This is a genomic window from Gordonia lacunae (assembly GCF_002149015.1).
GTDB lineage: Bacteria > Actinomycetota > Actinomycetes > Mycobacteriales > Mycobacteriaceae > Gordonia > Gordonia lacunae.
This window is the reverse complement of record NZ_NGFO01000018.1, coordinates 1-56,313: the sequence shown is the minus strand read 5'-3', so window position 1 is coordinate 56,313 and position 56,313 is coordinate 1. Positions and strand designations below refer to the sequence as shown.

54 protein-coding genes and 1 pseudogene (1 of these 55 only partly in view) are annotated in these 56,313 nt (G+C 66.6%); 35 read left to right on the top strand and 20 right to left on the bottom strand.

All coding sequences use genetic code 11. The features are described from left to right. The 4 genes in view from CA982_RS16035 to CA982_RS16020 are tightly spaced (at most 25 nt apart) and all read right to left on the bottom strand, a layout consistent with a single transcriptional unit that may run on beyond the window. Window positions 1–484: the 5' portion of an exodeoxyribonuclease III gene (locus CA982_RS16035; RefSeq protein WP_086536266.1), read on the bottom strand. Its footprint begins 305 nt before the window's first position; 484 of the gene's 789 nt are visible here — the first part of the coding sequence; it begins with the start codon at window positions 482–484; its stop codon lies beyond the left edge, outside the window. Beyond that, window positions 481–1,464, bottom strand: a complete 984-nt coding sequence (locus tag CA982_RS16030; protein ID WP_086536308.1) for an N-acetylglutamate synthase, CG3035 family — start codon at window positions 1,462–1,464, stop codon at window positions 481–483. Before CA982_RS16030 ends, CA982_RS16035 begins: the two co-directional genes overlap by 4 nt. Before the next feature lie 25 nt (window positions 1,465–1,489). Continuing rightward, the gene (locus CA982_RS16025) at window positions 1,490–2,092 is read right to left on the bottom strand and encodes a peptide deformylase (protein ID WP_086536265.1); all 603 of its coding nucleotides are present in this window, start codon (window positions 2,090–2,092) and stop codon (window positions 1,490–1,492) included. A 20-nt stretch (window positions 2,093–2,112) separates the two neighbouring features. Continuing rightward, a complete protein-coding gene (locus tag CA982_RS16020; protein ID WP_086536264.1) occupies window positions 2,113–2,964 on the bottom strand; it encodes an esterase/lipase family protein in 852 nt (283 codons plus the stop codon). Between the two features lie 259 nt (window positions 2,965–3,223). Here CA982_RS16020 and CA982_RS16015 point away from each other — a divergent pair, with 259 nt between their 5' ends. The 4 genes from CA982_RS16015 (at window position 3,224) to CA982_RS16000 (ending at window position 6,082) form a co-directional block, all read left to right on the top strand. Continuing rightward, the gene (locus tag CA982_RS16015) at window positions 3,224–3,595 is read left to right on the top strand and encodes a nucleoid-associated protein NapA (RefSeq protein WP_086536263.1); all 372 of its coding nucleotides are present in this window, start codon (window positions 3,224–3,226) and stop codon (window positions 3,593–3,595) included. Between the two features lie 47 nt (window positions 3,596–3,642). Further along, window positions 3,643–4,125 (top strand): LytR C-terminal domain-containing protein, encoded by a 483-nt coding sequence (locus tag CA982_RS16010; RefSeq protein ID WP_086536262.1) that lies wholly within the window; start codon window positions 3,643–3,645, stop codon window positions 4,123–4,125. Between the two features lie 117 nt (window positions 4,126–4,242). Then, window positions 4,243–4,923: a superoxide dismutase family protein gene (locus CA982_RS16005; protein ID WP_086536261.1), complete on the top strand. Its 681-nt coding sequence runs from the start codon at window positions 4,243–4,245 to the stop codon at window positions 4,921–4,923. A 31-nt stretch (window positions 4,924–4,954) separates the two neighbouring features. Continuing rightward, a complete protein-coding gene (locus CA982_RS16000) occupies window positions 4,955–6,082 on the top strand; it encodes a glutamate--cysteine ligase (protein WP_086536260.1) in 1,128 nt (375 codons plus the stop codon). 37 nt (window positions 6,083–6,119) lie between these two features. Here CA982_RS16000 and CA982_RS15995 read toward each other — a convergent pair whose 3' ends face one another. Next, window positions 6,120–6,509 (bottom strand): DUF1304 domain-containing protein, encoded by a 390-nt coding sequence (locus CA982_RS15995; protein WP_086536307.1) that lies wholly within the window; start codon window positions 6,507–6,509, stop codon window positions 6,120–6,122. A 96-nt stretch (window positions 6,510–6,605) separates the two neighbouring features. Between CA982_RS15995 and CA982_RS15990 the strand changes: the two genes are divergently transcribed. Next, on the top strand, window positions 6,606–7,220 hold the full coding sequence (locus CA982_RS15990; protein ID WP_086536259.1) for a TetR/AcrR family transcriptional regulator: 615 nt from the start codon (window positions 6,606–6,608) through the stop codon (window positions 7,218–7,220). Here the strand turns inward: CA982_RS15990 and mnhG are convergent. From mnhG to CA982_RS15960, 6 genes are read right to left on the bottom strand one after another with little or no spacing between them, the layout of a single operon-like run. Next, on the bottom strand, window positions 7,203–7,535 hold the full coding sequence (gene mnhG / locus CA982_RS15985; protein WP_086536258.1) for a monovalent cation/H(+) antiporter subunit G: 333 nt from the start codon (window positions 7,533–7,535) through the stop codon (window positions 7,203–7,205). The genes CA982_RS15990 and mnhG overlap by 18 nt on opposite strands. Next, on the bottom strand, window positions 7,532–7,795 hold the full coding sequence (locus tag CA982_RS15980) for a monovalent cation/H+ antiporter complex subunit F (protein WP_004022820.1): 264 nt from the start codon (window positions 7,793–7,795) through the stop codon (window positions 7,532–7,534). The genes mnhG and CA982_RS15980 overlap by 4 nt, the downstream gene beginning before the upstream one ends. Next, window positions 7,792–8,649: a Na+/H+ antiporter subunit E gene (locus CA982_RS15975; protein WP_086536257.1), complete on the bottom strand. Its 858-nt coding sequence runs from the start codon at window positions 8,647–8,649 to the stop codon at window positions 7,792–7,794. Before CA982_RS15975 ends, CA982_RS15980 begins: the two co-directional genes overlap by 4 nt. Beyond that, entirely contained in the window at window positions 8,646–10,262 is a 1,617-nt protein-coding gene (locus CA982_RS15970; RefSeq protein WP_086536256.1) for a Na+/H+ antiporter subunit D, read from the bottom strand. Before CA982_RS15970 ends, CA982_RS15975 begins: the two co-directional genes overlap by 4 nt. Then, the gene (locus tag CA982_RS15965) at window positions 10,259–11,074 is read right to left on the bottom strand and encodes a Na(+)/H(+) antiporter subunit C (RefSeq protein ID WP_086536255.1); all 816 of its coding nucleotides are present in this window, start codon (window positions 11,072–11,074) and stop codon (window positions 10,259–10,261) included. Before CA982_RS15965 ends, CA982_RS15970 begins: the two co-directional genes overlap by 4 nt. Beyond that, window positions 11,071–14,016 (bottom strand): Na+/H+ antiporter subunit A, encoded by a 2,946-nt coding sequence (locus tag CA982_RS15960; RefSeq protein WP_086536254.1) that lies wholly within the window; start codon window positions 14,014–14,016, stop codon window positions 11,071–11,073. The genes CA982_RS15965 and CA982_RS15960 overlap by 4 nt, the downstream gene beginning before the upstream one ends. 73 nt (window positions 14,017–14,089) lie before the next feature. On the opposite strand from CA982_RS15960, the gene CA982_RS15955 reads away from it, so the two are divergent. From CA982_RS15955 to CA982_RS15920, 8 genes are all read left to right on the top strand, one after another. Then, the gene (locus CA982_RS15955) at window positions 14,090–14,518 is read left to right on the top strand and encodes a hypothetical protein (protein ID WP_086536253.1); all 429 of its coding nucleotides are present in this window, start codon (window positions 14,090–14,092) and stop codon (window positions 14,516–14,518) included. A gap of 213 nt (window positions 14,519–14,731) precedes the next feature. Beyond that, window positions 14,732–16,228 carry an aldehyde dehydrogenase gene (locus CA982_RS15950; protein ID WP_086536252.1) on the top strand — a complete coding sequence of 499 codons (1,497 nt, stop codon included), beginning with the start codon at window positions 14,732–14,734 and terminating at the stop codon, window positions 16,226–16,228. 316 nt (window positions 16,229–16,544) lie between these two features. After that, the gene (locus tag CA982_RS15945; protein ID WP_086536306.1) at window positions 16,545–17,414 is read left to right on the top strand and encodes an SDR family NAD(P)-dependent oxidoreductase; all 870 of its coding nucleotides are present in this window, start codon (window positions 16,545–16,547) and stop codon (window positions 17,412–17,414) included. Window positions 17,415–17,416: 2 nt separating this feature from the next. Then, window positions 17,417–17,650 carry a ferredoxin gene (locus tag CA982_RS15940; RefSeq protein WP_086536251.1) on the top strand — a complete coding sequence of 78 codons (234 nt, stop codon included), beginning with the start codon at window positions 17,417–17,419 and terminating at the stop codon, window positions 17,648–17,650. Window positions 17,651–17,652: 2 nt separating this feature from the next. Continuing rightward, window positions 17,653–18,882 carry a cytochrome P450 gene (locus tag CA982_RS15935; RefSeq protein ID WP_086536250.1) on the top strand — a complete coding sequence of 410 codons (1,230 nt, stop codon included), beginning with the start codon at window positions 17,653–17,655 and terminating at the stop codon, window positions 18,880–18,882. A 186-nt stretch (window positions 18,883–19,068) separates the two neighbouring features. Beyond that, window positions 19,069–20,253, top strand: coding sequence for an aromatic ring-hydroxylating oxygenase subunit alpha (locus tag CA982_RS15930; protein ID WP_086536249.1), 1,185 nt, complete (start codon window positions 19,069–19,071; stop codon window positions 20,251–20,253). Window positions 20,254–20,379: 126 nt separating this feature from the next. After that, window positions 20,380–21,900, top strand: a complete 1,521-nt coding sequence (locus tag CA982_RS15925; RefSeq protein ID WP_086536248.1) for a class I adenylate-forming enzyme family protein — start codon at window positions 20,380–20,382, stop codon at window positions 21,898–21,900. A gap of 166 nt (window positions 21,901–22,066) precedes the next feature. Next, window positions 22,067–22,702: a TetR/AcrR family transcriptional regulator gene (locus tag CA982_RS15920; protein WP_086536305.1), complete on the top strand. Its 636-nt coding sequence runs from the start codon at window positions 22,067–22,069 to the stop codon at window positions 22,700–22,702. An 84-nt stretch (window positions 22,703–22,786) separates the two neighbouring features. Here CA982_RS15920 and CA982_RS15915 read toward each other — a convergent pair whose 3' ends face one another. Continuing rightward, window positions 22,787–23,944 carry an acyl-CoA dehydrogenase family protein gene (locus CA982_RS15915; protein WP_086536247.1) on the bottom strand — a complete coding sequence of 386 codons (1,158 nt, stop codon included), beginning with the start codon at window positions 23,942–23,944 and terminating at the stop codon, window positions 22,787–22,789. Window positions 23,945–24,019: 75 nt separating this feature from the next. Beyond that, window positions 24,020–24,811 (bottom strand): SDR family NAD(P)-dependent oxidoreductase, encoded by a 792-nt coding sequence (locus CA982_RS15910; RefSeq protein WP_086536246.1) that lies wholly within the window; start codon window positions 24,809–24,811, stop codon window positions 24,020–24,022. 148 nt (window positions 24,812–24,959) lie between these two features. Between CA982_RS15910 and CA982_RS15905 the strand changes: the two genes are divergently transcribed. From CA982_RS15905 to CA982_RS15890, 4 genes are all read left to right on the top strand, one after another. Continuing rightward, on the top strand, window positions 24,960–25,769 hold the full coding sequence (locus CA982_RS15905) for a crotonase/enoyl-CoA hydratase family protein (RefSeq protein ID WP_086536245.1): 810 nt from the start codon (window positions 24,960–24,962) through the stop codon (window positions 25,767–25,769). After that, window positions 25,766–26,602 (top strand): enoyl-CoA hydratase-related protein, encoded by an 837-nt coding sequence (locus CA982_RS15900; protein WP_086536304.1) that lies wholly within the window; start codon window positions 25,766–25,768, stop codon window positions 26,600–26,602. Before CA982_RS15905 ends, CA982_RS15900 begins: the two co-directional genes overlap by 4 nt. A gap of 97 nt (window positions 26,603–26,699) precedes the next feature. After that, window positions 26,700–27,767 carry an oxidoreductase family protein gene (locus CA982_RS15895; protein ID WP_086536303.1) on the top strand — a complete coding sequence of 356 codons (1,068 nt, stop codon included), beginning with the start codon at window positions 26,700–26,702 and terminating at the stop codon, window positions 27,765–27,767. 175 nt (window positions 27,768–27,942) lie between these two features. Beyond that, window positions 27,943–28,200 carry an SDR family oxidoreductase gene (locus tag CA982_RS15890; RefSeq protein ID WP_244176312.1) on the top strand — a complete coding sequence of 86 codons (258 nt, stop codon included), beginning with the start codon at window positions 27,943–27,945 and terminating at the stop codon, window positions 28,198–28,200. A 92-nt stretch (window positions 28,201–28,292) separates the two neighbouring features. Here CA982_RS15890 and CA982_RS26910 read toward each other — a convergent pair whose 3' ends face one another. The 4 genes from CA982_RS26910 to CA982_RS15870 form a co-directional block, all read right to left on the bottom strand. Next, window positions 28,293–28,568: a hypothetical protein gene (locus CA982_RS26910; RefSeq protein WP_244176311.1), complete on the bottom strand. Its 276-nt coding sequence runs from the start codon at window positions 28,566–28,568 to the stop codon at window positions 28,293–28,295. 17 nt (window positions 28,569–28,585) lie between these two features. Next, window positions 28,586–28,831 (bottom strand): hypothetical protein, encoded by a 246-nt coding sequence (locus CA982_RS15880; RefSeq protein ID WP_244176309.1) that lies wholly within the window; start codon window positions 28,829–28,831, stop codon window positions 28,586–28,588. A gap of 116 nt (window positions 28,832–28,947) precedes the next feature. Beyond that, the gene (locus tag CA982_RS15875; RefSeq protein WP_086536243.1) at window positions 28,948–30,792 is read right to left on the bottom strand and encodes an AMP-dependent synthetase/ligase; all 1,845 of its coding nucleotides are present in this window, start codon (window positions 30,790–30,792) and stop codon (window positions 28,948–28,950) included. Window positions 30,793–30,841: 49 nt separating this feature from the next. After that, a complete protein-coding gene (locus CA982_RS15870) occupies window positions 30,842–32,863 on the bottom strand; it encodes a flavin-containing monooxygenase (protein ID WP_086536242.1) in 2,022 nt (673 codons plus the stop codon). Window positions 32,864–32,969: 106 nt separating this feature from the next. On the opposite strand from CA982_RS15870, the gene CA982_RS15865 reads away from it, so the two are divergent. Together CA982_RS15865 and CA982_RS15860 are read left to right on the top strand one after the other, a co-directional pair. Then, window positions 32,970–34,145: an acyl-CoA dehydrogenase family protein gene (locus CA982_RS15865; RefSeq protein ID WP_086536241.1), complete on the top strand. Its 1,176-nt coding sequence runs from the start codon at window positions 32,970–32,972 to the stop codon at window positions 34,143–34,145. 22 nt (window positions 34,146–34,167) lie between these two features. Next, window positions 34,168–35,307, top strand: a complete 1,140-nt coding sequence (locus tag CA982_RS15860; RefSeq protein ID WP_086536240.1) for an acyl-CoA dehydrogenase family protein — start codon at window positions 34,168–34,170, stop codon at window positions 35,305–35,307. Window positions 35,308–35,377: 70 nt separating this feature from the next. On the opposite strand, the pseudogene CA982_RS15855 reads toward CA982_RS15860, so the two are convergent. Both CA982_RS15855 and CA982_RS15850 read right to left on the bottom strand, forming a co-directional pair. Then, a pseudogene (locus CA982_RS15855) lies at window positions 35,378–36,539 on the bottom strand (CaiB/BaiF CoA transferase family protein). Then, the gene (locus tag CA982_RS15850) at window positions 36,536–37,858 is read right to left on the bottom strand and encodes an oxygenase MpaB family protein (RefSeq protein WP_086536239.1); all 1,323 of its coding nucleotides are present in this window, start codon (window positions 37,856–37,858) and stop codon (window positions 36,536–36,538) included. Before CA982_RS15850 ends, CA982_RS15855 begins: the two are co-directional and overlap by 4 nt. A 185-nt stretch (window positions 37,859–38,043) precedes the next feature. On the opposite strand from CA982_RS15850, the gene CA982_RS15845 reads away from it, so the two are divergent. The 5 genes from CA982_RS15845 to CA982_RS15825 all read left to right on the top strand — a co-directional run bounded on the left by CA982_RS15845 (window position 38,044) and on the right by CA982_RS15825 (window position 44,510). Next, window positions 38,044–38,772 (top strand): nitroreductase, encoded by a 729-nt coding sequence (locus CA982_RS15845; RefSeq protein WP_086536238.1) that lies wholly within the window; start codon window positions 38,044–38,046, stop codon window positions 38,770–38,772. A 105-nt stretch (window positions 38,773–38,877) separates the two neighbouring features. Continuing rightward, a complete protein-coding gene (locus CA982_RS15840) occupies window positions 38,878–40,092 on the top strand; it encodes an acetyl-CoA C-acetyltransferase (protein ID WP_086536237.1) in 1,215 nt (404 codons plus the stop codon). A 56-nt stretch (window positions 40,093–40,148) separates the two neighbouring features. After that, window positions 40,149–42,344 (top strand): 3-hydroxyacyl-CoA dehydrogenase NAD-binding domain-containing protein, encoded by a 2,196-nt coding sequence (locus tag CA982_RS15835; RefSeq protein WP_086536236.1) that lies wholly within the window; start codon window positions 40,149–40,151, stop codon window positions 42,342–42,344. Next, complete coding sequence (locus tag CA982_RS15830) at window positions 42,341–43,165, top strand: alpha/beta fold hydrolase (protein WP_086536235.1); 825 nt, start codon at window positions 42,341–42,343, stop codon at window positions 43,163–43,165. The genes CA982_RS15835 and CA982_RS15830 overlap by 4 nt, the downstream gene beginning before the upstream one ends. Before the next feature lie 49 nt (window positions 43,166–43,214). Beyond that, complete coding sequence (locus CA982_RS15825; protein ID WP_086536234.1) at window positions 43,215–44,510, top strand: TetR/AcrR family transcriptional regulator; 1,296 nt, start codon at window positions 43,215–43,217, stop codon at window positions 44,508–44,510. A gap of 13 nt (window positions 44,511–44,523) precedes the next feature. Here the strand turns inward: CA982_RS15825 and CA982_RS15820 are convergent, their stop codons facing one another. Next, window positions 44,524–45,321, bottom strand: coding sequence for an enoyl-CoA hydratase-related protein (locus tag CA982_RS15820; RefSeq protein WP_086536233.1), 798 nt, complete (start codon window positions 45,319–45,321; stop codon window positions 44,524–44,526). 166 nt (window positions 45,322–45,487) lie between these two features. Here CA982_RS15820 and CA982_RS15815 point away from each other — a divergent pair, with 166 nt between their 5' ends. The 11 genes from CA982_RS15815 to CA982_RS15765 all read left to right on the top strand — a co-directional run. Next, entirely contained in the window at window positions 45,488–46,879 is a 1,392-nt protein-coding gene (locus CA982_RS15815) for an aldehyde dehydrogenase family protein (RefSeq protein ID WP_086536232.1), read from the top strand. Between the two features lie 373 nt (window positions 46,880–47,252). Further along, on the top strand, window positions 47,253–48,113 hold the full coding sequence (locus CA982_RS15810; RefSeq protein WP_004019429.1) for an ABC transporter permease: 861 nt from the start codon (window positions 47,253–47,255) through the stop codon (window positions 48,111–48,113). A 4-nt stretch (window positions 48,114–48,117) separates the two neighbouring features. Next, window positions 48,118–48,981 carry an MlaE family ABC transporter permease gene (locus CA982_RS15805; protein WP_244176307.1) on the top strand — a complete coding sequence of 288 codons (864 nt, stop codon included), beginning with the start codon at window positions 48,118–48,120 and terminating at the stop codon, window positions 48,979–48,981. A gap of 1 nt (window position 48,982) precedes the next feature. Further along, window positions 48,983–50,065, top strand: a complete 1,083-nt coding sequence (locus CA982_RS15800) for an MlaD family protein (RefSeq protein ID WP_086536231.1) — start codon at window positions 48,983–48,985, stop codon at window positions 50,063–50,065. A 1-nt stretch (window position 50,066) separates the two neighbouring features. Beyond that, window positions 50,067–51,074, top strand: a complete 1,008-nt coding sequence (locus CA982_RS15795; protein WP_086536230.1) for an MlaD family protein — start codon at window positions 50,067–50,069, stop codon at window positions 51,072–51,074. After that, window positions 51,071–52,054, top strand: coding sequence for an MlaD family protein (locus CA982_RS15790; RefSeq protein ID WP_086536229.1), 984 nt, complete (start codon window positions 51,071–51,073; stop codon window positions 52,052–52,054). Before CA982_RS15795 ends, CA982_RS15790 begins: the two co-directional genes overlap by 4 nt. Further along, a complete protein-coding gene (locus CA982_RS15785; RefSeq protein ID WP_086536228.1) occupies window positions 52,054–53,115 on the top strand; it encodes an MlaD family protein in 1,062 nt (353 codons plus the stop codon). The genes CA982_RS15790 and CA982_RS15785 overlap by 1 nt, the downstream gene beginning before the upstream one ends. After that, window positions 53,112–54,128 carry an MlaD family protein gene (locus CA982_RS15780; protein ID WP_086536227.1) on the top strand — a complete coding sequence of 339 codons (1,017 nt, stop codon included), beginning with the start codon at window positions 53,112–53,114 and terminating at the stop codon, window positions 54,126–54,128. Before CA982_RS15785 ends, CA982_RS15780 begins: the two co-directional genes overlap by 4 nt. Beyond that, window positions 54,125–55,078, top strand: a complete 954-nt coding sequence (locus CA982_RS15775; RefSeq protein WP_086536226.1) for an MlaD family protein — start codon at window positions 54,125–54,127, stop codon at window positions 55,076–55,078. The genes CA982_RS15780 and CA982_RS15775 overlap by 4 nt, the downstream gene beginning before the upstream one ends. A gap of 98 nt (window positions 55,079–55,176) precedes the next feature. Then, complete coding sequence (locus tag CA982_RS15770) at window positions 55,177–55,932, top strand: hypothetical protein (RefSeq protein WP_086536225.1); 756 nt, start codon at window positions 55,177–55,179, stop codon at window positions 55,930–55,932. 27 nt (window positions 55,933–55,959) lie between these two features. Then, window positions 55,960–56,313: ABC transporter ATP-binding protein (locus tag CA982_RS15765; protein ID WP_144066040.1), on the top strand; the 354-nt coding region annotated here is incomplete at its 3' end.

Here is a 56,313-nt window from a genome sequence, read left to right as displayed (position 1 = left end):
CGGTCTGCGCGACGTTCCAGTCGCCGGCGAGCATCAGTTCGGCGGCCGGGTCGTGTGCGAGCCTCAGGGTGATGTGGTCACGCAGCGCGTCGAGCCACGCGAGTTTGTAGGTGTAATGCGGGTCATCGGGGGTCCGGCCGTTGGGCACGTACAGACTCCAGACGCGGACGCCGTTGCAGCGTGCGGAGATCGAGCGCGCCTCCCGGATCGGCTGACCGTCGACCGGATGCGTCGGCACCCCGTCGAAGGCGATCTCGACGTCGTCGAGCCCGACCCGCGAAGCGATCGCGACCCCGTTGTAGGCGCCCTGCCCGACATGCGCGACGTCGTACCCGGCGGCGAGGAAGCTCATCAGCGGGAACGCGTCGTCGTGACATTTGGTCTCCTGTAAGGCCAGTACGTCGACATCCGCGCCCTCCGCCCAGGCGACGACGGACTCCGACCGGGCGCGTATCGAGTTCACGTTCCACGTGGCGATTCTCATCGGACGCTCCCCGGCGTGGCCGGCAGGTCCGGCGTGAGGTACCGGTAGGTGTGGTGCAACCCGAAGCCCAGACGGCGGTACCACGACCCGGCCACTCGGTTGTCGGACTCGACCTGCAGGTAGACCGCGTCGGCGCCCTGGCGGACACCCCACGCCGTCAGGGCCGCAACCACATCGGAGGACAGCCCGTTTCCACGCGCGCTCGGCTCGGTCCACAGCGCGGTCAATCCGAGCCACCGCCGTCCGTCCGGTGCCTCGGTCACCGAACCCCGCCCGATCGCCGTCGCGTCTCCGATGGTCGCGAAGGTCAGCGGGCCGTCCCCGGCGGTCACGACACCGGTGGCCGCATCGGGCTGCCGAGAGGCACGCCCGGTGCTGTACGCGCGCAGCCATCCGGCGTCCGGCGCGGTCTCGAGCCGTACTGGGCGCGAAGTTCTCTCGCCGACGCGCGCGTGGAGGGCCGCGAGGTCGGCCGTCAGCATCTGCACCTCGACCCCGGGGTCCCCGACGACCGCGGTCGGCGGGATGAGTCGTTCCGGCAGCGCGAGGAGCGCGGGGAGATCGCGATCGGCGTACCACTCGCCGATGCGTCGCAGGGTCGATGCGTCCGGACGTGCGTGGCGCCCGAGGGGCACCGCCGAGTTCGCGCGTCTGCTGAATCCGTGGCCGGCCCGCAGGAACCAGCCGTCGAGCCATTCGGTGTCGACGCCGGGCCAGGCGGCGGCAGCAGCGCCCTCCAGACTGCGGATCTCGCTGTTACGCACGGGTTTCGCCGACAGCAGGCGCACCGACGTGACCGCAGCGAGCGGGATCGACAACTCCGCGTCGTCGCGTCGTATCCGCAGCGGACCGGCGTCGTCGAGCAGGATGCCGGTCACATCTGATCGGGCAGCTGCGGGATCACCCCGCCAGTCGGCAGGCGTGGCGTCGCCCAGCCGGTACCGGACGACCACGCGGTCACCGACGACCGCACCCGACATCGAGACCTCCACGCGCGTGAGCGAGTCAGTCGTCGTCGTGGCCGAACGGGTCGGCGACCTCGCCGGGCGTCCACGTGAGTCCGGGCACGCCCCAGTTGTTCCGCTTGATCGCCTTCTTCGCGGCGCGGGCATTGCGCCCCACGAGGACGTCGACGTAGAGGTAGCCGTCGAGGTGGCCGACCTCGTGCTGGAGCATGCGGGCGAAGAACCCCTCGCCCTCGATGACGACCTCGGTGCCGGTCCGGTCGACCCCGGTGACGCGCGCCCAGTCGGCGCGGCCGGTGGGGAACTGCTCGCCCGGCACCGACAGACAACCCTCGTCGTTGTCGTCGGGATCCGGCATGGTCTCGGGGATCTCGGACGTCTCGAGAACCGGGTTGATGACCTCGCCGCGCCGGCGAGCCGCCGATCGGTCGCCGTCGGGGCAGTCATAGACGAACATGCGGGACCCGACACCCACCTGATTGGCGGCGAGGCCCACGCCGTGGGCGGCGTCCATGGTCTCGTACATGTCGTCGAGGAGACCGACGACCTCATCGGACGGACGGCCGTCCGCGTCGAGGGGGACCGGAGTGGTCGGCTGGTGCAGGACCGGCTCGCCGACGATGCAGATCGGGAGAATCGCCATGGCGCTCACCTTAGCGCTGCTCAGGGCGCAGGAACGACGCCGGGTACGGCGTCGCGGATGGCGTCACCGGCGGGGCCGGGGATGCCGGGGAAGAGCGTCGACTGCCAGTCGAAGCTGTCGACCGGCTGGGTCACCACCGAGCCGGCGCACGACCCGCGCAGCGAGGTCCGCACATCGGCGATGATCGCCGGGTCGCGCATCTCGATGGTGTGGTCGAAACCGGTGTTCGCGAGCGGGACCGGTGAATACGCGCGGCACTGTGCGGTCCCGTCGAGGCGGCCGTCGGTCCATTCGCCATCGCTCTGCACCACCGAGTAGCGGGTGGGGCCGGGGGCGTCGGGACCACGGTTGAGGGCGGTGATCGCGTCGGCGTACATACAGGTGTCGTACCCCGCGTCACGCGGTTGCGAGCATCCACCGGGTGAGCCGTACTGCGCCGTCCCGATCGCCACGTACTCGTCGACGACGGCGGACCCGCCGAGGAACTTCAGGTAGTGCCGGGCGCCGAGGCCGCCCGCGCTGTGGGCGACGATGCCGATCGAGGATGCCGTGCCGACAAAGGGGGCGACCGTCCGCTGGATGAGCCGGGCGTCGGATGCGACGTCGCGTCCGGCGGCGTGCGCATACACCACGGTGTGCCCGTCGGCACGGATCGCGTCGGCGAGCGGACGGAACGTCTCCTCGTTCTGGGCATCGCCCGCGTAGAGCTGCTGACCGGGCACGATGACGACGACACGATCGGCGGGAGCCGCGGTGGCGGGCGCGGGGGGTGTGGTTGCCGCCGCGGCGATCGCGGCCACCGACGCCAGGGCGGCGAGGGCTCCCACGAGTGCTCGACGGGGCCGTTCGGTCCCGGTTACGGCTGTCGTCATCTCTGTGTCCCCGATCGATCGCACCCCCGGTCGGAGATGTGTAAGGGCAGCCTAACAGTGGGCGTCGTCACCCGGAACCGGCGGACTGTGCACCGTGGCGAGTCACAGCGCGATCGGACCGGCCCGCCGTGGTTAGATTGTCTGCGAACCACACCGCTGTCATTCGTCGTCGCGAGGCGACGTCCGCACCCGCATCGCCCAGCGAATCGGTGCACGTCAGCGGTGGTGTGAGGTCGTTGACTGTATCTGAGGGAGTGAGATGGACAGCGCAGCAGCGCGTAGCCAGAAACAGGGCGATCAACCCACCCCCGACAAGAACGCCGGGATCGGGGCGGACGGGACCGCCGCGCCGCTCGATCCGCACGAGGTCGGCGCGGACGGACTGACCCGCCGCGAACACGACATCCTCGCGTTCGAGCGGCAGTGGTGGAAGTACGCCGGTGCCAAAGAAGAAGCGATCAAAGAGCTGTTCGGGTTGTCGGCGACGCGGTACTACCAGGTGCTCAACGCGCTGGTCGACCGTCCCGAGGCGCTCGCGGCCGATCCGATGCTCGTCAAGCGGCTCCGTCGTCTGCGGGCGACACGCCAGAAGGCCCGGGCCGCGCGTCGTCTGGGCTTCGAGATCACCTGACCCGCTGAACCCGGTCGCCCTCGAACGGTGCGTTAAGGTCGTCGGTGATGAATGCAGACCGTGAGCCCAATCGCCTGCCGCTGCGCGCGGGGGCGATGATGCTCTTTGCCGTCGCCGTCGTCTTCATCGGCCTCGGCTGGCATTCCGCGGCGACCGCGGGGAACGACTCGCCGACGACGGAGGCCGCGACGACCGTGTCGTCGACGCCCACCTCGTCGCCGTCCACCAGTGCGGCATCGACCGGGAAGCGGTTGTGCGTGATCAACGCCGGTCAGGTCGCGGGCCTGGCCTCCGATGTCACCGAATTGCTGCAGGCCAAGGGCTATCAGATGGCGGAACCCGGCAACTACACCGCGGGCGGGTTCAGCGAGAACACCATCTTCCACGAGGACGACACGGACAAGGCCCAGGCCGACGAGGTGGCGGAGGCGCTGGGCGGGACGGTCGCCGTCGAAGAGCGTCCGACCTCGTTCACGCGTTGCCGAGGCGGTATCCCGGTGGTCGTGGTGACCGCGGTCAGTGGCGCGTGACCGTCGTGAGACGAGGCCGCACCCCGTGACGACGTCGACGCACCGCTGACCCGAGAACCCCCGACCCCGACAAACGCCCTGATCCTGAAAACCATTGTCCGCCAAACAAGGAGTGACATGTCCGGACGTTCCAAACTCGCCGCGCCCCGCGCCCTCGCCGCGTTGGTCTCCGCGGGACTGATCGGCGTGGCACTGGCCGGGTGTAGTCCCGACCAGGAGCCCACGGATGTCCCGGGCACGACGCCGCCCGTCGTCAGCGATGCGCCCCTCCCGCCCGGTGCCGAAGACGACGTCGACAGCGAGCCCAGCGGTCAGATCGCCGTCGCCGAGATCAAGGACACCTCGGGCAAGGTGGTCGGTCAGGCCCACATCTCGGCGGCCAGTGAGACCGCCGAGCCCGTCACCATCAACGTGCGCGTCACCGCCGGCGACCTCCCCGCCGGGTTCCATGGCATGCACATCCACGAGAACGGCACCTGCGACGCGGGCGCCGGCGGTTCGCAGGCGTTCACCTCCGCGGGCGGACACCTGCAGGTGGACGGGAACACCGGTCACCCCTCGAGCGGCGACCTGATCTCGATCAACATCCTCGAGGATCACACCGGCCGGACGGTCACCACGACCGACGCCGTGACCCTCCAGCAGCTGATCGGCAAGACGATCATGATCCACGAGAAGCCGGACAACTTCGGCAACATCCCGGCCGACAAATACCCGGGCGGCGCGAACCCCGAGACCCTGCGGACCGGCGACGCCGGTGCACGTATCGCGTGTGGCGTGATCGAAGAGCAGAGCTAGGGTCCTGGCACCGTCCGACGCCACCACACACATGGCACCGATCGAGTTCGACGGGTCACCGACCCCCACCCTCGGGGTCGAATGGGAATTCGCCCTGACCGACAAGGTGACCGGCGACCTGTCGAACTCGGCGGCGGCGCTCTTCGCCGCCGTCGGTGACCACCATCCCGACTTCGCCGGCAAGATCCACAAGGAGTTGCTGCGCAACACCGTCGAGCTGGTCACCGGCATCTGCCGGACCGCGGGCGAGGCGATCGCCGACCTCACCGGCACGCTCGGTGTGGTGCGTGGTCTGACCGAGGAACTCGGCGTCGATCTGTACGGCGCGGGGACGCATCCGTTTGCGGAGTATTCGACCCAGCTGCTCACCGAGGGGCACCGATACGCGGAGCTGATCGAACGCACCCAGTGGTGGGGGCGGCAGATGCTGATCTGGGGCGTGCATGTCCACGTCGGGATCAGCCACCGCGACAAGGTGTTACCCATCCTCGACGCGCTCCTCAACTATTATCCGCACCTGCTCGCGCTCTCGTCGTCGTCGCCGATGTGGGCCGGCCAGGACACCGGATATGCGAGCAACCGCGCCATGATGTTCCAGCAGCTCCCGACCGCGGGGTTGCCGTTCCAGTTCCGGACGTGGGAGCAGTTCGAAGGTTTCGTCGCCGATCAGAAGACGACCGGCATCATCGACCACCTCAACGAGATCCGCTGGGACATCCGACCTTCGCCGCACCTCGGCACCATCGAGGTGCGGGTCTGCGACGGCATGACCAATCTCGGTGAGCTGTCGGCGATCGTCGCGCTCATCCACTGCCTCGTCGTCGACCTCGACCGCCGGTTCTCGGCGGGGGAGACGCTGCCGACCATGGCCCCCTGGCTCGTCCAGGAGAACAAATGGCGGGCCGCTCGCTACGGACTCGACGCCATCGTCATCCTCGACGCGGACTGCTCCGAGAAACTCGTGACCGACGATCTGAGCGCGCTTCTCGAACGTCTCGAACCCATTGCGCGCGAACTCGATTGCGTCGACGAGCTCGCCGGCATCGAGCGCATCATGGCACAGGGGGCCAGCTACCAGCGCCAGCGCGCGGTCCATCGTCGGACCGCGTCACTGCGCGAGGTGGTCGCGTCGGTGGTCGCCGAACTCGACACCCCCTGACCCGGACGGCTCTACGTCCAGGAGGCATTGCCTCTGGTCAGAGGGCCAAGCCGATGGCGAGTGCGAGGATCCCGAGAGCGGGAACGACACCCTGCTTGAGTGCGGCCGCGATCTTGTCGGGGTTCGACAGGGCCAGCACGAGCGCCGCGGCCGCCATCGACGCCGTGCCGGTGATGACGAGCGTCGCGCCGATCGCGGTGGATCCGCCGACGACGAAGGCGATCCCGACGAACACGGCGATCACGAGGAACAGATTGTAGAAACCCTGGTTGAACGCCAGTTCTTTCTGCGCGCTCGCCTGTTCCACCGTTCCGGTGCCGAACGTCGCGCGTGCGCGCGTGCTCGTCCATGCGATGGACTCCAGATAGAAGATGAAGACGTGGACCAGCGCCGCGATCGCGGCGAGCACCAGACCTGCGATGACCATTTCGTACTCCTCGTTCTCGACGGGCCCGTCGGACAATAGTGTTCCGACCGGTCTAAAATACCGGAGGGCGACGACAGAGAGGTGGGCGGGCGACGAATGGGACGGATCCAGGAGTTCGACACGACCGAGGTCGTCCGGGCCGCCCGCGGGATCTTCTGGCAGCGGGGATACGAGAGCGCGTCGCTCCCCGACCTGGAACGGGCTACCGGAATCGGGCGATCGAGCCTGTACCACGCCTTCGGATCGAAGCGGGGTCTCTTCGACGCGGCCGTGCAGAGCTATCTCGACGAGGTGGTCCGCCCGCGGCTGCGTCCCCTGACCGGCGGCACCGTCGCGCCCGATGCCGTCGAGAACTACCTGAACGGGCTGCGATCGGCGCTGATCGATGACACCTCACCGGCTCGCGAGGGCTGCCTGCTCATCAACACCGCCGGTGCCCCCATCGGGCGCGACGCCGACGTGGCCCGGACCATCGCCGCCTATCGCGACGAGTTGCGGAGTGCGGTGGGGGCCGGTGTGCGGGCGAGCGCACCCGCGCTGGATGACGCTCGCCGGGCTGCTCTCGCCGACGCCGTGACGGCCCTGGTCATCGCCGCGCTCGCACTCGTGCGGGTCGTTCCCGCGGAAGCGGCCCGAGGCCTCGACACCGCGGTCGCGCTGGTCCGTGAGGGGCGTCGGACGACCGGTCCGCAGTCAGTCGCGGTCCGGTGACTCCATGTCCCGCTGGTCGATGAGACCGTCGCGCGCTCGCTGCTCCTGATAGGCCAGCCGACCGATCCGGTGGGCCACGACGGGTGCGGTGATCAGGGCGAAGAGCCCGGCGAGGACGAGCATCCCGCTGTCGACGTTGTCGCCGAGCCGCAGGACCGCGCCGAGCAGGATGAGCAACAGGCCGAAGGTCTGCGGTTTGGTGGCCGCGTGCATGCGGCTCAGGGTGTCCGGGAAGCGGACGAGTCCGATCGCGGCGGTGACCGCCATCAGACAGCCGATGAGGAGCAGCGTCGCGCTGATGATGTCGATGATCATGTCTGGTCGTCCCGAACCCGGAAGCGCGCGATCGCGACGGATCCGACGAAGCTGAGCAGCGCCAGGGCCACGATCGCCGGCACCACGGTCGAATCGCGGCTGAACGCCGCCCATGTGCCCAGCCCGCACATGCACAGTGCGATCAGCACGTCGAGTGCGACGAGCCGGTCCAGCGTGGTCGGGCCGCGCAGGATGCGGACCATCGTCAGCACCGTGGCGACGAGCAGCATGGCCGCCGCGATCGTCCACACGTAGCTCATGAGTCCCCCCGTTCCCGCTCGGTCTCGGCAGGCAACCGGTCCGTCTCGGTCGCTTCGGACGGCGACGCGGTGTCCACCGAGCGGTCGGCCGCGCGGACGTGGTGGTAGTCATCGTCGATACCGTGGAACGGACTCGGATGCCATTCGCTGTCCCGCTCGAACGCCTTGATGAACATGCGCTCGACGTAGGCGACCTGATCGTAGAAGGCGCGGACCTTCTTCTCCGACCGGACATCGAAGACGTGGACATACAGCATCCGGCGTCGGTGGTCGATCTCCAGGACCATCGTGCCCGGCACCAGGTTGAGGTAGTCGACGGCCAGCGTCAGCACCATGTCGGACTTGATCGCCACGCGCACCCGGACGACGGCGCCGAGCGGTGGGCGGCCCGGACGGATGGCCATCCAACCGATCTGCACACTCGACACGAAGAAGTCGACGATCAGGCGGAACACGAGCTGCAGCACCGACAGCGGATGGATGCGACCCTCCACCGGTACCCGCGGCAACGGCAGCACCGTCAGCACCAGCGTCGCCAATACCACGCCGCCGATCACGTTGGCCCAGGACAGCGTGCCCCACAACAGAACCCAGACGAACGTCAGCCACGCGATGGTCCACAACCGGACCGCGACCTCGCGACCGTCGCTGCCCAGCCATCTCGGCAGGCGGGTGTGCGTCCGCAGCCACACCAGCGCGCCGACGAAGTGCCAGAAGACGAACAGCAGGGACACCCGCCACACGTTGATGACGAGCGACAGGACCGGGCCCTTGGTCGACACCACCGGTGCGCGGCGCCTCGAGGCGCCGCCCGATTCCTGGCGGCGTTCGCTCGCGCGATCCTCGGCGCTCATCGGGTACCACCTCCGCCCAGCACCGCGTCGACGTAGACGGCACGGTCGACGACGTCGGTGGCCGCGTGGTCGGTGAAGTCGAAGATCGGTCCGGCCCAGAGGGTCAGGACGAGTCCGGCGGCCACCATCGCCATCGTCGGCAGCACCATCATCACGGGCATGCGGCCGACGTCCTCGCGATCGGAGAAGGCGGCGTCGTCGGCGCTCTCGTCGATGAGCGCGGAGGGACCCTTGTCGGCGAGCTCGCCTTCGGGGGCGTCGGCGCGCGGCCGCCAGAAGCCCTTGGTCCAGATCCGGGCCATGACGTACAGCGTGAGCAGGCTGGTGACCACCGAGCCGGCGACGAGAATCCAGGCGAGCACGGATCCGTCCTGGGTGCCCGCCTCGAGGAGTGCGACCTTGCCGATGAACCCGGAGAACGGCGGGATGCCGCCGAGATTCAGTGCGGGCACCAGGAAGAGGACCGCTAGCAGGGGACTGGCGATGAGCCCGCCCAGTCGGCGCAGCGACGCCGAGCCCGCTTGTCGTTCGATCAGTCCGACGACCAGGAACAGCGTCGTCTGCACGAGGATGTGGTGGGCGACGTAGTAGATCGCCGCCGACATCCCGAGGTCGGAGGACAGCGCGATGCCGAAGATCATGTAACCGATGTGGCTGACGAGGGTGAACGACAGCAGTCGCTTGATGTCGGCCTGGGCGATCGCGCCGAAGATGCCCACGAGCATCGTCAAGAGTCCGGCAACGAGCAGCACCGTGTCCATCGAGCCGCCGGGGAACAGCAGCGAGTGGGCACGCACGATCGCGTAGACGCCGACCTTGGTGAGCAGGCCGGCGAACACGGCGGTCACCGGCGCCGGGGCGGTGGGGTAGGAGTCGGGCAGCCAGGTCGACAGCGGGAACACCGCGGCCTTGATGCCGAATGCGACGAGCAGCACCGCGAACAGCGCGTTGCGGGTGCCGTCGGGGACGTCGTCGAGGCGGACGGCCATCTCGGCGAGATTCAGGGTGCCGGTGGTGGCGTAGGCGAACGCGATGCCCGCGAGGAAGATCAGCGACGACACCATGGAGACCATCACGTACGAGGCGCCCGCACGGACGCGCTCGGCGCTGGCGCCCAGGGTGAGCAACACGTAACTCGCGGTCAGCAGGATCTCGAACGAGACGTACAGGTTGAACAGGTCGCCGGCGAGGAACGCGTTGCACACGCCGGCGGTCAGGATCAGATAGGTCGGCAGGAAGATCGACGTGGGCTGTTGGGCCGTGCCGTCCCGGATACCCTGACCGATCGCGTAGACGATGACGCACAGCAGCACGATCGTCGATACGACGAGCATGAGCGCCGCGAGCTGATCGACGACCAGCGTGATGCCGAGTGGTCCGTTGGGCTTGCCCTTGTCGCCCCACCCGCCGATCGCGACCGCGAAGGTGCCGTGGCGATCGGTGAGGTAGAGCATGATGCACGACGCCACGAAGGCGACCGAGATGGCGACGATCGACACGAACCGCTGGAACCTGGGGCTGCGTCCGAGCAGCAGCGACACGGCTGCGGCGCCCAGCGGTACGAGGGTGGGCAGGGTGATCAGGACGGGAATCCATGACTCTTGCGGGGTCATCGGTCACCCCCGTCCTCGTCGGCGCGCTTCTTCTCGTGGTCGGGCGGGTTCTTCTTGTCCGGTCCGACCACATCGCGGTCCGGCATCTCGTGCTGGTCGACGACGTCGGGGTCGGCGTCGTCCTCGCCGGACCCGTCGGGAGGCGCCACGGCCGCCTTCGGGCCCACCTCGTCCGGACCGAGTTCACCCGGTCCGTACACATCCGGCCCCGCCTCGCGGGAGGCGCTCTGCTGAGTGGTCTCGGGGTCCGGTTCTTCCTCCGCGCCGCCGATCTCGTCGACGACGTCGGAGTCGGTCGGCATGATGTCCGTCTCGTAGAGGGCGGCCTGGCGGGCGGCGGCCTGCTCCGGGGTGAGGGGGTTGCCCTCGTCGTCGAAGTAGTCGCCGGTGGGAGTGTCCGAGTGGGTGAGGGGATCGTCGCTGCGATCGCGGTCGGGGGCGGTGCCCAGTGATCCGCTCAGGATCTTGACGTCCTCCTCGTCGTCCTCCACGTCGTCGTCGTCGCGGTTGATCACGAACAACCGGTAGACCAGCGCGAGCACGAAGGCGGCGACGCCCATCATGATGACGATCGCGGTCAGCACCATGCCCTGGGCGAGTGGGTCGGCGTCGGATGCGCGGTTCTCCGACGAGCGGCCCATGATCGGCGGGTTCCCCATGCCGCCGGACACGACGATGATCATCAGGTTGAGCGCGTTGCCGACCAGCAGCAGGCCGAACAGCATCCGGACCAGGCTGCGTTCCATCAGCAGGTACACCCCGCACGCCGCCATCGCGCCGACGACCAGCATCAGCGGAAGATTGGTGCTCATCGGCTCACCTGCCCGCCGGTCGCGTTGGCGGTGTCGCCGGTCGTGGTGTCGTTCGCGGAGCCGCCGATCCGTGCCGCGGTGCGGGCGATGGTGGTCTCCACGTCGAGACGTGCGCCGAGACTGCGCAGCACGTCGAGGACGAGACCGACCACGATGAGGTAGATGCCGAGATCGAAGAACAGGGCGGTCACGAACTTGATGTCGCCGAGGACGGGCACGGTGACCTCGAAGACCGCCGACGAGAGCGCGGGTGCGCCGAGGAACATCGAGACGATCGCGGTCGTCGCGGAGACGGCCAGTCCGGCACCCAGGATGCGGCCGGGCTCGATCGGCAGGGCTTCACCGAGTTCGTAGCGTCCGCCCGCGAGGTACCGCAGCACGAGCGCGAGGCCCATGGTCAGGCCACCGGCGAAACCGCCGCCCGGCGCGTTGTGGCCGGCGTAGAAGAAGTAGATCGACAGCACGACCATCGTCGGGAACAGCAGGCGGGTCGTCGCTTCCAGCACCATCGACCGGTGACGCGGGTCGCGCAGCCCGGACCCGAGGAGCCATGTGGTGCGGTCCGGTGGGACGTGATCGTCGTCGTCCCCGTTGTCGCCGGCCTGCAGCCGGGCGGCGTCGGCCACGCGCGGCGCGGCGCCGAAACGGCGATTGCGGAAGACCATCGACGCCACGCCCGTGGCGGCCGCGATGAGCACCGACACCTCGCCGAGCGTGTCCCAGGCGCGGATGTCGACGAGCAGGACGTTGACCGCGTTGGCGCCGTGGCCGTAGTCGTAGGCGGCCTCGGGAAGGTCGACGTGCAGCGGTTCGGTCGAACGCGCGGATGCGGCGAACAGGCCGATGAGAACCAGCATGGCGCCGAAGGCGAGTCCGATCAGGGCGCGCAGCGGCTTGAACCCGGTGGCGTGACGCTTCTCGGGTTCGGCGGGCAGCTTGCGCAGCACGAGCACGAAGATGACCAGCGTCAGTGTCTCCACCAGGAACTGGGTGAGTGCGAGATCGGGTGCGCCGTACAGCGCGAACAGCATCGCGCAGCCGTAGCCGGTGATGCCGACGACGAGGGTCGCCGCCAGGCGGTTGCGCAGCAGGACCGCGGACAGCGACGCGGCGACGATGCAGCCGCCGATCACCAGCTGGACCGCGGTGGCGGTGTAGTCGATGGTCAAGCGATCGCGAGCGCCGGCGAACAGCACGGCCGTCGGCAGCAGGATCGCGGTGCACAGGATGACGCCCTGTGTGACCGGGAGCGAACCGCGCTGGGTGTTGCGGGTCAGCAGCAGTGACAGGGTGTCGGCGCCGCGCAGCGTCGCGTCGTAGATGCGGTCGGCGTTGACGAGCGGGCGGAAGCCGAAGACGCGGTCACGGACACGCCGCACACCGAGGAAGAGCAGAGCCCCGCCGACGATGACGATGATCGAGAAGACGACGGGCAGGCCGAATCCGTGCCACAGCGCGAGGTGCTCGAGTTCATGTCCGTAGCCGTCGAGGGTTTCCGCGTACGGCTCGAAGAGGTCGCCGAGCTGGGGACTGAACACGCCCGCCGCCACCCCGGCCACCGCCAGGGCCACCGGCGAGAAGTAGAACGGCCACGTCGGCGGATGCATCTTGGCGACCGCCGGGCTCGGGGTGTTGCGCACCTTGCGGCCGAACGCGCCCCACAGGAAGCGGAGCGTGTATGCGCAGGTGATGATCGAGCCGACCAGCAGGACGATGTCGACGGCGTGCGCCTGCCACGGGACGAAGGCCCCGGTCTCCCACACCGATGCGAAGGCGGTCTCCTTGCCGACGAATCCGAGGGTGATGGGGATGCCGGCCATGCTGGCCCCGGCGACCGCGGCCGTGATGGCCAGCCCCGGGAGTCGATGGCCGAGGCGGGCGAGCTTGCGGACATCGCGGGTGCCGGTCGAGTGGTCGATGATGCCGACGACCATGAACAGCGAGGCCTTGAACAGGGCGTGTGCGACGAGCATCGCGATGCCGGCCATGGCCACGTTCGCGTCGCCGATGCCGACCAGTACCGCCATGAAGCCGAGCTGGGACACGGTGCCGAAGGCGAGGATGAGTTTGAGGTCGAGTTCGCGCAGCGAGCGCCACCCGCCGAGAACCATCGTCACCAGGCCGAGGCCCACCACGGCGATCTGCCAGCTGATCGTCACCGAGAACGCGGGGGCAAGCCGCGCGATGAGGTAGATGCCGGCCTTGACCATCGCGGCCGCGTGCAGGTAGGCGCTGACCGGGGTCGGCGCGGCCATCGCGCCGGGCAGCCAGAAGTGGAACGGGACGATGGCCGACTTGGTGAGGGCGCCGATGAGGAGCAGGACGACCGCGATGTCGACGTAGACGCCGGTGGGTGGGGCCGAGATGATCTCGGACAGCAGGTAGGTGCCCGAACGCTCGCCGAGCATGATGATGCCGACGAGCATCGCCAGACCGCCGAAGGTGGTGACCAGCAGGGCCTGCGTGGCGGATCGCCGAGCCGTCGCGCGCACCCCGTAGAAGCCGACGAGCATGAACGAGAGCACGGTGGTGAGCTCCCAGAACACGTAGAGCACGAGCATGTTGTCGGAGATCACGAGGCCGAACATGGCCGCGGCGAAGGCGACCATCTCGCCGCCGAACACCGCGACGCGGGGCCGGGCGTCGTCGAAGTAGTGCGCGCAGTAGCAGAGCACGAGTGCGCCGACCCCGAGGATCAGCACGGACAGGATCGCCGTGAGGGTGTCGAAGCGGGTGACGATGTCCATCTGGAGCGAGGGGACCCAGCTCACCGTCTCGACCCGGGCGGCGGCCGCGTCGGTCGGCGGCCAGTTCAGGACGACCCAGATCAGACCGCCGAGCGGCGCGAGCGCGAGTACGTAGAAACCGCGGGTACCCGTCCAGTGGATGACTGCGGGCGCGACGAGTGCGCACACTGCCAACGCAGCCAACACAGTGATCAAAAGGGCACTCCGTCTTTCTCCCGGCGGGGTGTCACGGGCGAACACCCGCGATCGCTACTTTACCGTTGCCCGTATGTTCCGGTTCGACTGGCTCCGGCGTACCGCCGTCATCACCGCTGCTGTCCTGCTGGTCCTCGGCCTCGTCGCGGGTTGCGCGGACGAGGAACAGGCCGGTCCGGACGGTGTCCCGTTGCCGTCGGATTTCCCCGTCACCCAGGTGCCACTCATCGACGGCCACGTGCTCTCCGCCGGCGGCAGCCGCTCCGACGGCTGGGAGGTCACCGTGCAGGGCCCCGTGAACGCGGGCAACCAGCTCGAGGCCGCGACCGACACGCTGGCCGAGGCGGGCTACGCCGAATCGCACCGTTCGACCGAGGGCGGCCAGTCGGTGGTCGTCATGTCGGCGACCAAGGAGGGTGCGACGTACTGGGTCCAGATCGGCGCGTCCCCCCAGGCCGCGGGCGGCGGATCCTCGGTCTTCTATCTGGTCAACGTGGAGTAGCTCGCACCGTCTCCGTCTCGTCCTCCTCGCGACAACTCGATCCATCCTACCGGCGACCCGCCCTTGGCGAGCTGCGATACAACTGACACAAGATGTCATCTGTTGACCTAACGCCATTCGGTTATTAAGCTGCGTTGTGATCCGCTTCACAGGCGGCGCACCGGTGTGGTCCGCGCGGGTCCGCCGCGTACTTCTCGAGGAGAACTGCTTTTCATGACAACCACACAACAAGCGACCGATCCGCTCGCCACCGTGTCCGACCGCGACCGGGTCTTCATCGGCGGCCGTTGGGTCGAATCGACCGGTGACGAATGGATCGAGGTCGTCGATTCTTACTTCGAGCGCACCGCCGCACGCGCGCGGGCCGCGACCGCCGAGGACATGGCACGCGCGGTCGAGGCAGCCCGGGCCTCCTTCGACAAGGGGGACTGGGTGCGCACGCCGATCGCCGAGCGGGCCGCGATCATCGACACCATCGCCGACCGGCTCGAGGCGCGGGCCGCCGAGCTGACGACGCTGGGCATCGTCGAGGTCGGCGTGCCCGTCCCGGTGAGCGCGATGACGCAGCAGATGACGGTGGGTCTGTTCCGTGCGGTCGCCGAGGAGGCGCGCAAGGTGACGCTCCGCGAGGATCGGACGCGGGCCGACGGCGGGATCTCGCGCATTCTCAAGGAGCCGAGCGGGGTGGTCGCCGCGATCATCCCGTGGAACGGGCCGATCGGCACGATCGCCTTCAAGGTCATCCCGGCGCTGGCGGCGGGGTGCTCGGTGGTGCTCAAGACCTCGCCCGAAGCGCCCTTGTCGCCCTCGGTGTTCGCCGACGTGGTGGGTGAACTCGTCGACGAGGGCGTGATCCCCGAGGGCGTCCTCAGTGTGCTCGTGGCCGATCGCGAGGTCTCGGAGTTGCTCGTGACCGATCCGCGGGTCGATCACATCACGTTCACCGGGAGCACTGCGACCGGCCGGCGGATCATGAACCTCGCCGGCGATCGGGTCGCGAAGGTCTCCTTGGAACTCGGCGGCAAGTCGGCTGCCATCATCCTCGACGACGCCGACCTGAACACGGTCATGCAGAATCTGCCGATGGCCGGATGCATGCAGTCCGGCCAGGCCTGCATCGCGCTGACCCGAGTGCTCGTCTCTGCCGCCCGGCATGACGAGGTCGTCGCTGCCTACAAGGCTGCGCTCGGGATGATCCCGATCGGAAACCCCTGGGAGGAAACGAATTTCCTCGGACCGCTGACCTCGGCTCGGCAGCGTGATCGCGTGGAGGGTTACATCGAGGCGGCGCGCAAGGACGGCGCCGAGATCGTCCACGGCGGCGGACGTGTCGGGGACCAGGGCTTTTTCGTCCAACCGACCATCGTCGACAACGTGCGCAATGACATGACCATCGCACAGGAAGAAGTCTTCGGGCCGGTGATCTCGATCATCACCTATCAGGACGAGGACGACGCCGTGGCCATCGCCAACGACTCCGAGTACGGCCTGTCGGGTGCGGTGTTCACCTCGGATCTGGAACATGGATTCGAGGTGGCGCAACGTATTCGGACCGGAACGGTGAACGTGAACACCTCTGTCATCGACTTCACGCTGCCGTTCGGTGGGTACAAGCAGTCCGGTGTCGGGCGCGAGGGGGGTCCCGAGGGGCTCGAGGAGTTCTTCGAGCTCAAGACCGTCCATCTCCCGGCGCCTCAGCCGGAGGGCTAGCGAGTCGGAACGTCCCCACATGCCGAAACGGCGTGGCGCCCCGCCACGCCGTTTCGGCATGCCCATGTTGCGGCTGATGACGGGAATGGTGCCGTAATGAGTTGCCGTGGAAGGGCTCTCGTTCGACAGAGCTGCTGACAAATATCGCTTGACGTCTCATGTCTTTCGGCTTACGGTGGGGACCGAGGGTGGCGGGCGTCACATCATCGAGACGATCTTCTCGGGCACCTCTTCCCCGATCCGGCGGCATCGCGTTGTCCGCGAATGCCTTTCGACAGATGCCGGTACGTTCAACGAGAGCAAGGAATCGAAAGTCATGAAGCTTGAAGGCAAGGTAGCGCTGATCACCGGCGCGGGTTCCGGACTCGGCAGGCAGTCCGCGCAGCTCTTCGCGGGCGAGGGTGCGAAGATCGCGGTCGTCGACATCGACTCCGATCGCGCCGAGCAGACCGCGAAATTGGTGGAGCAGCAGGGCGGCGATGCCATCGCCATCACCGCCGACGTCGCGGACAAGTCCGCGATCACCGCCGCGGTCGACCAGGCCGTCGAGCACTACGGCAAGCTCGACATCGCCTGGGCGAACGCCGGAGTGGTCTCCCGTGGCGGTGTCCCCAGCGTCGCCGGCGGCGAGCAGGTCGACTTCGAGGACCTGACCGAGGAGGACTGGAACAACGTTCTCGGCGTGAACCTGAGCGGCGTGATCTTCACCGCGCAGGCTGCGGTTCCCGCGCTCAAGCGCAACGGTGGCGGCACGATCATCGCCACCTCGTCGGCGGCCTCGTTCGTCGCCTACCACCAGATCGCGCTGTACTCGGCGACGAAGGCCGGGGTCAACGGTCTGGTCCGCGGCCTCAGTCTCGATCTGGGCCCCTACGGTATTCGGGTGAACGGCATCGCGCCGGTCCACGGCATGTCGCCGAACTTCCTGATGCCTGCGGGCTCACCGGTCGTCGGGCAGTCCTACGAACAGGTCGCCGGCCCGTGGGAGCCGTTCGTCTCGCCGATTCCGCTGAAGCTGAATCGTCCGCCGTCACTGGTCGACAACGCAAAGATCGCACTGTTCCTCGCTTCGGACGACTCGGCGTACATGTCGGGTCAGGTGATCGGCTCGGGCGACGGTGGAACCCTGTCGCGCGTGGGCATGTGGTTCCCGGAGGACCTCGACCAGAAGAACCCGAACGCCTGACCATGTCGTCCCCTCAGCCCAGCACTCTCACCGTGGACCGCGTGGCGTGCGCGGGCCACGGGCTGTGCTACGGGGTCGCTCCGGATCTGATCGATGCCGACGATCAGGGCGACCCCGTGGTGCCCGAACGCCCCCTCGCGCCGGAGGAAGCGGCTCTGGCCCGAGACGCCGTCGCCATGTGTCCAGAACGCGCACTGGCGCTGCAGACCACCGAACTCACCACCCCCAAGGACTAGTGATGACAACTACGGAACGGTCCCGCGAGGATGTCACCGTCGATTTCGACGTGTACGACCAGTCCATCGCAGCCCCGATCGATCGATTCCAAGAACGAGCGGCAGAACTCGCGGCCAAGGGCCCGGTCGTGTACTCGACCGCGTACGGCGGACATTGGATCGTCACGCGGTACAACGAGATCCACGAGGTCCTGCGTGACGCCGAGACCTTCTCCAGCTACCCCAACAACCTGGTGACCAACGAGGCCTTCGGGAAGTTCATCCCGATCGAACTGGATCCCCCGGAGCACACCGGGTACCGCAAGGCGTTGCAGCCCTTGTTCGGTCCGGCTCGCATGAAGACGCTGTCGGACAGCATCCGGGTGGTGGTCAACGACCTGCTCGACGGGTTCGCCGCGAAGGGTGAGGCCGAATACATCTCGGAGTTCGCGCACGAGCTCCCGGCCCGCATCTTCCTGGCTCTCATGGACTGGCCCATCGAGGATGCGCCGCTGTTCACCGAGGCCACCGACGTCGTGCTGTTCGGCAAGCCCGGTGGGACCGAGGAGGAGTCGCTCGAGGCGCGGGCGGTCGCCGGCATGCAGATGCTCGGGTACTTCCAGAAGATGGTCGACGAGCGGCGTGCCGATCCCGGCGAGGACGTCACCTCGCAGCTCATCCACACCGAGGTGGAGATGGAGGACGGGCTACGCCTGCTCACCGACGAAGAGCTCAACCGGATGTTCTTCCTGCTGCTCATCGCCGGTCTGCACACGGTGCAGGGCTCTCTTGCCTGGGCCATCGTCCATCTGGTGAACAATCCCGGCCAGCGGCAGGACATCATCGACGACCCTGATGCGATCCCGACCGCGGTCGAGGAGATCCTGCGCATCGAGGCCGCGGTGGTGCCGGGGCGGCGCGCCACCCGGGACGTGGAACTCGGCGGGATGACGATCTCGGCGGGGGAGCAGCTCATTCTCATGCTCTGTTCGGCCAACCGCGACGACGCGGAGTTCGACGAACCCGACGACCTGGATCTGACGCGGCGTCCCAACCGCCATCTGTCCTTCGGCGGGGGCGCCCATCGTTGCCTGGGGTCGCACCTGGCTCGTATCGAACTCACGATCGCCCTCGAGGAGATCCACCGGCGTATCCCCGATTACGAACTCGTGGAATCGGATCCGCCGGTGTTTCACGCCAGCCAGGTCCGCGGATGTGTGCGGATGCCGATCCGGTTCACGCCGGAGTCCTGACCGGCGGCGGCCGGTCGGACGGCGCCGGTGCGGCGGGTCGACTCTCACCTGCCCGCCGCACCGGCACCGGGTCCGGCCATCGGGACCGATTGCCCGATAAAACTTATTGCTGTAGGTTTAAGGAGTGCCATTCCGGCCCGGGTGACACTCCCCAGTCGTAACAACCGCTCCATCACGGAGGGAATCATGACCACTTCGCTTCCCCGTCAGGACCGAATCCGTCGCGCGCTCGAGCTCTTGCGCAACGAGACGACGGACAAGTTCGACGACCTCGTGCAGTTCGAACCCGACGAGTTCACCGATCCGGTGCTCGCCAAGGACGAGCGCGACCACATCTTCGGTCGCGTGCCGTCGATCGTCGCGCACGGGAGCGAGATCTCGCGGCCGAACGACTTCGTCACGGTGCAGATGCCGCGCAACAACATCATCGTGGTGCGTCAGAAGGACGGGAGCGTCAAGTCTTTCGTGAATCTGTGCCGCCACCGCGGGGCGATGCTGGAGCAGAGTGACAAGGGGCGCTGCCGGATCTTCTCGTGCGGATACCACCGCTGGTCGTACGATCCGGACGGTTCGCTCCGAACGATCACGCGGGATGCGACGTTCGGCGAGGTGGACCGTGAAGAGCACGGACTCATCGAGATTCCCACCGAGGAGCGGCACGGATTCATCTGGGTCGTGGACAATGCGCACGCGGAGATCGACGTCGCGTCGTGGCTGGGACCGGACATCGATCCGATGCTCGCCGAGTACGAGATGGACCAGCTCGTGTGTTTCCGGGCCGGTGGATTCGACGAACCCACCAACTGGAAGATCATGCAGGACGCGTTCCTCGACGGCTACCACATCCAATACGCGCACCCCAACACCGCCGGAAAGATCATCCACACCAACGTGATGGCCTTCGAGGACTTCGGCCGGCACTGCCGGTTCATCGCCCCGCGCAAGTCGATCGATCGTTTCCTCGAAGAGGATCCGGGCGACATCCCGCTCGACAAGTACGTCACCGAGACGCACTTCCTGCTGCCCAACAGCACATTGCTGCGGCAGCCGGATCACTTCCAGCTGCTGACCTTTCGGCCGCATCCCACCGACCCGACCAAGTCGCGGATGGAACAGCGGCTCCTGGTGCCGAAGGTCGAGGACAGCGGGATGACGCCGGAGAAGTGGGACCGGATCTGGAACAAGAACTGGGAGATCCTGCTCGCCGTTCTACACCAGGAGGACTTCCCGCTGTTGCGCGACTCGCAGCGCGGCATGGGCAGCGCCGATGCCGGTGACATGCTGCTCGGTCGCAACGAGATCGCGAATCAGGTCTTCCGCCGGGAGACCAAGAAGCTCGTCGCGCAGGGCCGCGCCGAACTGAATGCCTGATCTTCCTGCGGTTGCGCCGATCGCGCCACTGCCGCAGGAGTCCGATTTATCCTATATGTGTTAGGTGGGCGTCGGCACTCACCGACAACGGCTCCGACACCGATGCCACAGAGAGAAAGTACGAACATGACCGCAACCATCGGCAAAGCACTCGACTGGTGGGCCCGGACCAAAGGGGACACCACCGCGGTGGTGTTCTCCGGTTCGGAGATCTCCTACCGCGCGTTGCGTGACTGGAGCAGCCGAATCGCCCGCCTCCTGGTCGAGTCCCGTGGGGTGGCCCCCGGAGACCGGGTGGGGCTGCTCGGCCCGAACTCGCTGGAATGGCCTGCCGCCGCGCTCGGTGTGCTGAAGGCCGGTGGGGTGCTGGTGCCGTTGAACAGTCGTTACCGTCCCGCGGAACTGCGCAAGATCGCCGACGACGCGGGGATCGACGTCGTGATCGTCGCCCCGGGGTTCGAGCAGCTCGCCGAGGACACCGCGGCGGTGGGCCGGCCGTTCGCGGTCGTCCCGTACGCGGAACTCACGGATCTGCGGGATGGCGCACTCGACGACTATCGCGTGGATCTCGAGCCCGACGAACCGACGACGATCCTGTTCACCAGCGGGTCGACAGGCCTGTCCAAGGGTGTCGTCCTGACGAACCGCACCCTGATGTCGATCGTCCTCGAGAACACGCTCACCGAGGAAGGCTTCCGACCGGGCACGACCACGCTGCTCGTGCTGCCGCTCGCCTTCACCCCGGGTCTGGTCTACGGACTGCTCATCACCACCGTTCTGGGCGGCACGCTGGTGGTGGAGCCCGAACTCAATCCGGCCAATGCTGTCACCCTCCTCGAGAAGCACTCGGTCCAGGCCATTTTCGGCGTCCCGCTCATCTTCGAGGCCATCTCGCGTGCGCCGGAGTTCGCCGACGCCGACCTGTCCTCGCTCAAGACCGCGATCGTCGGCGGGGCGGCCGTGCCCGCGCAACTCCTGAAGCGATGGGCCGACAAGGGTGTTCTCCTGCGCCAGATCTACGGCATGACCGAGGCCGGGGGTGTCGCGACCGCGACCGTTCGTGAGGAGGCCCTGGAGTTCCCGGACCGGTGCGGCACCGGGTCGATCTTCACCGAGGTCAAGGTCTTCAACTCCGACGACGAGCCTGCCTCCCCCGGCGAGGAGGGGGAACTGGTGGTGCGCGGGCCCGGCGTGACCCCGGGCTACTGGAACGATCCCGAGACCACCGCACAGGCCATCCGGGACGGGTGGTTGCACAGCGGTGACCTGGGTGTCGCCGACGAGGAGGGCCGGGTCCAGTTCGTCGACCGGCTCAAGGACCTGATCATCTCCGGCGGGATCAACATCTCTCCGGTCGAGCTGGAGATCGCGATCGGTGCCATCGACGGGGTGGAAGAGGTCGCCGTCATCGCTGCGCACGATGACCGGTTCGGTGAGACGCCGGCCGCGATCGTGACCGTCTCCGACGACATGGACGCGACGACCATCGTCGAGCACTGCAAGCATGTGCTGGCCGACTTCAAGGTCCCGCGCTACGTGGTCATCCGACAGGACCCGCTGCCGCGCCTGCCGAGCGGCAAGATCGCCAAGACCGTCATCCGCGACGAGTACAAGGATGTCGACACCCGGTTCGATCGCGTTCGCTGACGACGGACATCCCAGCCGAGGTCACCGCCCTGCACGGGCGTGGCCTCGGCTGTTGTCTGCTCGTCGTGCGGAGCAGTCCGTAGGATGGCACGTCCGTCCTGCATTTGCAGGTCCGCGGACACAGAACGAGATCTGTATCTTGTATCATCGCCACGAGGAGGTGGACATGGCGCGCAGGAAGACGGGCAACGTTCTCAGCGAGGACGTCGACGAGGCCCGCAATCAGATCATGGTCGCCGCGGAGCGCGTGTTCCAACGGTACGGCGTCGCGAAGACGACGATGGACGACATCGGCAAAGAGGCCGGGGTCTCGCGCCCGACGGTGTACCGGTATTTCAAGGACCGCGACGCCCTGATGTCGGCCTTGATCGAACGGCGGTCGCGAACACTGTTCGACAAGGCCCGCAAGTACCTCCTCGAGCACGAGACGTTCGCCGAGCAACTCGTGGAGGGGCTCATCTTCTTGGTCGAGCGCGGCCGTCGCGATCCGCTCATCCGCATCCTGGTGAGTCCGGAGCACATGCAGATGGCCGAATCCCTGGTCGGCAGTTCGGGTCTCGCCGCGCGACTGACCGCGGAGATGTGGGACCCGATCATCGACCGTGCGATGGACCGTGGGGAGATACGTCGAGATCTCGACAAGGAGAAGATCGCCGAGTGGATCGCTCTGGTCCAGTTCATCCTCGTCGGCCGACTCGATTTCGACCGACCGGACGATCCTCAGCATCGGGAGATGCTGCGCGACTTCGTGCTTCCGGCATTCCTGCCGAGCGCGGTGCCCGCGGCCGAGCTGAAGCGCTGAACGCGGTCGAGCTGAACAGCGGAACGCGACAGGGGGGTCGCCGGACACGGTGGTGGGCGAGTCCGGCGACCTGGACTGGCCCTACTAGCTCTGACCCCGGATCAGATCGCGGTGGATGATCTCCTTCATGATCTCGTTGGTCCCGCCGTAGATCCGCTGGATGCGTGCGTCGATGTAGGCCTTGGCCACCGGGTACTCCATCATGTAGCCGTACCCGCCGTGGAGCTGCACACCCGCGTCGATGACCTTGTCCTGCAGTTCGGTTGCCCATAGTTTAGCCTTGGCCGCGTCGACCGCGGTAAGCGTGCCCTTGTTGTACTCCCGCACACAGCGGTCGATGTACGCCCGGGACACCTCGATGGCTGTCCGCAGCTCGGCCAGGGTGAATCCGAGTCCCTGGAATTCGGCGACCGGCTTGCCGAAGGCCTTGCGCTCCTTGACGTAAGCGAGGGTCCAATCGAAGACCGCCTCGGCCGAGACCTGCGCGGCGATACCGATTCCCAATCGCTCCAGGGGCAGGCTCTGCATCAGGTAGGCGAACCCGGCGCCCTCCTCACCGAGGAGGTTCGTAGCGGGTATGCGTACGTCGTCGAACGACAGTTCGGCGGTGTCCTGGGCGTGGAGTCCGACCTTGTCGAGTTTGCGGCCACGCGTGAAACCCGGTGTCCCGTCCTCGACGACGAACAGACTGAATCCACGCGAGCCGGCATCCGCATCGGTCTTGGCGAAGACGATCACGAGATCGGCGAGGATGCCGCTGGTGATGAAGGTCTTCGAACCGTTGAGCACCCAGTCGGCGCCGTCCCGTCGTGCGGTGGTGGTGATCGCGCGTAGGTCACTGCCGGCGGCGGGCTCGGTCATCGCGATCGCGCCGATGGTGTCGCCGGTGACGAATCCCGGCACCCAGCGCTTCTTCTGCTCGTCATCGGCGTGGCGGAGCAGGTAGTTCAGCACGATGTCGTCGTTGGTGGAGAACCCGGACTGCAGTGCGGACGCGCCCACTCTGGCGATCTCGGTCTGAATGGCGACCCGGAAGCAGTAGTCGGTCTCACCGGGGCCGCCGTACTCGAGCGGCACTGCCAGGCCGAGGATGCCCTGAGCTCCTGCCGCACGCCAGGTTTCGCGGTCGATCAGGCGATCGGCGTCCCATTTCTCCATCTTCGGGACAACGTGCCGGGTCACGAATGCGCGCACCGAATCCCGGAACAGCTCGTGGTCGGCGTCGAAGAGATCTGTCTGCATTGGTTCTCCTGTGGTGCTGGGGCTGATTGCGGGGGTGTCCGGCGTTGCCGGGCGGTGATCAGGGGTGGTGGAGCGTCAGTGTCCGGACGTCCCGCCGTCGACGGCCAGGGTCGACCCGGTGATGTACGACGCCGCCGGGCTCGCGAGAAAGAGCATCGCGGCGTCGATCTCGCGCTGGGTGCCCATCCGCCCGAGCGAGCACCCGTGCAGGAAATCGGCGCGGGCATCGTCGGACATCTCCGCGATCATGTCGGTCTCGACGAAACCCGGTGCGATCGCGTTGACCCGGATGCCCTTGCGTCCCGACCACTGGTTGGACAGATCCCGGGTGAGGCCGACGACGCCGGCCTTGCTCGAGGAGTAAGCAGCCTGTGGCAGAGCGGATTTGACGAGGCCGAGCATGCTCGCGACGTTGACGATGCTGGAACCGGGACGCATCACCCTCGCACAGGACCTCGCCATCCAGTAGCTTCCGAGCAGATTGACGTCGAGGACCGCGCGAAAGTCCTCCGCCAGTTCACGTGTGGCCGGGGCAGTGTGCGTGAGCCCGGCGTTGTTGACCAGGATGTCGACCCGGCCGAACTCGTCCATGGCAGCGCTCACCACCTCCTCGCATCGGTCCGGATCGGTGACGTCGGAGGGGATCTCGAGAGCACGTCGGCCGAGCGCGCGGATGTCGTCCGCGGTTCGTCGCAGCGGGCCCGGTCGCCGGCCGGACAGGACGACGTCCGCACCTGCCTCGGCCAGCGCGCGGGCGAACCCGGCGCCGAGTCCCGATCCCGCACCGGTCACGATCGCAACCCGCCCGTCCACTCGGAACAGATCCAGTAGACCGCTGGTACCCCCGTCGTCTGCGCGCGTGCCCATGGTTCCCCTCTCGTGCTGTGCGGAGCCCGGGTGGCCGGGGTCGCGGTTGTCAGCCTTAATCTAACAGCATAAGATTAATTGCGGATGCGGGCGGTCGGGATGAGAGACGTCATGTCGACGAGCGCGGATCACGATGACAGGAGAACCGATGGCACCCGACTGCGACCCTGCGGCGTCCGAGTCCGTGATCCGCTACGAAGTGCGTGATCACATCGCGATCATCACGCTCAACCGCCCCGATGCGTTGAATGCGGTCAACGCCGAGCTGTCGGCGGCAGCCGGTGCAGCACTCGAGGAGGCGGCACAGGACCCGTCGGTGCGCGTCGTCGTGATCACCGGTGCGGGCCGCGCGTTCTGTGCCGGTGCCGATCTCAAGGAGATCGCGGCAGGACGCCGGATCGATGACCCGGACCACCGTGAATGGGACTTCGCCGGAATCGTGCGGCACTACGTTCCCAAGCCGGTGATCGCCGCTGTCAACGGTTTCGCGCTCGGTGGCGGTACCGAGATCATGCTGGCGGCCGACCTCGCGGTGATCGACGAGGGAGCCTCGGTGGGTCTGCCGGAGGTCAAGCGGGGGCTGATCGCCGGCGCCGGTGGACTCCTACGGATTCATCGGCAGGTCCCGCAGAAAGTGGCCGCCGAGATCGCGTTGACCGGGCGGCCGGTGTCGGCCGCCCGCGCGTACGAACTGGGGCTGGTGAACGCGGTGGCGCCATCGGGCACCGCCCTGGCGGTCGCGGTGGACCTGGCCGCCGAGGTCGCCGCCAACGCGCCGCTCGCGGTCTCCGAGAGCAAGCGTGTCATGCACGAGACGGCGAAAGCTCAACGCGGATGGGACGACGAGTCGTGGAAGATCAACTCCTCGGCGATCCGCACGGTGTTCACCAGTGACGATGCCAAGGAGGGGCCACGCGCCTTCGCCGAGAAGCGTGCGCCGGAATGGACGGGTCGATGACCGCGGGGGCCGTTGCGTCACAAGAGGTGGTGGTCGAGCGAGTTGGTGCGATTGCGATCGTACGGTTGAACCGTCCGCATCGGCTCAACGCGTTCACCGAGAGCATCCGGGTGGGGATCATCGAGGCGTTCGATGCCTGCGACGCCGACGACGACGTCCGTGCGGTCGTGCTGACGGGGACCGGACGTGCCTTCTGTGCGGGAGCCGATCTCGAGCACGGTGGCGACACGTTCCTCCCGGACGAACCCGGCGACGACGGTGCGGCGCCGGCCGATGCGGGCGGCCAGGTGTCCCTGCGTATCTACCGGTCGACGAAGCCGGTCATCGCCGCCATCAACGGACCCGCGGCGGGTGTGGGTGTCACCATGACACTCCCCGCTGACGTCCGGATTGCCTCGGAAACGGCGAAATTCGGCTTTGTGTTCACTCGTCGCGGACTGGTCCCCGAAGCATGTTCGACGTGGTTTCTCCCACGGGTGGTGGGGATCTCGACAGCGGCGGAGTGGACGCTGGGCGGTCGGATGGTCCCGGTGGCCGAAGCCCTCGACCGCGGTCTCGTGCGCGAAGTGGTTCCCGCGGAACAGGTCCTGGAACGCGCCCTGGCGGTCGCGAACGAGATGATCGCCGGAACGGCGCCTGTCTCGGTGGCCCTCACCCGATCGCTGCTCTGGGGAGCGCTCGGCGCGTCGGGGCCCGAGGAGGCGCACCGCGCCGAGTCGGAGGTCCTCTACCGGCGGGGTCTCTCGGCGGATGTGCAGGAAGGTGTGCAGGCCTTTCTCGACAAACGTGCGCCAGAGTTCCCGGATCGGGTGTCGGGGCTCGGCGCCGGGTAGTCGGTTGCCGGCCCGTCGACGCTTACGCAGGTCGGCTGCGTGCCCACGGTCGATGCTGTGATTGACACCACATCCATACACTATGTATGGTCCCCTCATGACTCAGACAGACGCCCGTCCTGACCAACTCCCGTATTCCGTTGACGAGTTGACCCCCGAGTGGTTCAGTGCGGTGCTGACCACGACGGATGAAGAGGTCCGCGTGACAAAGGTCGACGTGTCGCGGATCATCTGGGGGTCGGCGACGAAGGTTTTCGCGTCACTCGAGTTCGCCGCGAACAAGCGCGACATCCCGGCGCAGGTGTGCGTCAAGGGGGGATTCGACGAACGGAGTCGTGCCTACGGATTGGGGCCGGCCTACGAGCTGGAGGGTCACTTCTATCGTGACCTGGCACCGGGATTCGCCGCCGAGGTGCCGGCGAGCTTCTACTCGGCGACCGAGCACGATCAGGGCGTCATCATCATGGAGGACCTGACAGCACACGGAGCCGAGTTCGGCCAGGCGACGGATCTGTGGCCGGTCGACGACATCGCGACGACGCTGGAGGTCCAGGCGCGGTGGCACGCGGCACTGTGGGGGAGCAGCAAAGGCGAGCGTGCCTGGCTTCCGGTGGGTGCGAAAGCCGCTCGCGATGCGTTCACCGTGATGCTGAGTCCCGAGGTGTTCCACCCGCTGATCGAGCGACCGGAAGTTCCCGATCTGTCGGCGGGCCTTCGCGATGATGCCCGAGTGCGCGAAGGTTTCGCCAGACTGTGGGAGCACGACGACGCCGCCGTCCACACCATCAACCACGGTGATGCGCACTTCGCGCAACTGTATCGTGTGCCCGGAAGTGCTCCTGCCTTCTTGGACTGGCAGACCGCCTGCCTCGCCCCCTGGGCCCATGACGTCTCGTATTTTCTGGGGTCCGCGCTGTCTATCGAAGACCGGCGCAACCGTGAACGCGACCTGCTGCGACACTACCTCGATGCGGTTGCCGGACATGGGGGTCCGCGACTCGACGACGAAAACGCCTGGTACGAATATCGGTTGCACACGCTGCACGGCTTCGCCTGGATGTGTGTACCGACGGTGATGCAACCGTCGGAAGTGGTCGAAGCGATGGCTCACCGGTACGGTGCCGCGCTCGAAGACCACGATCCCATCGGCATGCTGCTCGCCTGACGGGCGAGCAGCGGTGCCCCGACGGTTCGATCGAGCCGTGGGGGCACTATCCAGCAGAATGCCGAACTCGGTGACCGGCAGCGGCCATCGCGCGAAGGCGCCAACTGGCAAAACATGATCGAAGTGACAGCGTTCCGGAACAAATCGGTGGTCGGCAGGGCCGTCGACGAGTTCGGTGAACATTCAAGTGAACTGTGTTGCAACGGTGTTCGTCGAAACAGCATTGTCGGACAAGCTGATGGAGGCCTTCCAGGCGGCGTCGGGTGGCATCGATGCACACCAGGTCTTCGCTACGCATCAAGGGCGTCTGGGTCGGCCCGAGGACGTGGGCCGGGCTATCACCCATCTCGCCGAGGATGCAGGTGACTGGGTCACCGGTGTCAGGTACGTCCTCGATCATGCAGTGCGCATCGGTTGCGTCTTCGGGGGTTAATCGGTTGCGACATAGAGGAAATCGAACACGCCCTCCTCGGCGAGTGCGGTCAGTTCGGTGAGACCCGTGGTGTCGAGCAGACGTTCGCGCGCCTACACCTCGCGCACCCGGATCCCCCGTTCCGGCGGCGCGCCGTCGAAGGTCCGCACACAAGCGAGGATTCCGCCGTCGGCGATACACGGGTACAGCGCGGAACCGATCAGAGCGGAGTCCAGGACTCCGCTCGACCCCACCGCCTGCCGCCTCCCGGAATCGCTGTTCGACGCCAGGGCCCGCGTCACCACCTCGTCCGCGCCGTGATTGCGGATCGTCTCCGCTTCCTCGAGCCGGCCGTCGGCTCTCGCGTGGGCGGAACTGCTCTCGCGCACCTACTACTGCGCGCCGGTCACCCGGTGGCTCGTAACGTATCCCGTGCACGAACGATCGGTGCCGCATCGATGTCGAGTCGGGCGCGAAGATAGACCCCGTCGAACCACCCATGACATTCCGCGAACGACAGCATCTCGCGGACCTCGTCGAGCCACCGCCTGTTGTCGCTCAGAGTCCGCAACCACCACGTGTCGACGTAGGCAACGCTTCCGTCGACGAACCCGATCCCGCGCTGGCGCAGTCTCTCCGAGGTGTCTGACACGCTGACCCGAGTACTGACGACAACGGTCCGCAGATTGTCTCGGTCGAGGACGCGGACTGTCTGTGCTTCGACGCGTATCTCCATCGTGCTGCTCCGGAACTCTGTCGTACCGATGTCTAACGGGCGGAGGACGAATAGATGTCCTCGATGATCTCGGCGTACTTGGTCGTCACACCACGGCGCTTGAGTTTCATCGTCGGCGTGAGCTCATCGGAGTCCGGAAGCCACTCGTCGGCGAGGAGTCGATGGTATTTGACCTGTTCGACACGGGAGAGATGCTCGTTCGCTCGGGCAACTGCCTGGTCGACTTCGTCTCGCAGCGCGGCATTGTCGATGAGTGCCGCAGGACTGGCGTCCGTCAGGCCGTGCGCGGCAGCGAAGGTGCGGGCGGCATCAGGGTCGAGGACGATGAGCGCCACGTTGTAGGGCCGGCGGTCGCCGATGACGCACGCCTGACCGATCAGGGGCGAGGCACTCTTCAGTTTCCCCTCGATGTTGACCGGGGACATGTTCTTGCCCGCAGCGTTGATGATCAGTTCCTTCTTGCGGTCGACGATCGTGACCCATCCCTCGTCGTCGATCTGCGCGATGTCGCCGGTGTGCAACCAGCCGAACTCATCGATCGCCTCAGCTGTCTTCGCGGGGGCCTTGCGGTAGCCGCGCATCACGTGTGGGCCGCGCAACAGGAGCTCGCCGTCGTCGGCGAGCCTGGCCTCGGTGCCCGGCTGAGCCAGGCCCACCTTGCCGACGCGGATGTCGCCGGGCACGTTGGTGAATCCCAGCGCGCCGGTCTCGGACATCCCGAAGCCCTCCTGAAGCGGCAGGCCGAGCGCGAGGAAGAACTCGTGCACCGCCGGCGCGATCGGCGCCGCGCCGGTCATGAGGAGTGCGACGCGGTCCAGTCCGAGTTGTGCGCGGAGGTCGGCGAAGATGCGTTCGTCGGCGACACTGACGGCGTCCTGTAGATCTGCCGGAACCGATTCGCGGCGTTGCTCGATCTGCACCAGGCGGATCGCGGCCTCCAGCGCGGCCGACGTCGCATCGCGCGGACCGTCCGGTAGCGCCGAGAACCGCGCGAGCAGGCCTGCCCGGAGTTTTTCCCAGATCCGCGGCACGCCCAGGAACCAGGTCGGATGAGCCTCGGCGACTGCGCCGAAAACGGTTGTCGCATCACGAACGGTGGTGATGGGCCACCCCGTCACGGTCGCCAGGTAGTGCGAGAACACGCGATCTGCGGCGTGCGCGGTGGGCAGGTAACTGATGGCCGCGCCGTCGACGGCGAACGGGAAACGCTGGTTACAGGTGTACATGACGAACATCAGGTTGGCGTGGGTGAGCTCGACGCCCTTCGGATCTCCCGTGGTGCCCGATGTGTAGATCAGCGTGGCCAGATCGTCGGCGCGCACCGAACGCCAGGTTTTCTCGAAGTCGAAGCCGGCGGCGCGGCGGACACGTAGCTCATCGAGCGGGGTGAGCGTGGCGGGTCCGTTGTCATGGACGGTCGATGCACCGGCCGGGTTCGTCACCACGATGTGCTTGACGGCGGGCGCGGCGGTGCGTTGGAGGACGTCGAGGAAGGCGGAGTCCGCGACGACGACGGAGTTCCCGGCGTTGTCGAACAGGTAGCTGATCTGATCTGGCGCCGAGGTGAGATAGATCGAGAACGGCGTCGCGCCCAGGTGCAACACGGCCATGTCGACGATGTGGAACTCGGGGCTGTTCGGCAGCATGACGGCGACCGTGTCGCCTTGTCTGACACCGAGTGCCGCCAGACCGGTGGCAACTTCTTCCACCGCCGTGCGGTATTCGGACCAGGTGAGCGATCGCTCCTCGCCGAAGGCGCTCAGGGCGGTGGAATCGGGCCGACTCGCGGCCGTGGCCTGGAAGGCCCCGACCAGCGTGGTGGCGGAGATGCCCGGGGCGGCAACAGGTGCGGACGGGGCCTGAGGTGCGTGTGTCATCGTGTTCTGCCTCGATTGCGATGGGACGAGAGGGTACGGGCTGGCCGGCTCAGTGGGTGAGTTGTCCGGCGCCGCCAGACGACTCCTGCGCTGTCGTGACGGTTCCGCGCGTGGTGATGAACTCGGAGAAGTCGGGCTGGTGGACACGACGCCAGTAGTCGACGTACCGCCAGGGGCTATTGGTGACGATTCGGCCTCGCGCGTTGCGGTAATACGTCGTCGTACCGCCGAAGTGCCACACCGTGTCCTCGAGGGCCGCGTCGAGTTCGCGGTTGTAGGTGTCGAACGCCTCGGGACGGACCTCGATCGAGTCGAACCGCTCGTCGACCATCGCGCTGATCAGCGCCGTGATGTGCTGAATCTGCATCTCGGTGCCGGCGATGACCGTGCCGCCGTGACCGGTGTTGGTGTTGGGGCCGTACAAGCAGAAGAAGTTCGGGAATCCGGGCACGGTGATACCGAGATGGGCCCGGCCGTCGTCGGCGCCCCAGACCTCTCGGAGTGTCCGCCCGTCGCGGCCTCGGACGGTGAGCGACCCGAGAACATCGACCGACTTGAATCCTGTTGCGAGCACCAGGACGTCGGCGGCGTGATCGACTCCGTCCCGGGTGCGAACACCGCTCGTCGTGACCGTGCCGATCCCGGTGGTGACGAGATCGACGTTCTCGCGGCGAAGCGTACGGAACCAACCGGCATCGATGAGAAGCCGTTTTCCGTACGGTGGATAGTCGGGCAGGCTCTTCTCGAGCAGATCTGGGCGGTCGGCCAACTCACTCTCGATGTACGCGGTCAGCATGGCGCGTAGCCGGTCGTTTCCCTTGTTGATCGCTCGCCCGAGGTGGGGATAGTCGCGGTCGACCTGTAGGAGGCGCCACACCTTGTCACCCATCCGCCAGAACAGGCGGGCGCGATACCACGCGAGGTAGAACGGCACGTGTTTGTTCAGCCAGTGCGCTGTGCCGTCGACCGGCTGACCTTTGAGCGGATGGGGCATCGCCCACTGGGGTGTTCGCTGGAACACCCGGACCTCGGCCGCGTCTTCGGCGGCGGCGGGAACGAACTGCATGGCGCTCGCACCTGTGCCGATCACCGCGATTCGCTTGCCGCGGAGGTCGACCGTCGGGTCCCACTGCGCCGTGTGCAAGACCGGGCCCTCGAAGTCGGACAACCCCGGCAGGTCGGGGATGCTCGGCTGGTTCAGGAGTCCGACCGCGCTGACAACGACTGTCGCAGAGAGGCTCTCGATATCGCCGGATCGTACCGATCTGAGGTCGAGTGTCCAACCGGCGGTCGCCGGGTCGAACTCGGCCTGATCGACCACCGTCGAGAATCGCGTACGTGCCAGGACGCCATGGCGTTCGGCCAGTGCTCGCCAGTAGGCCGCGAGCTCGTCCTGTGGAGCGAAGTAGCTGGACCACTCGGGGTTCGGGTCGAAGGACAGCGCGTAGAGGTAGCTCGGGGTGTCTACCCCGCACCCCGGGTACACGTTCTCGTGCCACGTGCCACCGACGTCGTCGTTCTTGTCGATGAGTACGTAGTCGATGCCGGTCTGCTGTAGGCGGATCGCCATTGCCAGTCCGGAGATTCCCGCACCGACGATCGCGACGCGGAAGTTCTCGGGTGCCGCGACCTGTGGTGTGGAGTGCCGACGATACAAGCCCATCTCCTCGCCCAGGAGTTGCCCGTAATCGTCCGGGAGTTGCTCCGCCAACATCACCGAGAGGATGCGCGACAGGCGCTCGGGCGTGGGTGCGTCCGCAACCTCGAGACTGCCGTCTCGCCACGCGCGAAGAGTTGCTGCCGCCTCCCGCCGAATACGTTCGGCGAGTTCGGGTTCGAATCCCCCGGTGTCGTGGTCGCCGAGATCGGGAGGAGCGGTGGGCAGGTACGGATCCTCGATCCAGCGGTCGTCGCCGGTCAGTAGAGCCAACGAGCCCAGCAAGATCGGGAGATTGGCGTGTCTGAGTGCGAGCGCGAGTTGCTCGTCGGTGAAGTCGGCGTCGGGCCGGAATGCGCCGTCGGGAGCGCCGCTCCACTCGGGGGCGAGGCGGGGGGAACTGGACTCTGGCATACACGAGACCATACAATGTGTTCAGACGTGGCGTCAATCACATTCCGGCCGATGGCGGAGCACCACGGCCTCCTCTTCCAGATCGATCGACAGACAGGACAGACAGATGACAGTCACCGCGAATCGTCCACGTGCACATGCACGAGGTGTGTACGAACCCGAGCACGAGACCTTCCGGGAGAGCTTTCGCCGATTCCTCGACACCGACGTCGTGCCGGGGTACGAGACCTGGGAGAGGGAGGGGCGCATCCCTCGCGAACTCTTCCAGAAGGCCGGCTCGCACGGGTTCCTCGGGATGTCGGTCGACGAAGAGTTCGGCGGCGGCGGCACCGATGACTTCCGCTTCAACGCGGTCATCGCCGAGGAAGTCGCCGACGCGGGGGTGATGTCGTTCGGGGTCAATCTCCACAACGACATCTGCGTCCCGTATTTCGAGCGCTACGCCGACGTTGACCAGAAGCGGCGCTGGCTGCCCGGACTGACGTCGGGTGATCTCATCGCGGCCATCGCGATGACCGAGCCGGGCACGGGTTCCGATCTAGCGGGCATCTCCACGACCGCGAAGGAGGAGGGTGACCACTTCGTGCTGAACGGCTCGAAGACGTTCATCTCCAATGGGATCAACGCCGATCTGGTGATCGTCGCCGCGCGGACCGACAGCGACGGTGACCGACACGGAGGTCTGTCGCTGCTCGTCGTCGAACGGGACACCCCGGGCTTCACACGGGGGCGCAATCTGGAGAAGATCGGCATGCACGCACAGGACACCGCCGAGTTGTTCTTCGAGGACGCGCGGGTCCCCAAGGAGAATCTGCTGGGCGAGCGAGGTGGGGGTTTCCGTGCACTTGTCACCAACCTCCCGCAAGAGCGGCTGACGATCGCGGTGGCGAGCACGGCTGCAGCGGCACGAGCGGTCGAGCTGGCGCGGGACTACGTCACCACCAGAACCGCATTCGGAAAACCGTTGGCGGCGAATCAGAACACCCGGTTCACACTCGCCGACGCTCACGTGCAGACCCAGGTCGTCCGCTCTTTCGTCGATGACTGCCTGCTCCAGCACACGACCGGTGACCTGACCGCCGACCGGGCCGCGATGGCGAAACTCGCGGCCAGTGAGGTGCAGGGGCGTGTCGTCGACCGGTGTCTGCAGATGTTCGGCGGCTACGGCTTCATGTCCGAGTACCCGATCGCCAAGGCCTATGTCGACGCGCGCGTGCAGCGAATCTACGGCGGCGCCAACGAGATCATGAAGGAGATCATCGGCAAGTCCCTCCTCCGTTGAGGGTTGACGAGCACACGACATCATGAAGAGAACACTTTTCGACTCCGAGCACGATCAGTTCCGGGACACCGTCCGGTCCTTCCTGACCAAGGAAGCCGTACCGCGTACGGCCGACTGGGAGGACGCCGGTGAGGTCAGTCGTGACTTCTGGACCGCGGCGGCCGATCAGGGGCTGGTCGGCTTCGCGGCTCCGGAACAGTACGGCGGCGCGGGATCACGCGACTTTCGATTCAATGCGGTCCTGAACGAGGAAGTGGTCCGGACCGGGACCGTCGGGGACGGCTTCTCGCTGACCAACGACATCGTGCTCCCGTACTTCCTGGACATCGCGACGCCGGAACAGCAGGGCCGCTGGCTGCCCGGCATCGTCAGCGGGGAGACCGCGATCGCCATCGCCATGTCCGAGCCGGGTACCGGTTCGGACCTGCGCGCGATCAAGTCCTCTGCGACCCGGGTCGACGGTGGCTGGCGTCTCAACGGTTCCAAGACCTTCATCACCCGCGGTATCCAGGCCGACCTGATCATCGTCGCAGCCAGGATCCCCGAGGACGACGGCGGTGGATTCGGTCTGTTCGTCGTGTCCGCCGACCACGACGGATTCCAACGCGGTCGCAAGTTGCAGAAGATCGGCCGCAAGGCACAGGACACCGCGGAGTTGTTCTTCGAGGACGTCCTCGTCGCCGAATCGGATGTGCTCGGTGAACCGGGTAAAGGGCTTCGGTACATGATGGGCAACCTTGCCCAGGAACGGTTGTCGATGGCGGTCGTGGCGGTCGCCCAGGCCGAGTACGCGGTCGAGACCGCCATCGCCTACGGCAAGGAGCGCAAGGCCTTCGGTCAACCCATCGGGAGCTTCCAGGCGAACCGCTTCACCCTGGCCGAGTTGTCCACGCAGGTGGGAATCGCCCGGGTCTTCGTGGATCGGTGCATCGAGGCGCAGAACGCCGGTGAACTCACCGCAGCCGAGGCGGCCGGCGCGAAGTTCTGGACCACCGAGCTGGAGTTCAGCGCGCTGGACACCTGCCTCCAGATGCACGGCGGATACGGCTACATGGAGGAGTACGACGTCGCGCGGAGATGGCGGGACGCGCGGGTACAGCGAATCTACGGCGGCACCAACGAGATCATGCGAGAGATCGTCGGCCGTTCGCTGGGTCTGTGAGCCGAGTCTTGCTGGGGTAGTGGTGAATCGGTGGTTGCCCGGGAGAGATTCGACCGGGCAACCACCGAGGTCATGGGGTCGAGTCGATCACTCCATCGGCGAGCAGGGACTCGATCTCGGTCGGGGAGAAGCCGGTCTCACCGAGCACCTCGACAGTGTCGGCGCCCGGCGCGCGACGCGGACGGGGAGCCGTGGGTGGGTGGCCGTCGAAGCGAGGGGCCGGAGCCGGTTGCACCGCGTCGTCGACCGTCACGAACGTCTTCCGGGCGCGGTGATGGGGGTGTTCCACCGTTTCGGACAGCGTCAGAACCGGCGCATAGCAAGTGTTTCGGCCCGCAAATGCGCGGTCGAGCTCGTCCCGGTCGGACTGCGCGATCCGTTCGCCCAGGGCCTTTCGGTACTCGTCCCACCTAGTGGGGTCGAGGTGATCGTGCTTCATCGCCTCGGGTAGATCCAGGACGTCGCAGAGCTCCACCCAGAACTGATTCTCGATGGCGCCGATGCTCACCCACCTACCGTCGCGGGTCTCGTAGACGTCGTAGAAGAAGGCGCCGGTGTCGAGCAGGTTGGCCCCGCGTTCCTCGACGAAGTTGCCCTCGGCCCGGTATGAGTGGAACATCGCCATCAGGGCCGAGGCGCCGTCGATCATCGCCGCGTCGACGACCCGTCCGCCGTGCCCGGCGCGGGCGGACAGGATGCCCGCGAGCATCCCGACGGCGAGAAAGGTTCCGCCGCCGCCGAAGTCGCCGACGAGGTTGAGGGGCGGAAACCGGTGGCCCGGCCTTCCGTCCGATCTGATGCAGGGCGCCGGTGAGTGCGATGTAGTTGATGTCATGGCCGGGCAGCGACGCCATCGGACCGGTCTGACCCCAGCCGGTCATGCGCCCGTACACGAGGTTCGGGTTGTGGGGCCGGCAGTCCGCCGGCCCGACCCCCAGGCGTTCGGCGACACCGGGTCGAAACGTCTCGATGAGACCGTCGGCGCCGGCACACAGGCGCCGCACCACCGATGCACCCGCCTCGGACTTGAGATCCACGGCGATGTGCCGCCGGCTCCGGAACAGGATGCCGTGACCGCCGACCGCCCAGGGGTTGCCCCCGGGTCGGTCGACGGTGATGACCTCGGCACCCATGTCCGCCAGCATCATCGCCGCGAACGGGCCGGGGCCGATGCCGGCGAGTTCGATGATCCGGGTGCCCGCCAGGGGAGGGGTTGTCGACTCGCTGCTCACTTCTTCGCGACCACCGGCATTCCGCCCTTGTTCGCGGCGATGTCCGCGTGGACCTCGTCGGGGTTGGCCACGGCCATCTCCTTGTTCGCGCCGTCGGGGAGTTTGATCGCGTCGTTGAATTGGCGAAGCATGGTGAACGCGGCCTTCTCGTCGTCGTGTGGCAACACCCGTCCGACTCGATCGGCGAGGTTGACGAGCGGGCTGATCGTCGGCAGGATGTGCCGCCAACCGGTCTTCTCGACTCCCAGAGCATCCATGACGTGCGGCGGGATCCACGAGTGCAACAACCCATATGCGAGCTTGAGTCGACGTTCGTTCGTCATGAACTTGGCCACCGGTCCCGGTAGCACCTCGACGTCGCCGGGTGGGTTCTCGACGCTGTACTCGATGATCGAGTGGACGACGTCGTGGCAGAGCTCGTCCGGTGGCAGTTCGACCAGCGTGTGCAGATCGGTCTTGCGACGAGCGTCCTCGTAATCCGTGTGCAGGATGTCCTCGGGAACGCCGATCACGTATCCCACGTAGCGGCTCAGGGCGAAGATGTCCTCGAGTTCCCGGTCGCTGAAACGGATTCCCGAGGACTGGACCGCATCGGTGAACTTCACCCCGAACTGGCCGGCCTGGGTGACCATGCTGTCGAAGTTGTTGATGGGGATGCCCCAGCCGGCCCAGTCCCAGTGGTCGGATCGCCCGAGACTGTGACGAACCGCGGCATGGATCATGCGGACCTTCGCGGTGAGGCGGAAGCCCTCCTCGAAACGCGCCATCCCGCCGGGGGTGTAGGCGGCGACCACGTACCGGAAACTCTCGACGAGCCGGGTCCCCACCTTGTCCTGCTCGCGGAGTCGACCGCTGAACAGGACCGGGCGGGTTGCGCTGTACATGGAGAAGCCCCCGGCGATCGCACCCCAGGCGAGGACGGGCGGGACGATCGGGCCGGCCCGCCAGAAAGCGACCGCACCGCGGTAGAGCTGGTCGAAATCGACCCAGTCGGGTATGTGGTCGAGCTGATCGAACAGCGCGATCAGTCCGGGGCTGGGGTCGTCGATCGCGTCGATCCCGTGATCGAGGGCCTGGTCGAAGGTACGCCACGTCGAATTGTTGGATTTGTCCTTGAAGTCGTGCATCGCCGCGTAGGCATAGTCGTCGGCGAGCAGGGCGTGGTCGGTCAGCTTCTCGACCAGGTCGCGACCGTACATCGCGATCGCTTTGTCCTTGTTCGCAATTCGTCCCAAGTCGATACCGCGCGGCAGTCCCGGCGGAACGTCGAGATCGCCGCGGAAACTCATCGGCTGCGTGTGTGGCTCGGTGATGGTCATCGCGCCTCCTAGGTGGGTGATCGGTACGCCGACCGCATGTGATCGTCGTTACAACGCAGGGTAGACCGTACTGAACACTATGTCTACACTGACTGTATGGCCGCATTTATGCCGGCCTGTGACGTGATGTGCCCACGGCCGGCCGCGTCGCCGGTCGACCCGTCCCCCAACAACGAGGAGTATCGATGTCGCCGCTGTCTCAGGAGTCGACGAAACCGTCGGCGGACTCGCCGCCGGAATCGTTGCCGCACCGGACCCTGCGTGAGCTTGTGGAATCCCGGTGGAGTTGCCGTGAGTTCCTCCCTCGTGAGGTTCCGCCGGCCGAGATCGAGCGAGTGCTCGACGTGGCCCGGCTGACTCCGTCGTGGTGCAACACGCAGCCGTGGCACGTCGATGTCGTGAGTGGGGGTGCCACCGAGGGCCTGCGAGATGCCCTGCGGGCCGCGATAGCGGACGGGCCGGCGCAGAATCCAGACATCGAGTTCCCGGCTGCTTACGAGGGTGTCTACCAGGAGCGTCGCCGAGAGAGCGGTCTTCAGCTCTATGCAAGCCTCGGTATCGAGAAGTCGGACCGGGCCGGTTCGGCCCGACAGATGCTGCGCAACTTCGACTTCTTCGGAGCGCCGCATGTAGCGATCGTCACGACCGAGGCCGCGCTGGGCCCCTATGGCGCGGTCGACTGTGGATTGTTCGTGGGCAACTTCATCCTGGCGGCCCACGAGCTCGGGATCGCGACCGTCCCGCAAGCAGCGCTGGCGACGCAGTCGCCGGTGATCCGGGAGTACCTCGGGTTGAAGCCCGAACGGCAAGTGGTCGTGGGTATCTCGTTCGGCTACCCCGACGGGGACGCACCGGTCAACGCGTATCGCACCAGCAGGCAGTCGATCGCGGAGGTCGCGACCTTTCATCGCTGACGGTCTGGAGCCGCGCCGGGACGGCTATACACAGTGTATGAACGTGTTGTATGTTGCTCTCGACGACGGCGCCCGAGCGCCCGCTGAACGACTAGGAGACTGTGAATGTCGGACACCCAGGCACTGATCTTTGATGCGATTCGCACGCCGCGCGGGAAGGGAAAGAGTTCGGGATCGTTGCACACGATCAAGCCGATCGACCTCACCACCGGCTTGCTGTCGGCAGTTCTCGACCGGAATCCCTCACTCGATCCCGCCCGCGTCGACGACCTGGTCCTCGGCGTCGTGACCCCGGTCGGCGAGCAGGGCGGCGACATCGCGCGCACGGCGGCACTCGCGGCCGGGCTCCCTCGCACGGTGGCGGGGGTGCAGGTGAACCGTTTCTGCGCGTCCGGACTCGAAGCGGTGAATCTCGCTGCCCAGAAGATACGTTCGGGATTCGAGGACCTGGTCTTCGCGGGTGGCGTCGAGTCGATGTCCCGTGTCCCGATGAGCTCTGATGGTGCCGCGTGGATGGACGACCCTGCAACGAATCTGACCACGAGCTTCGTGCCGCAGGGCATCGGCGCCGATCTGATCGCGACACTGGATGGCTATACCCGCGAGGACGTGGACGCTTACGCGGTGCGTTCGCACGAACTGGCCGCCAAGGCCGAGGCAGACGGGCGGTTCGACGCCTCGGTCGTTCCGGTACGCGACATCAACGGGGCCGTGGTACTCGATCGGCACGAGACCATCCGCGAGGGGACCACCGCCGCCACCCTGGCCCCACTCCGGCCGTCGTTCGCCAGGCTCGGCGCCGCAGGCTTCGATGCCGTTGCACTGCAGGAGTTCCCGACCGTCGAGAAGATCGACCACGTCCACCACGCGGGCAACAGCTCAGGGATCGTCGACGGCGCCTCGCTGGTCGCGATCGGCAGCGAAGACATCGGAAAGGAACTGGGCCTGACGCCGCGCGGGCGGATCGTCTCCACCGCGGTGTCCGGAGACAATCCGACCATCATGCTGACCGCGCCCGCTCCCGCGTCGCGCAAGGCGCTGGCGAAAGCCGATCTCACCGTGGACGACATCGACCTCGTGGAGATCAACGAGGCGTTCGCCTCGGTGGTGCTGCATTTCGTCGACGACCTCGGTCTCGACATGGCGAAGGTGAACGTGAACGGCGGAGCGATCGCGATGGGGCACCCGCTCGGTGCCACCGGGGCGATGCTCGTCTCCACGGTGCTGGACGAACTGCACCGGACCGGCGGTCGCTACGGACTCGTGACGTTGTGCGTCGGCGGTGGTATGGGGATCGCGACCGTGGTGGAGGCGCTCTGACCGCCGCTCGCAATGCCAGACAATCCCGCAGACAACCCAGAGAGAGTTCAACGGCAATGACCCAGAGCACGATTCGACGCACCATCGACGACGACTCCATCGTCACCCTGACCATCGACGACCCGGAACAACGGGTGAACACGATGAACGAGCGATTCGTCACCTCCCTCGCGGACGCCCTCGACGAGATCGGTGACGCGCAGGACATCGCCGGTGTCGTCATCGCTTCCGGGAAATCGACGTTCTTCGCCGGTGGCGACCTCAACGACCTCGTGCACGCCGATCGGTCCCACATCGGCGAATTCACCGCGTTCGTCGAACGGAATCGCGGGCTGCTCCGACGCCTGGAGCGTCTCGGGGTGCCGGTGGTGGCGACGATCAACGGTGCGGCGCTGGGTGGTGGTCTCGAACTCGCGTTCGCGACGCACCATCGAATCGCGGTGAAGTCCGGCGGAGTTCGCCTCGGTCTTCCGGAGGTGACCCTGGGTCTCCTGCCGGGAGCCGGGGGCGTCGTCCGCAGCGTACGCCTGTTGGGCGTCCAGAAGGCGCTGTCGTCGCTGCTGCTGACCGGTCGCCAGGTCGATGCGTCGGCCGCACTCGAACTCGGCATCGTGGACGAACTCGTCGATTCGCCGGCGGATCTGGCGTCGGCGGCGAAGACCTGGATCCTGGCCAACCCGGATGCGCGGCAGCCGTGGGACTCGCCGGGTTACGCACTACCAGGCGGAGCCCCGGGTGACCCGGCGCAGCCGCTGCACGCCTCCCTGCCCGTCCTGACCGCGGCACTGCGCGCCGACCTGAAGGGGGCGAATTACCCGGCGCCCAAAAACATCCTGAAGGCCGCTGTCGAGGGCGCCCAGGTCGACTTCGACAACGCCTTGCGGATCGAGACCCGGTATTTCGTCGACCTTGCTGTGGGGCAGATCGCGAAGAACATGATCCAGGCCCGCTTCTTCGACACCCAGACGGTGAACGGACTCCGCGGGCGCGACGCGTCACGGACCCCGTGGAAGGCGACGAAGGCGGTGGTTCTGGGTGCCGGTATGATGGGCGCTGGTATCGCTTACCAGTGCGCCGCAGCCGGAATCGACGTCGTCCTCAAGGACGTCAGCGTGGAAGCGGCCGAACGTGGCAAGGAGTACTCGCGGAAAGTGCTCGACAAGAAGGTGCGTGCGGGAGCTCTCTCCGAAGCCCAGCGAGAGGTCATCCTCGACCGGATCACCTCCACCGCCGACGTCGCCGACGCCGCAGGCGCCGACCTGGTGATCGAGGCCGTCTTCGAGGACCCGGATCTCAAGGCCCGAGTCCTGAAGGAGGTCGAACCGGTTCTCGCACCGGGTGCGCTCATCGGGTCGAACACGTCGACCCTGCCGATCACCGGTTTGGCCGGCGGCGTGCGGAATCCCGCAGACTTCATCGGCCTGCACTTCTTCAGTCCCGTGGACAAGATGCCGCTGCTGGAGATCATCAGGGGTGGATCGACGTCTGCCGAGTCGGTTTCCAGGGCACTGGATGTCGCCCGTCAGATCGCCAAGACCCCCATCGTGGTCAACGACAGTCGCGGCTTCTTCACCAGCCGCGTGATCGGCACCTTCGTGAACGAGGCGCTCGCCATGCTCGGCGAGGGAGTGCCGGCACCGATGATCGAGCAGGCGACGACCCAGGCGGGTTATCCCGCGCCCGCGCTGCAACTCGCCGACGAACTCAATCTCGAACTCCTGCGGCGAGTCCGGGACGCGTCGCGCGATGCGGCCGAGGCCGAGGGGCGCGACTGGGTGGCACATCCCGCGGAGGCGGTGCTCGACCGGATGCTGACGGAGTTCGACCGGGCAGGCCGGTTGGCCGGTGCGGGCTTCTATGAGTACGGCGAGGGACGTCGGAACGGGTTGTGGAGTGGTCTCGGAACGGTTTTTCCCGTTGCCGAGCAGGTACCGACCCTGACCGATCTCAAAGAACGCCTGCTGTTCGTCGAAGCGGTGGAATCCGCGAAGTGCTTGGACGAGGGCGTTCTGGAGTCGGTGGCCGACGCGAACATCGGATCGCTGCTGGGAATCGGGTATCCGGGATGGACGGGCGGTGTGCTGCAGTTCATCGACGGCTACGAGGGCGGGGTCGCCGGCTTCGTGACGCGCGCGAATGAGCTGGCCACACGTTACGGAACGCGTTTCCGCCCACCGGTGTCACTGACCCGGCTCGCTGCCGACGGCGTGTCACTCGCCGACTCGCGTCGACATGCGGAAGCGGTGTCATGACACAGCACTTCGTGCACACGCGGGACGGTGTCCGGCTCTCGGTCCGAGATATCGGGGACGGCCCAGGCGTCCTGCTGATACATGGCTGGAGTCTCAGTGGAGAGGTGTGGGACCGGCAGATTCGGGTGCTGGCCGACAGCGGTCATCGGGTCGTCGCCATGGATCTTCGAGGCCACGGGCACTCGGATGCGCCGCTGGACGGTTACGACATCGACTCCCTGCACCGCGATGCCGCCGAGGTCATCGAGCAGCGTGGTCTGGGCTCGACCGCGATCGTGGGCTGGTCGCTGGGCGGGATGGTCGCCCTCCGCCTGGCACACGAACGCCCCGACATCACAAGGTCTCTCGTGTTGGTCGCCACCAACGGCGTTGCGGCGGCACGGTTCGAGGACTTTCCGTTCGGGGTGCCCCCCGAGGGGCCTCTGGACAGTCTCCTCGCCGCCGAGCACGCCGACCGGATCTCCTTGCGAAGGCGTGCCGTCGGTGATCCGTTCAAGGGCGGCGCGCCTGACCCGCACATCCTGGACTGGCTGCACCGCATTTCGCTTCAGACGCCGAGTTGGGCCGGCCGCGCTGCCCTGCGCACGCTGATGTGCACCGAACAGACTCATCTGCTCGAGGGTCTTGCCGTACCGGTGACCCAGATCATCGGCACCGCGGACCCGGCGCTGTCGGTTCGCGGTGCCCGGTGGGTGCGCGAGCGTCTGGACAGCACGCTCGTCGAGTTCGACGTCGGGCACTACCCGATGCTGGAGTGTCCGGACGAATTCGACGCGGCGCTGGTTCACGGGGTGAGTGTGCTGCCTTCGCGCGTGGCGTAGACCTCGAACCGGGCAGACGTCGTGTCCGGACATCAAGTATGATTCCGCTATGGCTTCGAGTTCTTTCGTGCGGCGGCGCCCTCGTGACTACGACGGGAGTTCCTCTGCCGAACTCGCGGTGTTCCGGGCGACCGAGGAACTGCTCACGTCGACCTCTCTCCAGGATCTGACCGTTGCTCAGATCCTGGAGACGGCAGGCCTGTCCCGCGCCAACTTCTACCACTACTTTGCCAACAAGTACGACGTGCTGGTGGCGCTTCTGGGACGAGTGTTCGACGAGTCGTACGGTGCTGATGCGCCGTGGTCCACCGATCCGGGACGTGACCGGGCGCGGCGCATGGGCTCGAGTCTCGAGCACACCCTCGACATGTGGTCTCGACATGGGGCTGTCATCTGCGCGGTCATCGAGCACATGCACAGCAAGCCCGCGGTCGCCGCGGCCTGGCAGCGGATGTTCGAGCAGTTCGTCGCGGCCGTCGCCGAGCAGATCAAGTTCGAGCGTGCCGAGGGCCGTGCTCCGGACGGCGCTCCCGCAGACATGCTCGCCGCGATGCTGGTCGGTGGTTCGGAGCGGGCCTTCTACGTCAGCACGCGGGGGCTCGACGATCGGCTTCCCGCAGCGGCGAGCGTCACCACCTCGCTGAGCGCCATCAACGAAGCGGCCATCTACGGGGGCCGAACGGTGCCGAAAGGGCGACGCAAGAAGCAGAGCGATGCCACCGACGCGAAGCGGGAACTGCTACCCGCGATCGACAACCCCGCGGTCGAGACCGAGACGGCGCAGAACATCCTCCAGGCGATGCGCGAACTACTGCTCACCGAGACTCTCGCAGAGCTGTCGGTCGCCAAGATTCTGAAGCAGTCGAACACGTCCCGCGCGTCCTTCTACTTCTACTTCCGGAGCAAGGAGGACGCCTTCGTCGTTCTGTTCCGCCAAGCTGCGGCCGACATCGTCGCCGCGCTGACCACGGTTGCCGATGTCGACCGGCAGGACCCGTCGGCCTTGCTCGAGCAGGTCGGAAACTGGTTGCATCTCGACGGCCATGCGGGTGCCGTGATCAAGAACGCCGTGCACGAGTGGCCACGCCTGCCGGAACTGCGCGCCGAGTACCTCGCCGCCATGAATGCCATGGAGACGACTCTGGAGTCGATCATCGTCGCCGATCGAGCACGAGGCCTGGCGCCGGCCGGCCCGCCGGCCAGCGAGTACACGGCCACGCTGCTGTGGACCATCGAGCGCACCATCGCGGGATCGCTCGCCGGTGAAGCACATCTCGATGACATCGACGCGGTCACCGACATGGTGGCGAGATTCATGTACGCCGCGATCTACGGAAGTCGCTGAGAGGTAGCGGGTTTCAGCCCTTCGAACCGGTGAAGCGGGTGATCGCGGTTCGGAAGCCGGGGCCGTCGACGAGGGCGGTCTGACCCGAGACCTCGACCTCGAAGGCATCCTCGAGGCGGTGGAGCAGTGCGGCGTTCAGACTGCGCTTGGTCGCGGCATAGGCCTCGGTGGGTCCGGCGGCGAGTCTCCGGGCGAGGGAGTCCACGTGGTCGGTGAGATCCGCATCGTCGACCACCGCGTCGATCAACCCCCAGGAGAACGCGGTGTCGGCATCGACCCGTTCGGCCAGCAGGGCCATCCGCGACGCACGGCCGAATCCCACGCGCGCCCCGACGAGGAGCGAGGCGCCGCCGTCGAGTGTGAGCCCCACTCGTGAGAACGCGAGTGTGAACGACGCCGACCTCGCCCCGACGACGTGGTCGCACGCGAGGGCAACGGCGCAACCGACACCCACCGCCGCGCCGTTCACCGCGGCCACGACCGGCTTTCGCATCTCGCGCAACCCGCGCACGATCGGGTTGTAGAACTGCGTGAGTTCTCGCTCGGTCCGCGGTGCCAACCGCACGTCCGGGCCGATCCCGTCGAGCGCCAGATCCGCTCCGGCGCAGAAGGCTCGGCCTCGGCCGGTGAGGAGAACGCATCGGATGGTGTCATCGCGCGCGGCGGCGGCGACCGCCTCCAAGAGATCGCTCTGGAGCGCCTCGTCGAAAGCGTTGAGCGCTGCCGGGCGCGACAGCATCAGGCGACGGACTCCGTCGCCGTCCGCGGTCTCGAGCGTCTCGGAGTGTGCGGTGACGGCCCAGTCGATCATGGGCTCACGATAGGGCAGACGAGGGCTCCATACAAGCTGTATGGTCGGTGGGACGAGCGCCCCACATGACACCCACTAGTGATTGACATCACGTCTGAACACTGTGTACGCTCGCCGCATACTTCAGCCCGGGATAGTCCCCGACGCATCAGAAAGCGAAGCCACGATGAGTGTTACCGAGATGTCGACGAGCACGGCCGCCACCGAGTCCGGGTCGGCACTGGCCGGCGCACGGTCCGCGTTCGACAGCGGTCGTACGCGACCACTGTCGTGGCGGGTCGCCCAGCTCGAAGGATTGCTGCGGTTCATCGACGAGTGCGAGCCGGCGATCGCAGCCGCGATCGAAGCCGATCTCGGACGCGGGTCCATGGCGACCTTCATGGCCGACGTCGCTCCTGTCCGGCACGAGATCCGCCACTCACTCGCGAATGTGGCGCGGTGGATGAAGCCGGACAGGGTGCGGATGAGCGCCGCGACCGCTCCGGGCAAGGCGTGGGTCGTGTCCGAGCCGAAGGGGGTCGCACTCATCCTCGGCGCGTGGAACTTCCCGATCCTCCTGACGCTGCACCCGTTGGTGAGTTGCTTGGCGGCCGGCAACGCCGCCGTGGTGAAGCCGTCGGAGTTGGCGGCCGCCACCGCGCGGCTGCTGTCCGAACAGCTTCCGCGTTACCTCGATGCCGATGCCGTTCGCGTCGTACTGGGGGATGCGCAGGTCAGCGCCGCATTGGCAGCCCAGCCGTTCGACCACACCTTCTTCACCGGGTCGACGTCGATCGGCCGCGCGGTCATGGCCGCGAGCGCCCAGAATCTGACCCCGGTGACACTCGAACTCGGGGGTAAAAGTCCCGTGATCGTTGCTGCCGATGCCGATCTCGACGTCGCGGCCAGACGCATCGCGTGGGCCAAGTCGGTGAACGCGGGCCAGACGTGTACCGCTCCGGACTATGTCCTCGTCGAGAATTCCGTACGGCCCGCGCTGGTCGAGCGACTGCTCGAGGAGCTACCGCTGCGGGCTGCGCAGGACACCACCCGCATCGTCAACCAGCGCCACGTGGACCGCCTGCGTCGCATTCTCCAGACGCATGGCGGCGAACAGTACGGCGGCGAGATCGACGACGCCAAGCGCAAGATCAAGCCTGCGCTGGTCACCGATCCCCATCCCGACTCCGAGCTGATGCAGGAGGAGATCTTCGGCCCGGTGTTGCCGCTGATCTCGGTGCCCGACCTCGACGCCGCGATCGACTTCGTCAATTCCCGTCCGAAACCGCTTGCCCTGTACCTGTTCACCGGTTCCCAGGCCGTGGAGGATGCGGTCGTGGAGCGGACGTCGTCGGGCTCGGTGGCGGTGAACCATCTGCTGTACCAACTCCTCGTTCCCGAACTCCCGTTCGGCGGCGTGGGTGCTTCCGGGATGGGGAACTATCACGGACGGAACGGATTCGACACGTTCAGCCATCGCAAGGCGGTTCTGAGCAAACCTGCGCGTCCGGACCTGGCGGCGACCTATCCGCCCTACGGTCGCGCGATGGAGAAGGTGTTGCGGCGGCTGATGGGCTGAGCCGCCCGGGGGGATGCAGCCGCTGTCGGTTGGCCGGACCGCGTCGAGAGCGCGTCCGGCAGCTCGGCGTGGCCGCAGGGTCGCCGGCAGCGTCTTCAGGTGACCGGCTGGCCCGGTTCCGGGGCGGGTGTTCGCGAACCCGAGCTGCTGACACTTGACAGATTACGTCTCATGCCTGATAGCCTCAGTCCAGCCGACGTGGCGGGGGTCACAGTAGTTCAACTAACGGTTTTAGGCCACAGCTCCGTCCCGCGGAATGCGGCCGCAGTAGTGCGCCACCGGGTGGTCAAACGTCCCAGACGGCCAGGGGCGGAACGTCACCCGAAGTACGACCGACGCGAATGGCTTCGCGACAATTCGAAGGGATCACCAAATGACCGTCAGTGCTCTGGGAGAGCGCAGTCCAGGAGTGAGGTCGGTTGACGCGCTCCGCAGGGTGGGTGGCGGCGTGATCGACCGGATCACACGCAGTCTGGCGACCATCGGCCGCTCGGCGCGCCTGGCGATGGAGATGATCCGCTTCGCGATCACGGACGCGCTCTCCCTGCGTCTGGCCGGTGCGGAGGTGATCGATCAGATGTGGAAGCTGTTCAAGGTCACCGCGCTCCCGGCCCTCCTCATGGCGGTGCCCATCGGCGCGGAGGTGTCGGTTCAGGTCGGCGGTGTCATGGATCAGGTCGGCGCGAACTCACTTGCCGGCGCAGCCAGCGGCCTGGGCGTGGTCAACCAGGGAGCCCCGATGGCGGCCGGCCTCCTGATGAGCGGCGCCGCGGCGTCGGCCATCGCCTCGGATCTCGGCGCACGGTCGATTCGTGAGGAGATCGAGGCGATGCGGGTCATCGGCGTGAATCCGGTCCAGCGACTCATCGTGCCCCGCTTCCTGGCCATGCTGGCGATCGCACCGGCGCTCTGCGTCATGATCATCGCATCGGGAGTCGCAGCCGGGCTGGCGATCTCGGCGAACGTCAACGACGTGGTACCGGCCAGCTTCTGGCAGTCCTTCGGCACCTTTGCGACTCCGACGGACTTGATGTTCTCGGTCCTCAAGGCGGTCCTGTTCGCGTTCATCGTCGTGGTGATCGCCAGCCTGCGAGGGCTGGAGGCCAAAGGCGGGCCGAAGGGCGTCGCCAACGCGGTCAACGCGTCGGTGGTCCTGAGCGTCCTCTGCATCTTCATGACGAACATGGCGGTCAGCCAGCTGCAGGCCATGTTCTTCCCGGCCCGATTGGCGTGACGTGATGACAACACACACAGTTCCGCGAACCGGCGGACTGAGCCGCATCGGCCGCTCGGCGGGCGCGCGCTTCACCAACGCATTCGCGACCTTCGGCCAGATCGTGATGTTCGTGGGCAAGACGTTCGCCCTGCTGCCCACGACGATCCGGCATTACCGCAAGCAGACGATGAAGACCATGAACGACATGGCTTGGGGCAGTGGCTCGATCATCGTCGACGGTGGTGTGGTGAGCCTGATGTTCTTCCTCGGGATCGCCGTGGGATCGGTGGTGGCGATCATGGCCTTCATGGCGTTCGACCTCCTCGGTTTCGGCGCGCTGACCGGGATCATCAACTCGTTCGGCAACATCCGCGTCGTCGCGCCGATCATCACCGGTATCGGCTTCGCGGCCCAGGCCGGATGCCGGATGACCGCTGAGATCGGGGCGATGCGGATCTCGGAGGAGATCGACGCCACCGAGACCATGGGTCTGCGCGCCATCCCGTTCGTGGTCGGAACCCGGTTGATCGGCGGGATGCTGGTGGTCCTGCCCAGCTACCTCATGGCCCTGGTCGTCAGCTTCCTGACGGGCGGGCTGATCGTGAAGCTCTTCCACGACCAACCAGAGGGAACCTACGATCACTACTTCGCCCAGTTCGTCTCGATACCCGACTTGATGGCGTCGGTGGCGAAGGCCCTCATCTTCTGCGCGGTGATCACCATCATCCACTGCTACTACGGGTATTTCGCGTCCGGCGGGCCGGCTGGTGTCGGTGCCGCGTCCGGGCGGGCGATCCGAGCCAGCCTGGTGGCCATCGTTGTCCTCAATTTCCTCATGACCGTGGCCATCTGGGGCCTCAATCCGGTCCTTCCGTTCAGGGGTTGACGTGTCGTCATACAGCAGTCAGGACTTCCTCCGCGGGGATGCCCGCGGTCAGACGCGGACGCTCGTGCGCGCCGGCGTCATCGCGGTCGCCGTCCTCGCCGTCATCGTCACGGTCTTCGCCGTGGTCTACCCGCGGGTCACCGCGCCCAAGGGCACCGACCTACACCTCGTCCTGCCGGCTCTCGGTCCAGGCGTCGACGCCGGGAGCCGAATCCTGTTGCGCGGGGCGGAGGTCGGTGAGGTGACGGCCATCGACTCCACCGATCCTGATGTCGTGCACGTCGACGTGGTGCTCGACCCGCAGGCCGCCGAGAGTCTCACCGATTCGTTCGAGGTCGACTATCGGCCGCAGAACTACTTCGGGGTCACCGCGGTCAACCTCGTCGCCATGCCCGGCGGGGCGCAACTCTCCGACGGGCAGACTCTTCGCCGTTCGGCTGCCCCCGACTTCACCATGTCGACGATGATCGAGCGGAGTTCGATCGTCGTGGACGGCACCCTGACGAGGGACATGATCGACAGCCTCGACGAGGTGATGCGCTACGCCGACGGGCTCTCGCCGCTGATCGAGACGGCGATCATCTTCACCGACAAGGTGGCGCGCACCCAACGCCACCTGCCCAGCACACTGCTGCGCGAGATGAACGATCTCGCCGAAGCATTCCCGGGATTCAACCGGGAGGCGATGAAGGCGCTGGACGCGATCACCGGGAGCGTTTTCAACACGATGCCCGACGGTTCCCGAGGAGTGGACGAGGCGTACCACGATCTCATGAACCGCTCTCTGACCGTGGCCTCCGGCGGCCTGTTCGGTGCGGCCGGAACGCTGCTCGCGTCGCACGCGACCGATCTGACGCCCCTGGTCACCTCGTTCAAGTATCTGATCGACCCGGTACCGCAGATGATCGGCGGGGGTGCGTCGATGGCGAAGACACGAAAGGCGATCGAGCAGTTGCGCAACAGTTTCTCGGGCGACGATGCAAGCAGGACGCTGCAGCTGCGCCTCCTCCTCGACAGCGTGCCGGCGGTCTCGGGTCCGCTGGAACGCATGCGATCAGTCGGCCCTCGCGCGGAAGGTAACTGAGATGGCATCTCGCAGCACAGTTGTCGCCGGGGCGAAGGTCGCGGTGGTCGCGGCGGTGACGGTCATGTTGTTCGTGCTCGTCGTGAACGCCATGCGCAATCCGGTGGATGCCAGCGTGGTGACCTACCGTGCCGACTTCACCGATGCGTCGGGTCTCCACGACAACGGCGACGTCCGGTTCCGCGGTAAGCGGATCGGCAAGATCGTCTCGGTGGACCTCGAACGGAACGACGACGGAACGCCCTATGCGCGAGTCGAGTTCACGATGGACGACAAACAGAAGCTGACGTCGACGTCGAAGCTCGCGATCAAGTACCAGAACCTCACCGGCGTGCGATATCTGGACCTGCAGCCCGGCCAGACGCCCGGAACCATGGTGAGTCACGCGACGACCGCGCAGACGGTTCCGTCGTTCGACATCACATCGCTGTTCAACGGACTCCAGCCGGTTCTGACGACGATGAACGCCGACGAGGTCAATCAGTTCAGCGAGAACGCCATCGCGCTGCTGCAGGGTGACGGCAGCGGGCTCGGTCCGATGCTCGAAAGTACTCAGAAGCTGGCACGATTCGCCGAGAACCGACAGCAGCTCATCTCCACCCTGACGTCGAACCTGGCCCGTATCGCCGACACGATGGGCGGTCGGTCGCCACAGGTCATGGGCTTTCTGGAAGCGGTCGATCTGCCGATCAGCAACGCCATGACGGTTCTGGACGAGTTCGCGGTCACCGCCAGCGCCGGGCCTGCGCTGTTCGAACCGATCGAGAGGCTCTTGGTCGCGCTCGGTGTCAACGAGGAGTTCGATGTCGACGTGTTCCTCAAGACCACGTTCTCCTCCATGCAAGAGGCGTTGAAGTCCTTCCAGCTGATGCCCAACGCGCTCGCCGGACTGCGTGGCATCGACACGCACGCCTCGTTCAGCAAGCAGTGCGCAAAAGGCCGCGCGCACATTCCCTCCGACGTGCGAATCCTGATGACCGGTAGCGAGGTGGTCCTGTGCAATCGATGAACAAGAAGGGCATACGCAGAGTCACCTCCCACGACGGAATGCTCGGCGTGATCGTCCTGATCGTGGTGGCGGCCCTCCTCGGCACTCTCGCCATCATCTATCTGCGCCCGCCGGGCCAGAAGACGATCACCTTCGAGGTCACCGATGCGTCGGCGATCGAGTCCGGACAGGACGTGCGCGTCGCCGGGATCAGCATCGGCAAGGTGTCGGAGGTCGCGCTCGAGCCGGACCGGGTGAAGGTGACCGCTCGCATCGATGAGGGCACGTTCGTCGGCGACCAGACGAAGATGGAAGTCCGGATGCTCACGCCGGTGGGCGGATACGCGATCACGATGATCCCGCTCGGTCGCGAGGAGCTCACCTCGTCGATCCCGGCCGGTCGTGTCACGGTTCCGTACTCGATCGGCGACGTGATCCAGGCCGTGCCCAGCACGACGGACACGGTCGACACCCGCGAGGTCAACTCGAACCTCGATCAGGTTGCTCGCGCCCTGGACGGAAACGACACGTCGCTGCGCTCCATCGTGACCGGGCTCGAATCGGTGACCTCCGTGTTCGACAAGCAACGCGGCCAGGTCCACCAGATCGCCTCGCTGGCCTCGGAATATCTACAGACGTTCAACGGGAACCGAGAGTTCGTCTTCGAGCTGATCCGGAAGATCGACATGGTCGTGAGCACCTATCACGTCAACTCCGCGGGCTTCAACTACGCCTACAAGCTGTTCGCGAACGTCCTCATGAAACTGGCTCCGTTCATGCGGTTCTACCTCAACCACAGCGAACTGGTCTCCAGTCACGTGAATCAGATGAAGGACACGATCATCCGCCTCCAGCAACAGCTCGGGCCGGCCATCGACGGTCTGGTGGCCACGCGGAAGAAGCTGGCGCAGTGGATCACCCCCGAGGGGATGCGCCAGGTCGGCGGCGGCACCCTGTGGACCGAGGACGTGTGCATCCCCATTCCCGGAAGGAGCTGCTGATGTCAGGGCTTGTGGGCTCGTCGAAGAGACGGCTGGCCATCGCGCTGGGGACCGTCGTGGTGTTGCTCGGCGTGGTCACCGCGGTCGGGCTGACCTCGGCGGGTGCGACGGGCGTCGACGACGGAGCGCCCGGCGGTGACGGGTTCTGCGTCGATGTCATCGACACGATCGGCCTGTACGAAGGAAACCCGGTCACCCAGATGGGGATTCGCGTCGGCACGATCGGCCGGATCGAGAGCCGGGGCAGCCATGTCCGGATCACGTTCGCGCTCGATCCCGGCCGCAGCTATCCCGCCGACGTCAAGGCCGTGACGAGATCCAAGTCGCTACTGGCCGACCGGAGTCTGGAGCTGGTGGGCAACTATGCGGGCGGACCCGTCCTGGTGGAGGGTAGGTGCATCGGGGTGGAGAACTCGTTCACCCCGAAGAGCATCTCCGAGGTCGCCGCGTCGGCGTCGGACTTCTTGAAGTCGTTGTCCGACAACGGTGGCGATGATCTGGAAACGGCGCTCGACGGAGCCGACCGAGCCTTTGCCCGAACCGGTCCGCAGGCGTCGAAGATGTTCGAGAACGCCGCCCGTGCCGCCCAGAACCCGGATGCGTTCGTCGCCGACATCGGTTCATCCATCCGGGACATGGCCCCACTGACCGATGACGCCGTGCAGAACTGGGATCAGATCATGTCGATCATGAACCAGATGCCGTCGGTCACCCAACTGGGCACGACCCTGTTCTACGACGTGGCCCGGTTCTGCCGAGGAATCGGCTGGACGATCGCGCTCATGTACGACATCCAGCGGAACTACGGGGAGGACATCCTGTGGCCCCTGCTGCACGGGCCGGTGGAGGACATCATCGCCTACGGCGCCCGACGCGCACCCGAACTCGGACAACTCATGGCGATGACACCGTCGGTCGCCGCCGCCATGCGTCAGCAGGAATCGTCCTCGGGTGCGCTCTCGATCCCGTACGTCGCGCCGACGATCGATGTGGGCGGCGGCACGGCAGCACCTGTCAACGCACTGTCCATCCTGTTGCAGAAGGCAGGTCTCCAGAGATGATCGGTAGACGAACCGCGCTCGGCCTGGCCGCGTTGCTCGCGCTCGTGGTCGGACTCACCGGCTGCTCGGCCTTGAGTCCCAACCGACTGCCGTCGGTGAAGAGCAGTGTGCCGCTGGACTATCAGGTGACGCTCCAGTTCGCGAGTGTGCTCAACCTGCCGGACGGGGCAGACGTCATGATGAACGGACTCCAGGTCGGCCGGGTGCAGTCCACCGAGACCACAGATGCGGGAGTCGACGTCGTCGTCGGGCTCACCGACGATCGCCCGGTGCCCGCGGATTCCTCGGCGATCATCCGACAGAACACGCCGCTCGGCGACACTTACCTGGCATTGCAGCCGCCGACGGGAGGAAGCGGGGGTGAACTGCTGAGGGACGGCAGCGTGATCCCGCGGGAGCGGACGACGTCACCGCCACCGCTCGAGGACACCATCGCGGTCCTGGCGTACTTCATCAACGGCGGCAGCATCCAGAAGATCCAGGACACGATGGCAACCCTGAATCGCACGATGCCACCCATCAAGGACGTGCGGGCGATCGCGAGCACGGTGTCGAAGGACCTCGACGACCTCTCCCGCAACACCGGGCAGCTCGACCGCACCCTGAACAGCCTGAACGCGGTGTCGGGGTCGTTCACCGACAGTCAACAGCAGATCGAGCACGTGTTCTCCGAGCAAGGCGAGCACTACTGGAAGACGGTGGCCACCTCGCTGGTGAGCCACATCAGTACCTTGCTGCCGTCGGTGGGCTCGGTGTTCACCGGTGGGCTGTTCCTCGTGCCGTTGCTGAACTCGACGGCCGATGCCGCCGAGGCCGGCCGCGGGATGTGGGACCAGGCACCCGCGACCGGGACCGCGATGGCCAGGTTCCTGGAAGACACCCTGATCCCGTTCGCCCAGAAGCCGTCGGTCGACATCGCTTCGGTCCAGGCGCCCTCGGTCCAGGCGACCGGCAAGAAGGAACTGCTCGCCGACGCAAAGATGCTGCTGCGCATGTTGGGAGCGATCAAGTGATCACCAAGACCAGGGTTTCGGTGGTGGCCATGCTGGCCATCGCGGGATTGTCGATCGCCTACATCCTCAGCGTGGGACTACACGTGAACTCGCCCTCCGCGCGACACGCGACCATCACGGTCTCGGATACGAACGGAATTCTCGTCGGTTCCCGAGTGTTGTTGCGCGGCATAGAAATCGGTCACGTCACCGAGATCTCGCAATCTGCTCGAGGTGCTGAGATCACCTGGAATTATGCGGACACGGAGAACATCCCGGTCGAGAGCAACTTCCGGGTGGACAACCTCTCGGCGCTGGGCGAGGCCTATGTCGCGGTGATGCCGACCACGGCCGGGGGCCCCTACCTCGCCGACAACGCCTACATCGACGGCGAGAACGTCTCCAACGCCGCGACGTTCAAGGATCTGTCCGAGCAGGTCACCGAGGTCCTCGGACAGACCGACCCGGACAAGGTCCAGCGCGTCTTCGCCGAGCTCGACCTCGGACTCCCCGACGGGATCGAGGTCATCGAGGACCTCAACAAAGCGGGTCGTCTCCTCGCAGCGGAGTTCACCACGCGGGCAGACGAACTGACCACCCTGCTGGCGACCATGCAACCGCTGCTGATGCGGTCGGGAACGATACCGGGTCTGATGCGTGCGACGACTCCGTACCTGGCCGGCTTCGGAATCGGCTTCGCCGAACTGGAGTCGGGCGTCAAGGACGCCATCGACTGGAGTGGGCCGATGTACACGGGCATCACCCAGGGGGCGACGCCACTGGTCGCGGCCCTGCAGAAGTTCCTCGACGACAGCGGCGCCGACCTGAAGATCATCGGTGACAATCTGTTGCCGGCCACCCGGTCCGGCGCTGCATCCCTGCGGACCGTCGACGTGGGGCGCGTACTGGACAACCTGATCAACGCCACCGATTCCGGGGCAGTGGAGATCCGCATCCCGGCAGGGGGGTGACGGTGACCGACACCCGCACGACGACGCGGGATTCCGCAGCGGACGCGGACAGGCGTTCCGGCACAGATCGACCAGAAGACACCGACAGGAGAACGGCGATGACCAAGACCATCACCACCGAGACGGACACCGAACCCGACACCGACGAGAACCGCGCGCCGGCAGACCCCGAGACCACCGAGCCGGCGCCCGGGGGCACCGAGAGCACAACGACCGCACCCACGAAGGCCAGAGCGCTGACCGCCACCTCGGTCTCGCTGCGATCGATCCTGATCGGCGCCCTCGCAGTGATCGTCGTCGGAGCGTTGGCCCTGCTGGGTTGGCAGTGGTCGAGTGCGTCCGACGAGGTCGACCGGTTGACCACGGCCGCCGCCGACAATGCCGCGGCCGAGAAGGTGGCACTCGACTACGCCACGGGCGCAGCCGACATGAGCTTCGAGAACCCCGACGAGTGGCGGACCCTGCTCACCAAGGGCACCTCACCGGAGCTCTCCGAACGCCTCCGTCGGGCGTCGACCCAGATGGAACAGCTGCTGCGGCCGTTGCAGTGGTCCTCGACGGCCCAGCCGATCGCCGCCAAGGTCGAATCGGTCGACGGGAACACCTACCAGGTCGTCGCTTTCGTCAACGTGCAGACGAAGAACGTCCAGGCGCCGTCGGGAATCGAATCCACGGCGACCTACCGGGTGACGATGGACAAGAGCCAGAACTGGCTCATCACCGCGATCAGCAGCACCGGATCGAACCTGGACGCCGACAACAACGCCGGAGCGCCGGAGAGCGAACAGCCGATCCCGGGGAACCCGCCGACCGGCCAACCCACGCCCGCCGATCCGCCGGTGCCGGGCAACTGACGACGAACACGAGAGCTGGAGGACGATATGGGTGTCGAGGTCAGTGTCGAGCATCTGACGAAGTCGTTTGGGTCGCAGAACATTTGGCGTGATGTCTCGCTGACCCTGCCGGAGGGGGAGGTCTCGGCACTTCTCGGTCCGTCGGGTACCGGTAAGTCGGTGTTCCTGAAGACCTTGATCGGTCTGCTGCATCCCGAGCAGGGGTCGGTGATCATCGATGGCACCGATATCACGCAGTGTTCGGCCAAGGAGCTCTACGAGATCCGCAAGCTGTTCGGCGTGCTGTTCCAGGATGGTGCGTTGTTCGGGTCGATGAGTTTGTTCGACAACATCGCGTTCCCGCTTCGTGAGCACACGAAGAAGAAGGAGAACGAGGTCGTC

Excerpts from the sequence above, each read along its gene's own strand:
- CA982_RS15925 (WP_086536248.1), top strand. The coding sequence starts at position 20,380 with ATGACCGCAACCATCGGCAAAGCACTCGACTGGTGGGCCCGGACCAAA.
- CA982_RS16010 (WP_086536262.1), top strand. The coding sequence starts at position 3,643 with ATGAATGCAGACCGTGAGCCCAATCGCCTGCCGCTGCGCGCGGGGGCG.
- CA982_RS15955 (WP_086536253.1), top strand. The coding sequence starts at position 14,090 with ATGTTCCGGTTCGACTGGCTCCGGCGTACCGCCGTCATCACCGCTGCT.
- CA982_RS15860 (WP_086536240.1), top strand. The coding sequence starts at position 34,168 with ATGAAGAGAACACTTTTCGACTCCGAGCACGATCAGTTCCGGGACACC.
- mnhG (WP_086536258.1), bottom strand. The coding sequence starts at position 7,535 with ATGATCATCGACATCATCAGCGCGACGCTGCTCCTCATCGGCTGTCTG.
- CA982_RS15935 (WP_086536250.1), top strand. The coding sequence starts at position 17,653 with ATGACAACTACGGAACGGTCCCGCGAGGATGTCACCGTCGATTTCGAC.
- CA982_RS15835 (WP_086536236.1), top strand. The coding sequence starts at position 40,149 with ATGACCCAGAGCACGATTCGACGCACCATCGACGACGACTCCATCGTC.
- CA982_RS15830 (WP_086536235.1), top strand. The coding sequence starts at position 42,341 with ATGACACAGCACTTCGTGCACACGCGGGACGGTGTCCGGCTCTCGGTC.
- CA982_RS16000 (WP_086536260.1), top strand. The coding sequence starts at position 4,955 with ATGGCACCGATCGAGTTCGACGGGTCACCGACCCCCACCCTCGGGGTC.
- CA982_RS15785 (WP_086536228.1), top strand. The coding sequence starts at position 52,054 with ATGTCAGGGCTTGTGGGCTCGTCGAAGAGACGGCTGGCCATCGCGCTG.
- CA982_RS15810 (WP_004019429.1), top strand. The coding sequence starts at position 47,253 with ATGACCGTCAGTGCTCTGGGAGAGCGCAGTCCAGGAGTGAGGTCGGTT.
- CA982_RS15815 (WP_086536232.1), top strand. The coding sequence starts at position 45,488 with ATGAGTGTTACCGAGATGTCGACGAGCACGGCCGCCACCGAGTCCGGG.
- CA982_RS15975 (WP_086536257.1), bottom strand. The coding sequence starts at position 8,649 with ATGAGCGCCGAGGATCGCGCGAGCGAACGCCGCCAGGAATCGGGCGGC.
- CA982_RS15945 (WP_086536306.1), top strand. The coding sequence starts at position 16,545 with ATGAAGCTTGAAGGCAAGGTAGCGCTGATCACCGGCGCGGGTTCCGGA.
- CA982_RS15780 (WP_086536227.1), top strand. The coding sequence starts at position 53,112 with ATGATCGGTAGACGAACCGCGCTCGGCCTGGCCGCGTTGCTCGCGCTC.
- CA982_RS15915 (WP_086536247.1), bottom strand. The coding sequence starts at position 23,944 with ATGCAGACAGATCTCTTCGACGCCGACCACGAGCTGTTCCGGGATTCG.
- CA982_RS15900 (WP_086536304.1), top strand. The coding sequence starts at position 25,766 with ATGACCGCGGGGGCCGTTGCGTCACAAGAGGTGGTGGTCGAGCGAGTT.
- CA982_RS15895 (WP_086536303.1), top strand. The coding sequence starts at position 26,700 with ATGACTCAGACAGACGCCCGTCCTGACCAACTCCCGTATTCCGTTGAC.
- CA982_RS15870 (WP_086536242.1), bottom strand. The coding sequence starts at position 32,863 with ATGCCAGAGTCCAGTTCCCCCCGCCTCGCCCCCGAGTGGAGCGGCGCT.
- CA982_RS15930 (WP_086536249.1), top strand. The coding sequence starts at position 19,069 with ATGACCACTTCGCTTCCCCGTCAGGACCGAATCCGTCGCGCGCTCGAG.
- CA982_RS15820 (WP_086536233.1), bottom strand. The coding sequence starts at position 45,321 with ATGATCGACTGGGCCGTCACCGCACACTCCGAGACGCTCGAGACCGCG.
- CA982_RS15940 (WP_086536251.1), top strand. The coding sequence starts at position 17,417 with ATGTCGTCCCCTCAGCCCAGCACTCTCACCGTGGACCGCGTGGCGTGC.
- CA982_RS15875 (WP_086536243.1), bottom strand. The coding sequence starts at position 30,792 with ATGACACACGCACCTCAGGCCCCGTCCGCACCTGTTGCCGCCCCGGGC.
- CA982_RS15845 (WP_086536238.1), top strand. The coding sequence starts at position 38,044 with ATGTCGCCGCTGTCTCAGGAGTCGACGAAACCGTCGGCGGACTCGCCG.
- CA982_RS15995 (WP_086536307.1), bottom strand. The coding sequence starts at position 6,509 with ATGGTCATCGCAGGTCTGGTGCTCGCCGCGATCGCGGCGCTGGTCCAC.
- CA982_RS15805 (WP_244176307.1), top strand. The coding sequence starts at position 48,118 with ATGACAACACACACAGTTCCGCGAACCGGCGGACTGAGCCGCATCGGC.
- CA982_RS15795 (WP_086536230.1), top strand. The coding sequence starts at position 50,067 with ATGGCATCTCGCAGCACAGTTGTCGCCGGGGCGAAGGTCGCGGTGGTC.
- CA982_RS15790 (WP_086536229.1), top strand. The coding sequence starts at position 51,071 with ATGAACAAGAAGGGCATACGCAGAGTCACCTCCCACGACGGAATGCTC.
- CA982_RS15990 (WP_086536259.1), top strand. The coding sequence starts at position 6,606 with ATGGGACGGATCCAGGAGTTCGACACGACCGAGGTCGTCCGGGCCGCC.
- CA982_RS16025 (WP_086536265.1), bottom strand. The coding sequence starts at position 2,092 with ATGGCGATTCTCCCGATCTGCATCGTCGGCGAGCCGGTCCTGCACCAG.
- CA982_RS15965 (WP_086536255.1), bottom strand. The coding sequence starts at position 11,074 with ATGAGCACCAATCTTCCGCTGATGCTGGTCGTCGGCGCGATGGCGGCG.
- CA982_RS15970 (WP_086536256.1), bottom strand. The coding sequence starts at position 10,262 with ATGACCCCGCAAGAGTCATGGATTCCCGTCCTGATCACCCTGCCCACC.
- CA982_RS15910 (WP_086536246.1), bottom strand. The coding sequence starts at position 24,811 with ATGGGCACGCGCGCAGACGACGGGGGTACCAGCGGTCTACTGGATCTG.
- CA982_RS15920 (WP_086536305.1), top strand. The coding sequence starts at position 22,067 with ATGGCGCGCAGGAAGACGGGCAACGTTCTCAGCGAGGACGTCGACGAG.
- CA982_RS15770 (WP_086536225.1), top strand. The coding sequence starts at position 55,177 with ATGACCAAGACCATCACCACCGAGACGGACACCGAACCCGACACCGAC.
- CA982_RS15840 (WP_086536237.1), top strand. The coding sequence starts at position 38,878 with ATGTCGGACACCCAGGCACTGATCTTTGATGCGATTCGCACGCCGCGC.
- CA982_RS15980 (WP_004022820.1), bottom strand. The coding sequence starts at position 7,795 with ATGAGCTACGTGTGGACGATCGCGGCGGCCATGCTGCTCGTCGCCACG.
- CA982_RS15865 (WP_086536241.1), top strand. The coding sequence starts at position 32,970 with ATGACAGTCACCGCGAATCGTCCACGTGCACATGCACGAGGTGTGTAC.
- CA982_RS16030 (WP_086536308.1), bottom strand. The coding sequence starts at position 1,464 with ATGTCGGGTGCGGTCGTCGGTGACCGCGTGGTCGTCCGGTACCGGCTG.
- CA982_RS15905 (WP_086536245.1), top strand. The coding sequence starts at position 24,960 with ATGGCACCCGACTGCGACCCTGCGGCGTCCGAGTCCGTGATCCGCTAC.
- CA982_RS15850 (WP_086536239.1), bottom strand. The coding sequence starts at position 37,858 with ATGACCATCACCGAGCCACACACGCAGCCGATGAGTTTCCGCGGCGAT.
- CA982_RS16020 (WP_086536264.1), bottom strand. The coding sequence starts at position 2,964 with ATGACGACAGCCGTAACCGGGACCGAACGGCCCCGTCGAGCACTCGTG.
- CA982_RS16005 (WP_086536261.1), top strand. The coding sequence starts at position 4,243 with ATGTCCGGACGTTCCAAACTCGCCGCGCCCCGCGCCCTCGCCGCGTTG.
- CA982_RS15950 (WP_086536252.1), top strand. The coding sequence starts at position 14,732 with ATGACAACCACACAACAAGCGACCGATCCGCTCGCCACCGTGTCCGAC.
- CA982_RS15825 (WP_086536234.1), top strand. The coding sequence starts at position 43,215 with ATGGCTTCGAGTTCTTTCGTGCGGCGGCGCCCTCGTGACTACGACGGG.
- CA982_RS16015 (WP_086536263.1), top strand. The coding sequence starts at position 3,224 with ATGGACAGCGCAGCAGCGCGTAGCCAGAAACAGGGCGATCAACCCACC.